A 45679-nucleotide genomic window follows, 5' to 3' on the forward strand; every position below is an offset into this window, starting at 1 on the left:
CGAATTGTCGCCGTGGTCGATGTTCTTGGCGGCCGACATCATCGTCAAGGCCGTGATGATCGGTCTGGCGTTCGCGTCGCTGGTCACCTGGACCGTCTTCATCGCGAAAATGATCGAGCTGTCGGTTGTTCAAACTAAATTGCGCGGGGCGCTGCGCAAGATCGCCAGCGCAAGATCGCTGGCGGAAGCGCAATTTGCGCTCGGCGCCAAGGACGGCGTGTTGTCGGCGTTGCTCGCCGCGGCGTTGAACGAAGCGCGGTTGTCGGCGGGAATTTCCAGCGACGACGGGATCAAGGAACGGGCCGCGTCAAGTTTTGCGGAAATCGTGCGCGCCGAAGGGCGGCGGATCCGGATCGGCATGGGGTTGCTGGCCTCGATCGGCGCGACGTCGCCGTTCGTCGGCCTGTTCGGCACCGTCTGGGGCATCATGAACAGCTTCATCGGCATCTCGAAATCGCAGACCACCAATCTAGCCGTCGTCGCCCCCGGCATCGCCGAAGCGCTGCTGGCCACCGCGTGCGGCCTGGTCGCGGCGATCCCGGCGGTCATCATCTACAATCACTTTGCGCGGGTGACGAAAGCCTATCTCGAACTGGTCAGCCGGTCCTCGGGCGCTTCGGCGCGGCTGTTGTCGCGCGATCTCGACCGTACCCATGGCGGCACGCATTCGCGCGCGGCGGAGTAGGCGATGGCCATTTCGCTCTCGGAAAATGACGACGACGACGATTTCGGGGAGACCCATGAAATCAACGTCACGCCGTTCATCGACGTCATCCTGGTTCTGCTGATTATCTTCATGGTGGCGGCGCCGCTGTCGACGGTCGACCTTCCGATTGATCTGCCGTCGTCGACCGCGACCCCGCAGAAGAAACCGGACAAGCCGACCTATGTCAGCATCAAGCCGGATCTCGCGGTGGCGGTCGGTGAGAATCCGGTCAAGCGGATCGATCTGGTTCGCACACTCGACGCGATGCCGGATTCGAGCAAGGATCGCGCGATCTTTCTCCGCTCGGACCGCGCGGTGCCTTACGGCGAATTGATGGATGTGCTGGAAATCCTGCGCGCCGGGGGCTATACCAAGATCAAGCTGGTGGCGCTGGAAGGCGTTCCGAACGCCGATGCACCGCCATCCGCGCCAGCCAACCCAAAACCCTGAGCGGCAGCCAGTTCGAGATGTCCGACCTCGCCACCGAGCAAAAGTCATCGCGGCGCCTCTGGATTCTTTCAGCGGTGGGCGCGGTCGTGCTGCATGTCGGCTGCGGCGCGCTGGCGCTGGCGCATCTGCGTGGCGATGACGAAGCCGAATATCTGGGCTCGCAGGGCGACATCGGCATCGAGCTCACTTCCGCCAGCCCCGAGGATACCGATCTTCCGGCCGGACCGGACGCCGACGCGTCGGTGGCCTCGCCCGCGCTCGCCGAGCAGAAGGCCGAGCCCAAGCAAACCGACCTGCCAAAGGATACCCCGACCGAAACCGAAGATCCCGACCGGGTGGTGACGACGACCGACAACAACAAGCCCAAGGAAGACGAGCCGAAGATTGCCACGGTACAGACCTCGGCATCGGACGAGTCGGTAGCCCAGGAAGCGACCGCGCGGCAGAAGATCGAAGGCGCGCAGCAATCCGACACCCCGACCGTCGTTCATCAGGGCATTGGCAAGGACGCGCAAAAGCTGCTGGCGAAATGGCGCGGCCAACTCAGCGCCTATCTCAATCTCCACAAGCGCTATCCCGAGGTGAAGACCACCAAAGAGACCAAGGTCAAGGTCGGCTTCGAGCTGGATCGTCTCGGCCACGTGCTCTCGATGCACGTCATCGAAGGCTCCGGCGATGCGGCCTATGATGAGGCCGCACTCGCGATGATCCGCAGGTCCGATCCCGTGCCGCAGCCGCCCGCCATGGAAGCCGATGAGGGATTGAATTTTACGCTGGATGTCATCTTCCCGAAGGGAAAGAGCTGATTTCTTCCCCGCCCGATTGGGAGCGTGGGAAGAAATCATGTCGCAGCGGTTGCCTTTATTAGCTCAGTTCTTCTTGACCAGCGGGCAAACGCTCTTCTCCAGCGGAAGCCAGGCTTCGTCGGCCGGAATGGTGGCGACCAGTTTGTAATAGTCCCATGGGTATTTCGACTCCGAGGGCTTCTTCACCTCGAACAGGTAGGCCGGGTGAATCTTGCGCCCGTCGGCGCGGATCGAGCCCTTGCCGAACAGCGGGTCATCGGTCGGCAGTTCCTTCATCTTGGCCACCACGGCGCGGCCGTCATGCGGATTGCCACCGAGCGCTTCGAGCGCCTTGAAGTAATGGATCAGCGACGAATAGACGCCGGCCTGCACCATGGTCGGCGGGTTCTTCTTGAACCTCTCCATGAAGCGCTTCGTGAAGGCGCGGGTCTGGTCGTTCATGTCCCAGTAGAAAGTCTCGGTGAAGTTGAGGCCTTGCGCGATATTGAGCCCGAGCGCATTGACGTCGGTGATGAACATCAGCATGCCCGCGAGCTTCTGCCCGCCGGCGACGATGCCGAACTCGGCGGCCTGCTTGATGGCGTTGGTGGTGTCGCCGCCGGCATTGGCAAGGCCGATGACCTTTGCTTTCGAACTCTGCGCCTGCAGCAGGAACGAGGAGAAGTCGGATGTGTTGAGCGGATGCTTGACGCCTCCGAGCACCTTGCCGCCGGCTGCGGTGACGGCCGCCGTGGTGTCGCGCTCCAGCGCCTGGCCGAATGCATAGTCCGCGGTGATCAGGAACCAGGTGTCGCCGCCGGATTTCACCAGTGCCTTGCCGGTACCGTTGGCGAGCATGTAGGTGTCGTAAGCCCAGTGCACGGTATTGGGCGTGCACTGCGCGCCGGTGAGGTCGGACGAGCCCGAGCCGGAGTTCAGGTTGACGACATTCTTCTCCCTGGCGAGATTGGCGATGGCGAGCCCGACGTTGGAAGCTGCGAGATCGACGAACACATCGACCTTTTCGACGTCGACCCATTGTTTGCCGATGTTGACGGCGACGTCGGGCTTGTTCTGGTGGTCGGCCGAGATCAGATCGATCTTCCAGCCCTTGGCCAACAGGCCGGAATCCTCGATCGCCATCTGGGCTGCGATGGCAGAGCCGGGGCCGCCGATATCCTGATACAGCCCCGATTGATCGCCGAGGGCCCCGACCTTGACGACCTTGTCGAGCTTCTCCTGCGCCAGCGCACTGCCGGCGAACACCAGACCCGTCGTCAGCAGCAACGCCGCAGCCAATTGTTTCATTTTTCCCCTCCCAAGGTCATTTCCGATTTACGCCGGAATATGACAGCGACTATGCCCTGCCTGAACAGCCTCGCATAGCCGCTGCGATGATGGGGTCTATTGGGGGTACTAAGAACCCGACGAAAAACATGTTCAGGTAGGGTTTGCAGGTAGAGGCTGCAGGTAGAGCCTGGTCCTAAAAGTGGAGGCTGGTTTGCCTGCCCGATAAACGCCAAGCGCTTGGGGAGGATGACGCCGCTGACGATCGCCTCAGCGCCAAAGATATCGGAACCCGACATAGACCACGACGAGGCAGGCGAAGATCAACGCCACCGGAAGGCGAGGCTTTGCGTCCGGGCCGCCCTTGGGTTTGGTCTTTTGCGGTACCGGGCGTTTGAAGGCCGTGACGTTGTCGACCACCGGTTCGCTCAAATGCGCCCGGACGTCGGGCGCGGTGCCCTTGCCGCCCATTTCGGTGTAGTAGGCCCGATACATCAGGTTGATGGTGGCGTCGGTGGCCTCCGGCTCCGTCATCTGCTTGAGAAGCTCCCTGTAGCTGACCAGGAAGGTCTGGGCTTCGTCGGGCAGAGCGGAGGCACCGTTCAGCTTCGCCATCATTTTCCAGGTCGCGAAGTCCGCGCGAGCCTTGGTGTCGGCACGGCGCGCAATCATCATGTCGGCAGCTTTAATCAAAATGGCCTCAGGTGCATCGGGCGGCGGATTCTCGAATAATCGCTCCAAAATAACAACTAAGCGTTGCCGGTGACCAGGAGAAGTAGCCAGATCACATAGCCGGTCACCGTCCGCAGTATCGTGGAAATAACATCAAGATTTAGACCGAGCTGCGTGCCGACCATCGGAAGCAGGATCAGAAAACCGATCAGAATCAGCATGCCGTAGGGTTCCAGCCGCGATAACGGGACCGCCAGCGCGTTCGGCAGCAACCCCACCGCGACCCGCCCGCCGTCCAGCGGGGGAATCGGCAGCATGTTGAAAACGGCAAGCACGACGTTGATAACAAGCGCATTTTTCAGATTGTCGGCAAACCATTGCGCGGTGTTTGCGGGGGCAAGGCCCAATAGATGAAACGCCGCCGCGGCGACCAAAGCCAGCGCGATGTTGGTGGCGGGGCCGGCCAGCGCCACCCAGACCATGTCGAGCCGGGGATGCCGCAAGGCGCGGAAATTCACCGGTACCGGCTTGGCGTAGCCGAACAAAAACGGCGAGTGCGACAACAGCAGGATCGCCGGCAGCAACAGGGTGCCGAACGGATCGATGTGCTTGAGCGGATTGAAACTGACGCGGCCGAGCTGCCAGGCCGTATTATCGCCGAGCCGGTGCGCGACAAAACCGTGGGCAGCCTCGTGAAAGGTGATGGCGATCACGAGCGGCAACACCCAGACCGACACCGCATAGATTGTGCTGTTCAGAGGCAATCGATGATTCCGTCCGGTTCGAGTGATGCGGCGTTGACGCTACCACGCGCCCGCTTCGATGGCGTGCCATTCCGGATCGTCATCCGCAGATGATCCGCCAGCAGCGCGCCGGCCTGTGACAGGTTGGCGGCGCGATGCAGGCAGATGTCCGCGGCCGGCAGGCTCGGCATTCCGTCGCGATCCGACAGCGCACGAAGTTTTGGCGGAAAGATCCCGGCCTTCACGACGGTCACGGCGAGACCTTGTGCCGCTATCGCCTCGACCGCCGCGAGGCTGTGACTGACGAACGCCAGCCGCCACGGACGCTTGGCCGCGTCGAGCGCCTCGATCGCCCATTTTCGGAACAGACAGCCCTGCGGGTAGAGCGCGACGGGCAGCGGTTCCTGCTCCTCCAAGACTTGCGAGTCGAAGGCTTGCGACTCGAAGGCCTGCGAACCGCCGGCCGCCCAGACTGCCTGTTCGCGCCGCAGGAATTCACCTTCGCCACGCCCTTCCGGATGCATGGCGATGACGAGGTCAAACGCTTCGCCGAGCCGGGCCGGCATCGAAGAGGTGAGCCCCGTCTCCATCTCGACATGGATCAATGGATAGCCAGCAAGGAAGCTTGCCAGCAGAGGCGGCACCACGAAGGTGCCGTAGTCGTCCATCACGCCAAGGCGGACCACGCAGCCGACCGACGGCCTCGTCGTTCAGCGTCAGGATACGTCGGGCGTATCCGAGCAGTCCTTCGCCCGCGGTACTCAATTCGACGCTTGCCGTGGTGCGGCGCAACAGCTCGACACCCAGGCGATCCTCCAGACGCTTGATCTGCATGCTCACGGCCGATTGGGTGCGGTTGAGCATCGCCGCAGCGCGCGTGAACGACCGGTGGTCGGCCACCGCGACGAACGCCTTCAGAAGATCCGGATCGAGGACAGGCAGGCTCATAACGAAACGTTATTTATCCTATCAGGTAAATTCCATTTCTTCATTAGTACCGCCTCCCTATCCTCGATCGCAAGTCGAAACGGGAGGGATAATGGATGGGAGAGGGCTGGGGCGTCCTGGCGGCGGTGTTATCGAGCGGCCTCGGCGGCACCTCGATCGGCGCCACGCGGTATCTGGTGAACGCGATCGATCCGCTCGCCATCGGCTCGTTCCGGTTCGGTATCGGGTTTCTGCTCTTGCTGCCGGTAGCATTGCTGAAAGGCGAGCGATGGCCGGCGCGTCAGGACTGGCTCGGCGTGGCCGGATTGGGCGTGCTGTACTTCGCCCTGTTCCCGGTGCTGTTCAATGCCTCCCTGATCTTCACGACGGCGGCGCGGGGGGCGCTGGCGTTGTCGACCCTTCCGCTGCTGACGATGGTCGTCGGTGCCGCGCTTGGCAGCGAGGCTTTGACGGCGCGCAAGTCGCTCGGGGTGGTGATCGCGACCATCGGCGTCGCGATCGCGCTGCTGTCGAGCCTGACCGCTGCGCCGCCGGGGGCGTGGCGCGGCGATCTTCTGATGGTTGGCGCCGCCCTGTGCATGGCGCTCTACAGCATCCGGTCAAAGCCGTTGATCGCGCGCTCCGGTACGATTGCTTTCACCACCATGTCGATGGGCATCGGCGCCGCCGTGCTGGTCCTGATATCGTGCTGGCGCGGCAGCTTCGCGCCGGTTGAGGCTTTCGGGATGCCGCAGTGGCTCGCGGCCACCTATCTTGGCGCCTTCGGCGCCGCGCTGACATTCTATCTCTGGGCATTCGCGCTGGTGCGCACGACGCCGACCCGCGTCGCGATCTCCGTTACCGTCAATCCGGTTACCGCGTCGCTGGTCGGCGCGGCGCTGCTTCACGAGCCGCTGCGCTGGAATCTCGCGGGCGGCATCGTGACGGTTTTCGTCGGCATCTGGATCGCGACAACGCAGGGTCGATGGCGCTGACCGGCGACGCGAGCGACCGCCGGCTAGAGCCTGGTTCTGATGGAATCAGAACCAGGCTCTAGACTTTTGTTTTGACGCGTTTTCTTGACGCGAACCGGTACCCACTTCGCTCGAAAACGCTCTAGTAGGTCGCGCGGCCGCCGGAGATGTCGAACACAGCACCCGTGGAGAACGCGCAATCTTCCGAGGCGAGCCACGCCACCATCGCCGCGAGTTCTTCCACGAGAACAAAACGTCCCTTCGGAATCTTCGACAGCATGAAGTCGATGTGCTGCTGCGTCAGCTGGTCGAAGATCGCGGTCTTGGCCGCGGCGGGGGTGACCGCGTTGACCGCGATTTCGTGGCCGGCAAGCTCCTTGCCCAACGATTTCGTCAGCGCGATCAGGCCGGCCTTCGAGGCCGAGTAGTGCGCGGCGTTGGGGTTACCTTCCTTGCCCGCGATGGAAGCGATGTTGACGATGCGGCCGTAATTTTGCTTCACCATCGAAGGCACGACCGCCTTGCAGCAAATGAACGGGCCGTCGAGATTGATGCGCAGCACCTTGCGCCATTCCTCGAGGTCGGTTTCCCAGACCGTCTTATTGATGCCGGCGATGCCGGCATTGTTGACCAGGATGTCGATCTTGCCGAACGCTTTCAGCGTGGCGTCCCGGGTGTTTTCGACCGCGGCGAGATCGGAAACGTCGACCTTGAACGCGGTCACATCGGGGCCGATTTCCTTGGCGGTTTTCTCGGCAAACGGCAAATCGTGATCCCAGATCGCAACCTTGGCGCCGGAGGCGACAAAACGCTCGGTGATGGCGCGCCCAAAACCCTGTGCACCGCCGGTAACGACGGCGCTGCGGCCGTTCAGGTCGATCTTGTTCATTCTGGAAACCTCTGGTCGGCTGGATGTCAGAGCATGTAGCCGCCATCGACAACAAGGTCGACGCCGGTGGTGAACGCGCTTTCGTCGCTGGCGAGATACACGGCCATAGCAGCGATTTCCTCCGCTGTGCCGAGCCGGCCCATCTTCTGGCGGGAGACGAACATTTCCTTGCCCTGCGGGCCAGCGGCGGCGGCTCGGTCGAGCATCGAGGGTGTTTCCACCGTGCCGGGGCAGATGCTGTTGCAGCGGATGCCCTGAGTGATGAAATCGAGCGCGATCGCGCGCGTGAGCAATGAGACGGCCGCCTTGGACGCGCTGTAGGCGTAGCGGTTGGCCGGCGGCCGCAGCGCCGCGCATGACGAGATATTGACGATGCTGCCGCCTCCGCCCGCCAGCATCGCGGGCAGGAACGCCTTGATGGTGCGGTGCATGGACTTGACGTTGAGGTCGAACGAGAAGTCCCAGTCTTCTTCCGAACAGTCCAGGATGGTTCCGTGGTGCACGAAGCCTGCCGCGTTGAGCAGGATGTCGATTTTGCCGACGCGTTTGGCAAAGGCGTTGACGTCGGCCGTGTTGCGAACGTCGAGCCGTGCCGTCTCCGCGATACCTTCCTGAGCCAGCGCAGCGATGCCCTTTTCATTGATGTCGGTGGCAATGACCGTGGCGCCCTCGCGCGCGAATGCGATGGCGCTTGCGCGTCCGATGCCCGCCGCCGCTGCGGTGATAACGGCGCGTTTGCCCTTGAGGCGGTCTGTCATGGGATTCTCCTTGGACGGTAGAAGATCATTTCTCTGCGTCATACGCGGGCTTGACCCGCGTATCCATCTTCTGAAGAAGGATGGGTCGCCGGGTCAAGGGTTGAAGACGGCGCTTCGCGCCCTTTGCCCGGCAACGACGGTTTCGTTATCTAATGATTATCCCGCGCGACGCCGACCTTGCCGGCGATGTCGTGGTAACGCGTTGCGAATTCCATGCAGGCGCCGGTGGCGTGTTGGCCGACGGTCGAGCGATACAGCTCCTGCCACGGCGTCTGGTTGGCCGGAACCGGGAAGCCGCCCTTGGCCTTGAGTTCGACGCGCCGCCGCTTCAACTCGTCATCCGAAATCAGGATGTTGGCGCTGCCTTTGTTGAGGTCGATGCGAACCATGTCGCCGTTCTTGAGGATCGCGAGACCGCCATCGGCGGCGGCTTCGGGCGTCGCGTTGAGGATCGAAGGCGAGCCCGACGTGCCCGACTGGCGGCCGTCGCCGATGCAGGGCAGGGCAAGGATGCCGCGTTTGATGAGAGCGGCGGGCGGCTGCATGTTGACGACCTCGGCGCCGCCGGGATAGCCGATCGGTCCGGTGCCGCGGACGAACAGGATGCAATGTTCGTCGATATTGAGCGACGGATCCTCGATCCGGTGGTGATAATCCTCCGGCCCCTCGAACACGATCGCACGGCCCTCGAACGCATTCAGATCCTTCGGATTGATCAGATAGCGGTCGCGGAATTCCTTTGAGATCACGCTGGTCTTCATGATTGCGGAATCAAACAGATTGCCGCGCAAGACGAGGAAGCCGGCGTCCTTGACCAGCGGCTTGTCGTAACCCCAGATCACGTCATTGTCGGGTTTCGGCGCCTCGCGGCAATTATCGCCCATATTGCGGCCGTTGACGGTCATGACGTCTTCATGGATGCGCTTGTGCGTCATCAATTCGCGCACCACCGACGGCACGCCGCCGGCGCGATGAAATTCCTCGCCGAGGTAGAAGCCGGCCGGCTGCATGTTCACCAGCAGCGGAATCTCGTGACCGTGCTTCTGCCAGTCGTCGATCGAAAGTTCGACGCCGATATGGCGGGCCAGCGCGTTGATGTGGATCGGCGCGTTGGTCGAGCCGCCGATCGCCGAATTGACCACGATGCAGTTCTCGAACGCCTTGCGAGTCAGGATATCGGAGGGCTTTAGATCCTCCCAGACCATGTCGACGATGCGCGTGCCGGTCTCATAGGCGATCTGGCCGCGCTCGCGGTAGGGGGCGGGGATCGCAGCACAGCCCGGCAGCGACATGCCGAGCGCCTCGGCCAGTGAATTCATCGTGGAGGCGGTGCCCATGGTGTTGCAGTGGCCGACCGACGGCGCGGAAGAGGCCACGATATTCATGAACTCCTCATAGTCGATCTCGCCCGCGGCGAGTTCTTCGCGCGCCTTCCAGACCACGGTGCCTGAACCCGTGCGCTTGCCCTGGTGCCAGCCGTTCAGCATCGGGCCGCCCGACAGCACGATGGCGGGCATATTGACGGTGGCGGCCGCCATCAGGCAGGCGGGCGTCGTCTTGTCGCAGCCGGTGGTCAGCACCACGCCATCCAGCGGATAGCCGAACAGGATCTCGACCAGTCCGAGATAAGCGAGGTTGCGATCCAGCGCCGCGGTCGGGCGCTTGCCGGTCTCCTGGATCGGATGCACCGGAAATTCCATGGCAAGACCGCCGGCGGCGCGGATGCCTTCGCGCACCCGGTGCGCCAATTCAAGGTGATGGCGATTGCACGGCGACAGATCGTTGCCGGTCTGCGCGATGCCGATGATCGGCTTGCCGGACTGCAATTCGTGCCGGGTCAGGCCGTAATTCAAGTAGCGCTCCAAATAGAGCGCGGTCATTCCGGGGTTATGCGGATTGTTGAACCATTCGCTGGAGCGGAGTTTGCGCCCTTTGCCCTTGTTGACCGTATCGTGCCCGTTGCTGAGGTTCTTGTTCATTCGTTTCTCCCACTGCAAATCCGCCCGTTTGGGCTTTGCCTTCTAGCATGCGCAAATCCGCGCGCATGACAAACGCGGCATCCGCCGAGCGCCATGCGCCATCGCATAGGACCTTAGTCCAACATCCTTGGTTGCGCTACCATTTTGTCCTGTTTGTGACATCGATCGATTGCAGCAGGAGCCTGCGCCGATCATGGCTCACGCACCGAGCTTTGGCGCTCGATGACGGTGAATCCGAGGTCGACGATCGGTTGCTCCGGGCGCCGGCCTTCGATCGTTTCGATCACCATCGTGGCAGCATTCCTGCCCATTTCGTAGCGATTGGTACGCACGCTGGTCAGCGTCGGGACGGCCGATGCCATGAATTCCAGATCGTTGAAACCGACGATCGCCATTTGCTTTGGAATTGCGATGTGCCGGCGCTGGCATTCGAACAGCACGCCCAAAGCAAGGTCGTCATTGGCGCAGAACACCGCGTCGGTATCCGGGGCCTTGGCGAGAAGATCGGCGAACAGCGTGCCGCCCAGCGTGACCGAAGTCGGTAGCGGTGTCGTCACCATGAGGCGGGAATCGAACAGCGAGGCGGCCTTCATGGCGGCCTGATAGCCGGCCAATCGCCGCTGCACGCGCGGATCCATGCGCGCGCCGAGAAAGCCTATTCTCCGGTAGCCCTGGGCGAGAAGATGAGTAATGGCCGCCTGAGCTGCGTCCGCGTGCGAAAAGCCGATGATCATGTCGACCGGGTCGGGGCCGATCTCCATGATCTGGACGATCGGGCAATCCACCGATTGCATGATGATGCGGCTTTCCGGCGTTTGATCGATGCCGGTCACGATCAAGCCGGCCGGCTTTTGCGCCAGGAACAGCCGCAGCAGTTTTTCTTCCTCCAGGATGCTGTAGCGCGTGTTGGCAAGCTGGATGCTGTAACGGCTGCTCTCGAAGGCATCGTAGATACCGCGCAGCAGGTCGGAAAAGACGTTGTTGGTAAACGACGGGATGAGGACGCCGATCACTTCGGTGCGTTGTGACGCCAGCGCTCGCGCGGCCAGGTTCGGCACGTAACCGAGTTCTTTCGCAGCACTCTCGACCCGCACCCGTTTGCCGATCGACAGGGCTTCGGGATTTCTGAAGAACCGCGATGCGGTGATCGGGCTCACGCCGGCGAGTTCGGCGACTTCCGTTAATCGGATGTTGTCGGGCCTGGTGCGCTTTCGTCCCATCAGGCGCTCATATCACAGGCAGTTACGCAGACAAGCGGTTATTGACAGCGCTACCAAAACGTTGCTAAGCGAGCGATTGCCAAAACCGTATAAACTGCGGACAATATCCGTCCGACCGGACGTCGCGTAAGCCGCGACGTCGACGAGAAAAAAGCAGGGCGGTAACGGCGCTCGTCATACGCCGTCGGGGAACTTGAGGGAGGGAAGTGGATGTCGTCTGTCCAAATTCGCGACGTGCGAAAATCGTTTGGTGGCTTTGAAGTCCTGCACGGCGTGTCGATCCCGATCGAGGACGGCGCCTTTGTGGTTCTGGTCGGACCCTCGGGCTGCGGCAAATCGACCTTGCTGCGGATGCTGGCGGGGCTCGAGAACATCACGTCGGGTACGATTTCGATCGGCGACCGCGTCGTCAACAACGTCCAGCCCAAAGAGCGCGACATCGCGATGGTATTCCAGAACTATGCGCTCTATCCGCATATGACGGTGGCCGACAATATGGGCTTTTCGCTGAAGCTGCGGGGTGCCAGCTCTGACGAGATCGGCAAGGGCGTGAAGCGCGCCGCCGAAATCCTCGATCTGATACCGCTGCTCGATCGTTATCCCCGGCAATTGTCCGGCGGCCAGCGCCAGCGCGTCGCCATGGGCCGCGCCATCGTGCGCGATCCCCAGGTGTTTTTGTTCGACGAACCCCTGTCCAACCTCGACGCCAAGCTGCGGGTGGCGATGCGGACCGAAATCAAGGAGCTGCATCAGCGGCTGAAGACCACCACGGTCTATGTCACCCACGACCAGATCGAAGCCATGACCATGGCCGACAAGATCGTGGTGATGCATGACGGCATCGTCGAGCAGATCGGTTCGCCGCTCGATTTGTACGATCGGCCGGACAACCAGTTTGTCGCCAGCTTCATCGGCTCTCCGGCCATGAACTTCCTCAAGGGTAAACTGAAGGCAAACGGCAGCGCCAGTTTCGAAGGTCCGAACGGACTGAAGCTGCCGTTAGCTTCGGCGCCGGCCAATTCCGACGGCCGGGCCGTGGTGTACGGCGTCAGGCCTGAGCATTTCACAATCGCGGATGATGGCGCCGAAGCCGAGATCGTGGTGGTCGAGCCGACCGGATCGGAAACCCAGGTATTTGCGAAACTCGGCGGCGAGCAGGTCGTCGCGGTGTTCCGCGAGCGTCATCAATTCGCCCCCGGCGACAAGGTTCGGCTCAAGCCCAACCCGTCGCTGGTGCATCTGTTCGATGAAGCCACCGGCAAGCGCCTGTAAAAAATTTTAAGAAGCAAATTGGTCGATAACAAAGCCAATAAAACAGGGGAGAATACGGAACATGACTATCATTACACCGGATCGGCGGTCTCTGCTGAAGGGCGGCGCCACCATGTTGGCCGCCGCGGCAACCATGTCGAGCGAGCAATTGCTGGGCTACGCCAAGGCATGGGCACAGGACGCGCAGTGGAAGCCGGAAGCGGGCGCCAAGATCAATCTGCTGCGCTGGAAGCGCTTCGTCGAGGCCGAAGATGTTGCCTTCATGAAGATCGTCGATGCCTTCCAGAAGGCGACCGGCGTCACCATCAACGTCTCCAACGAATCCTATGACGACATCCAGCCCAAGGCGTCGGTCGCGGCCAACACCGGGCAGGGCCTCGACATGGTCTGGGGTCTTTATACGCTGCCGTTCTTGTTCCCGAACAAATGCACCGACATGACCGACGTCGCCGACTATCTCGGCAAAAAGTGCGGTGGCTGGTCGGCCTCGGGTGAGGCGTACGGCAAGTTCCAGGGCAAGTGGATCGGCGTTCCCGTTGCCGCCACCGGCGGTCTGGTGAACTACCGCGTGGCCGCGGCTGAAAAGGCCGGCCACAAGGAATTCCCCAAGGACCTCGGCGGTTTTGCCGACCTGATCAAGGGCCTCAACAAGAACGGCACGCCGGCCGGGTTTGCGCTCGGCCACGCCTCGGGCGATGCCAATGGCTGGCTGCACTGGGCGCTGTGGGCCCATGGCGGCAACCTGATCGACAAGGACAACAAGGTCGTCATCAACTCGCCGGAAACCGCCAAGTCGCTGGAGTATGTGAAGGGGCTCTACGAGAACTTCGTCCCGGGCACCGCGTCCTGGAACGACAGCTCCAACAACAAGGCGTTTCTGGCAGGGCAGCTTTATTTGACCGCCAACGGGATCTCGATCTACGTCACGGCGAAAAAGGAAAATCCGCAAATCGCCGAAGACATGAACCATGCCCATCTTCCGGCAGGTGTCGACGGCAAGACGCGCGAGCTGCATCTCGGCTTCCCGATCCTGGTCTATAACTTCACCAAGTACCCGCAGGCCTGCAAGGCCTTCACGGCCTTCATGATGGAACCGGCGCAGTTCGATCCCTGGGTCGAATCGGCGTTGGGTTATCTGTCGCCGTTCCTGCTCGGCTTCGAGAAGAACCCGATCTGGACTGCGGACCCCAAGAACACGCCATACCGCAACGTGGCCGAGACCGCGCAGACCCCGGCCGGTATCGGCAAGATGGACGAAAACGTTGCGGCGGCGATTGCCGATTTCGTTGTGGTCGACATGTTCGCGAATTACTGCACCGGCCGCGAAGACGTGAAAACGGCGATGGCTTCGGCGGAACGTTCCGCCAAGCGCATCTTCCGGTAGATGTGATGGCCGGCGCGGTCTTCCGCGCCGGCTCGTTTTTATCCAGGTTTGGTTTGGAATTGGAGCGGCATGACCACCCTTCAAACATCGGCGCCGGCACAGGCTCCCACTGCGTACACGCCGTCGCTGTGGGCGCGGCTCAAGGTCAACCGCAACTGGATGGCGGTGTGGTTCATGCTGCCCGCGGCGGCGTTCCTGATCCTGTTCCTGGCCTATCCGCTCGGCCTTGGCGTTTGGATGAGCTTTACCGACGAACGGATCGGCCGTACCGGTGTCTTTGTCGGCCTCGAGAACTACCAGTGGCTGTGGGACGATTCGATCTTCTGGCTCTCGGTATTCAACACGCTGCTCTATACGATCGTTGCCAGCGCCATCAAATTCGTGATCGGGCTCTATCTCGCGCTGCTGTTGAACCGGCACATGCCGTTCAAGGCGATCATCCGCTCGATCGTGCTGATCCCGTTCATCGTGCCCACGGTGCTTTCGGCGATTGCGTTCTGGTGGATCTACGACTCGCAATTTTCGATCATCTCGTGGTCGCTGATCAAAATGGGTCTGATCGACCACAACATCAATTTCCTCGGCGACGCCAACATGGCCCGCGGCAGCGTGATCTTCGCCAATATCTGGCGCGGCGTACCTTTCGTGGCGATCACCCTGCTGGCCGGCCTGCAGACGGTGTCGCCTTCGTTGTATGAAGCGGCGACGCTCGATGGCGCCACCAACTGGCAACGCTTTCGCTTCATCACCTATCCGATCCTGACCCCGATCATCGCGGTCGTCATGACCTTCTCGGTGCTGTTCACGTTTACCGATTTCCAATTGGTCTGGGCGCTGACGCGGGGCGGTCCGGTCAATGCCACGCATCTGATGGCCACGTTGAGCTATCAGCGCGGCATCATCTCCGGCCGGCTCGGCGAGGGCGCCGCGATCGCGACCGCGATGATCCCGTTCCTGGCGGCGGCGATCGCGATTTCCTGGTTCGGCATGCAGCGCCGGAAGTGGCAGCAAGGATCGAACAATGACTGATCACGCCTTGCAGACCAAAGCACCCGCCGCGTCGCAAAACGACGACAGCGATGGCATGAGCTATCTGGAGTCGTTGCCGCGCCGGTTGGTGACGCTCTATCTGCCGCTGTTCATCATTCTGGTCGTGCTGCTGTTCCCGTTCTATTGGATGGGCCTGACGTCGATCAAGCCGGACGAACAGCTGATCGACATGGAGAAGTATAACCCGTTCTGGGTGGTGCATCCGACCTTCAAGCACATCAGCAAGCTGTTGTTCGAGACCCAGTATCCGCGCTGGCTCTGGAACACGATGTATGTCGCGGTCGGCGCCACCACCTTGTCGATCGCCGCCAGTGTGCTGGCGGCCTACGCGATCGTGCGCCTGAGGTTCAAGGGCGCCGAAGCGGTCGGCGTTCTCATCTTCTTTGCTTATCTGGTGCCGCCGTCGATCCTGTTCATTCCGCTGGCGTCGGTGATTCAGGCCTATGGCCTGTTCGATTCGCCGCTGTCGCTCATTCTGGTCTATCCAACCTTGCTGATTCCGTTCTCGACCTGGCTGTTGATGGGCTACTTCAAGACCATTCCCTATGAGCTCGAGGAATGCGCGCTGATCGACGGCGCGTCGCGCTGGCAGATCCTGACCAAGATCGTGGTGCCGCTGGCGGTTCCCGGCCTGATATCGGCCTTCATCTTCTCCTTCACGCTGTGCTGGAACGAGTTCATCTACGCGCTGACCTTCCTGCAATCGACCCCGAACAAGACGGTGCCGGTGGCGATCGTGAACGAGTTCGTTGACGGCGATATCTACAAATGGGGCTCGTTGATGGCGGGCGCGCTGGTCGGTTCGCTGCCGCTCGTCATCCTTTACGCCTTCTTTGTCGAGCATTATGTGTCGGCAATGACCGGCGCGGTGAAAGAGTAAGCGCGAGAGCCCGCGTATTCGCGCTCCCGGGCGTCATCCCCGGGATGAACGCAATTGCGTTCACCCGTGAGGAGCGCGCCTCTTGGCGCGCGTCTCGAAGGATGGCAACGTGCACGGTCTGTGGCCATCCTTCGAGACGCATCGCTTCGCGATGCTCCCCGAGATGACGTGAGAAAGAAGCAATAAAAAAGGAGTTCGGCTCTTGCATATTCTGGTTCTGGGCGCCGCCGGCATGGTCGGCCGCAAATTGGTCGAACGTCTGTTGCGCGACGGGCGTCTCGGCAAGACCGACATCACGCGCATGACGCTGCAGGACGTGGTGGCGCCGGCCACCCCCGCCAAGCCGGGTTTTCCGGTCAACATCGTCGCGGGCGATTTCGCGGTGGCGGGCTTTGCCGAAAAGCTGGTCGCCGATAAACCCGACGTGATCTTTCATCTGGCGGCGATCGTCTCCGGCGAGGCCGAGCTTGATTTCGACAAGGGCTACCGGATCAACCTCGACGGCACGCGCATGCTGCTCGATGCGGTGAGGCTGATCGGCGGCGGCTACAAGCCCCGCGTGGTCTTCACCTCCTCGATCGCGGTGTTCGGCGCGCCGTTCCCGGACGCCATCGGCGACGAGTTCTTCCATACCCCGCTGCTCAGCTACGGCACCCAGAAGGCGATCGGCGAACTGCTGCTGGCGGATTATTCCCGCCGCGGCTTCATGGATGGCATCGGCATCCGGCTGCCGACCGTCTGCATCCGTCCCGGCCTGCCCAACAAGGCGGCGTCCGGCTTCTTCTCCAATATCCTGCGCGAACCGCTCGCCGGCAAGGAAGCGATCCTGCCGGTCTCGGAGGACGTTCGCCATTGGCACGCCACACCGCGTTCGACGGTCGGATTCCTGCTGCATGCGGCGACGATGGACACCGCCATCGCGGGTGCCCGCCGCAACCTCACCATGCCTGGCCTTTCCGCGACCGTGGGCGAACAAATCGCCGCGCTGAAGCGGGTGGCGGGCGACAAGGTCGCAGCCCGGATCAAGCGCGAGCCTGACCCGTTCATTATGGGCATCGTCGCCGGCTGGCCACGGAATTTCGATGCCAAGCGGGCAGTCAAGCTCGGCTTCACCACAGAAGAAAAGACCTTCGACGACATCATCCGGATTCACATCGAGGACGAACTCGGCGGCAACTTCGCCGCCTAGAGCCTTTTGCGGATGCGGCAATGACCAAAGTGGCCTGCATCGGCGAGTGCATGATCGAGCTGCGGGAGGCTGATGGCGGCCTCTACGCGCGAGGCTATGGCGGCGATACGCTCAATACCGCCGTCTATCTCGCGCGTCTCGGCATCGGCGTCGATTATATCACCGCGCTCGGCGACGATCCCATCAGCGATCAAATGATCGCGGAGTGGGCCGCCGAGGCGGTCGGCACCGGCCGCGTGGTGCGGTTGCCCGGGAAGTTGCCGGGCCTCTACATGATCCAGACCGACGCGCGCGGGGAACGCCGCTTCTTTCACTGGCGCGAGCAATCGGCGGCGCGCAGCCTGATGGATCTGCCTGCGACCGCGGACATCCTGAAGTCGCTGGCTGATGATGAGATTATTTATTTCTCCGCGATCACGCTATCGATCTATCGCGAGGACGGACGAGCGCGATTGATCGCGGCGCTCGGGCAGGCTCGCCAACGAGGCGCACGCGTGGCCTTTGATACCAATTTCCGCCCAAGAGCCTGGCCCGATCTTGAGGTGGCGCGCGCGGCCTATCGCAGCGCGTTTGAGGTCGCCGACATGGCGCTGGCCTCGATCGAGGATCTGTTGCCGCTATATCCCGACCAAAGCCCGGAAAATCTGATGGCGCGGATCGCCACGCCCGAGGCGGTGCTGAAATTGAGCGACCCCACCAGCATCGTGCGGCTTGCGGGCAGGCTGCACGAAATCAAGGCCGAGCCCCTCGCGGCCCCGGTGGTCGATACCACCGCCGCCGGCGACAGTTTTGCCGCGGCCTATATCGCCGCGCGACTGGCGGGCTCGGATCCCATCGAGGCCTCGCGCGCCGGGCACCGTCTCGCGGGTATCGTGGTCGGTCATCCCGGCGCCATCATCCCGCGGTCGGCGATGCCGAAGCTTCATCCGTCAACGCCGTCGTCCTCGCGAAAGGATCATTCATGAACGCTGCATCAGCCCCATCACCGCGCGGCGGGCCATTCGCGACGCTGCTAAGCGCGGCTCGCGTGATTCCGGTGCTCACCATCGAACGCCGCGAGGATGCCGTGCCGCTGGCAAGAGCGCTGGTAGCCGGCGGCGTGCGCGTGCTGGAAGTAACGCTGCGCACGCCGGTGGCGATCGAGGCCGCCAAGGCCATCATCGCCGAGGTGCCTGACGCCATCGTCGGGATCGGCACCATTCTGAACCCGAATGATCTGGCACGCGCGCAAGCGCTCGGCGCCAAATTCGGCATCAGCCCCGGCGGCACGCCCGAGCTGCTGAAGGCCGCGGCCGCCAGTGGGTTACCGTTCGCGCCGGGCATCGCGACCTCGTCCGACCTGATGCAGGCGCTGGCGCACGGTTTTGATCTCGTCAAATTCTTCCCGGCCGAGCAGTCCGGCGGCATCAAGGCGCTGCGGGCGCTGGCGGGGCCGTTCCCGGATATGCGGTTTTGCCCGACCGGAGGGATCGGCGAGGCCAATGCGGCTTCCTGGCTCGCCGAGCCGAACGTGGTCGCGGTGGGCGGCTCCTGGCTGTGTCCGGCGTCAGACGTCCGCTCCGGCAATTGGAACAGCATCACCGCGATCTGCAACCGAGCCATGAAATTACTGAAACCGGCGTGAAGTATTGGCTGCGATAGGTTACATATCGTCCCAATCAGGCAATCGGTCTCAAACAGCATAGGGAGAACAACCATGACCGCCAGCATCGTTGGATGGGCGCACACGCCGTTCGGCAAGTTCGATACCGAGACCGTCGAAAGCCTCGTGGTACGCGTCGCCAATGAAGCGCTGGCCGATGCCGGCATTTCCGCCGGCGATGTCGACGAGATCGTGCTCGGGCATTTCAACGCCGGGTTCTCGCCGCAGGATTTTACCGCCTCGCTGGTGTTGCAGGCCGACCCCAAGTTCCGGTTCAAGCCCGCAACGCGCGTCGAAAACGCCTGCGCGACCGGGTCGGCGGCGGTGCATCAGGGCATCCGCGCCATCACCTCGGGCAATGCCAGGATCGTGCTGGTGGTCGGCGTCGAACAGATGACGCGCACGCCCGGCGCTGAAATCGGCAAGAACCTGTTGAAGGCATCGTATCTGCCGGAAGACGGCGATACGCCCGGTGGTTTTGCCGGCGTGTTCGGCAAGATCGCGCAGAGCTATTTCCAGAAATACGGCGACCAGTCCGATGCGCTGGCGATGATCGCCGCCAAGAACCACAAGAACGGCGTCGCTAATCCCTATGCGCAGATGCGCAAGGATTTCGGCTTTGAGTTCTGTCGCGCCGAGAGCGAGAAGAACCCGTTTGTCGCAGGACCGCTCAAGCGCACCGATTGTTCGCTGGTGTCGGATGGCGCGGCAGCTCTGGTGCTGACGGATGCTGAAACCGCCAAGACCATGGGCAAGGCCGTCAACATCCGCGCCACCGCGCATGCGCAGGATTTCCTGCCGATGTCGAAGCGCGACATCCTGGCGTTCGAGGGCTGCACCGTGGCGTGGCAGCAGGCGTTGCAGAAGGCCGGCGTCGAACTCGCCGATCTTTCCTTTGTCGAGACCCATGACTGCTTCACGGTGGCCGAGCTGATCGAATATGAAGCGATGGGCCTGACGCCGCGCGGGCAGGGCGCCCGCGCCATCAAGGAAGGCTGGACCCAGAAGGACGGCAAGCTGCCGATCAATCCCTCCGGCGGCCTCAAGGCCAAGGGCCATCCGATCGGCGCCACCGGTGTTTCCATGCATGTGCTGAGCGCCATGCAACTGCTCGGTCAGGCGCCCGAGGGCATGCAGATCAAGAACGCAAAACTCGCGGGCATCTTCAACATGGGTGGTGCGGCGGTCGCCAATTACGTCTCGGTGCTGGAGCCCGCGAAGTAGGGCAAGCAAAACAGGAACTCCCGTCGTCCCGGCGAACGCCGGGACCCATAACCCCGGGCGCTCATTGTTGCCAAGGACTTTAGCTCCATCTCTAAATTGCGATTCCTCGCCGTATGGATCCCGGCTTTCGCCGGGACGACAGATAGAGCTCGTAGGGTGGGTTGAGCCCTTCGCGAAGCCCACCGCTTTCAAAGACGAAATTGCCAATGTCCGTTCGCCGGGACGAAGCAGAAATTATTTTCTCTTGCTCAGTCTTTCGCGTTTGACCCATTTCGGTCATCACATGGTGACTATCACTGCACGGGCACCGACGGGGCTGTCCTTTGCTTTCCCAACCACCAATACAGCCCAGCCGTTGTCAGCCCAGCGAGCGGAAGCAGCGCCGTGACCGGATCGGCAGCCCAGAGGCGCAAGTACACAAAGTAATTCTTTATCGGGAGGTCGGGACTACGGCTGCCCCAAGCAATCAATGTCAGCGATACGAATTCCACTGCGCCTAGCGCCAATCCAAGCAGGCAGACCTTGAAGCCAGTCATTTGTTGCTCCAAAGAGAGCAAGAACAGGCAAGGCAGGAAGAGCAATATTGTGCTGCCATACGAAACGATGCAACCCACGACCAGCACTGCCAGGGATGCTGGCAAGACGTCTCCCTCCCCGAGGGTAAGCATCGTGGCGCCGAAAATCACCGGCACAAATAGCGGCGCCAGGATCAGGCCGATCCAACTGAATCGCATCGCCTTCATTCCGCAGAGTCTCGATAAAATCGCTGGAGTAGCCGGGCGACGCCCTAACGGAGGAAGCCGAGCAGGTAATCGAGGACGCCACTGGACTACTTGCCAAATCGCACGGAGCGCTTTTGCTTGCGCATGAGGCCATCTCAAAGGCTAGCGTGCCGATGGTGTGTCGAGCCGAGTGGCTTTATGGTTCAGTGTCAATTCCACAGGGATTAGCATTGGGAGCAGCTCTTCCGAGGTGTGCTCTTGAATTACGGATTGAACCAATCGTGCGTAATCGACGACGGAAGTGGAGTTTGCTGACGTGAGCTGAGCCGCGATAACTTGCGGCGATGGCGACGCGGCGTTTATATTCTGAGGAGACAGGATGCGGCGAGCTTTGCTACTTTTTTGCGGTTGCAGCATGTTTGCCTGTCTGATTGCGATGACGCCTGCCGGGGCAACGATCGAAAAAATCATGAACCAGTGCGACGGCAAGTTGTGCCCATTCTTCCGTGCCTCGATCGTGATTCCCGAAGGCTGGGTCGAAGATAGGGATTCGACCCGTTACTTTAATTCGCAGTTCCTGCTACCCAAGGGCACCGATTTTGAAAAGGCGGCTGCAAAGATCTACGTTGCTGTAAAATACAATCGCAAGAAGCAGCCGATTTCTGACTTCATGCCCGAAAACATCGCGGACTGGCGCAGTCGCGCCAAGGACGCCAAAATTACCGACCTTGACGACCTTCCCCGCGGCGATGGCAAGGTCGCATTCGTGCGTCACCAGTTCGAGGCCGGAAGTCTTCATGAACAGGGCTACGAATTACAGGCGGTAACCACAGACGGCGACAATGACGGGAATGAGTTTTTGGTAACCATTACCCTGTCCGCCAACTCGCGGAAGGCCATGAAAGCCGCCGAACCGGCCTACCTGGCGATGCTGGGTAAGTACTGAGCTAAGGCGCGATATTTCTGGAAGAGGTCTGTTTCGGGAGAGTTACGAGTTACGGTGACAGTGCATTTAACTCTCGCCCTAACGGGCTGCACGAGGCGTAAAACCCCAACGATCGATGCGCGCAAAATCAAATTCGCAGGCTCGATTCAATCTGATTTTTCTGTCCATCCCTTCACATCTCCATGATATTTCTGATTTTCAGAAATTGTCCTTGACTCCAGACCCAAATCAGTTGCGTATTCCTCCCCATCCCGTCCCGAGAGAGGGGGCGTTGGCCATCGTCACTGACGTTGGGGCGGGGAGCGGTGGACGCGAAGGCTGCGACTGACGAGCGTGGCCCAAGCGGACGGCAAAGTCGTGTGGTCCTGACGCCCCGATGGCAGGTGTCAAGTTCCTGGGAAGCTCACGCTTCTTGGGAATGACGGTGACAAGCAAGCTATGGTCTCACCGGGGAGAGCACGAAAATAAGCCGTAAAACCATTGCGCAGGGAAGGCCGGAGTGTCTCCGCTGAACCTGTATGCTCGTGTGCGTTTTTGTTTACTGCTTGTGCACACGGGACCGCGGGTGCAGCGCGCACCCGGTCTTCCCTGCGCCCTCTATCTTTTGGGGCGAAATGAATTTGCAAAACTCGGGCGGATGCTGTCGCGAGAATGCGGAGTCACATCCAGCGGTTGTCCCGGCCTCCGCGCCGGGACCCAAACGGCGAGGACGCGCGTTTTCGGCAGTGTGGCGGATGCCTTCTGCAATCACCAAGGCCCGGGGTTATGGGTCCCGGCCTTCGCCGGGACGACGCTGAATGTGGCGCGCACGCATACGCCCATACGCCGGGCGCGCTTGATCTTGCCGGCGCCCTGCCGTTACGTGGCCAGAGAGCGGCGGCGCCCAATGCGCCGCACGCGACATCCGGGAGCGAAGCGTAACATGGGACCACTCGAGGGCATCAAGGTCATCGACATGACGACCGTGCTGATGGGGCCCTATGCCACCCAGATGCTCGGGGACTACGGCGCCGACGTTATCAAGGTGGAATCGCCCGATGGCGATGTGACGCGGCAGATCGGTCCGACCCGCCATCCCGGCATGGGGCCGGTGTTCCTCAACACCAATCGCAGCAAGCGCTCGATCTGCCTCGACCTGAAAAATTCTGCCGGACGGGACGCCGTGCTGCGGCTGATCGAAACCGCCGACGTGCTGATGTACAATGTGCGCCCCCAGGCGATGGCGCGGCTGCAGCTCGGCTACGACGTGGTTTCGAAACTCAACCCGCGGCTGGTCTATGCCGGCGTGTTCGGTTTCGGCCAGGACGGTCCCTATGCGGCCAAGCCTGCCTATGACGATTTGATCCAGGGCGGTTCGGCACTGGCGCATTTGATGGCGATCGGCGGCGACGGCACGCCGCGTTATGTGCCCAACGCGCTGGTCGATCGCATTGTCGGCACCCATGCGGTCGGCGCGATCCTGGCGAGCGTTATTCATCGCGATCGCAGCGGACACGGCCAGCGCGTCGACATTCCGATGCTGGAGACGATGTCGAGTTTCGTGATGGGCGACCACATGGGCGGTCTCACCTACGAGCCGCCGCTCGACAAAGGCGGCTACGCGCGGCATCTGTCGCCGGATCGCCGGCCCTACAAGACGTCAGACGGCTATATCTGCGTCATCGTCTACAACGACAAGCAGTGGGACAATTTCATCAAGGCGACCGGACGCGACGATCTGCGCACCGATCCGAAATTTGCGACCTTTGCGGCTCGCGCGATCAATATCGACTTTGTTTACGCCGAACTCGCCCGCATGCTGCTGGAACGTACGACCGCCGAATGGAGCGAGCTGCTCAACAAGGCCGACATTCCGACATTGCCGATGCACAGTCTCGAAAGCATCCTGACCGACGAGCATCTGACGGCTGTGAACTTCTTCCCCGTTGTCGATCATCCGACCGAAGGTGCCATCCGCAGCATGCGCGTTCCCGCCACCTGGTCCGACACGCCGGCAAAGCCCGAGCGGCTGGCGCCGCGCCTGAGCGAACATAGCGAGGAAATCCTGTGCGAAGCCGGATTTTCCGCAAGTGAAATAGCAGCCTTGATACGCGACGGCGTCACCAAGCCGGCGCCCGGCCCACAGGACTAAGCTCAAGGACTTAAGATCAAGGACCAAGATTATGGATTTCGCACTCTCGGACAACCAGGAATCGATCAAGGACGCCGTCGCAAAGATCTGCGCGCGTTTCGATGACGCCTATTGGCTGAAGAAGGACAAGGAGGGCGGTTTTCCGTTCGACTTCCACAAGGCGCTGGCGGACGCCGGCTGGCTCGGCATCTGCATCCCCGAGGAATATGGCGGCTCCGGCCTCGGCATCACCGATGCCGCAATCATGATGCGGACGATTTCAGAATCCGGCGCCGGCATGTCCGGCGCGTCCGCCGTGCATATGAACGTGTTCGGCCTCAATCCCGTGGTGGTGTTCGGCAGCAAACAACAGTGCCAGCGCATGCTGCCGCCGATCATTTCCGGTGCGGACAAATCCTGCTTCGCGGTGACCGAGCCCAATACCGGCCTCAACACCACGCAGCTCAAGACCCGCGCGGTGCGCAGTGGCGACAAATACATCGTCAACGGCCAGAAGGTCTGGATCTCGACCGCGCAGGTCGCCAACAAGATCCTGCTGCTGGCGCGCACCACGCCGCTGGAAGAGGTGAGGACCCCGACACAGGGGTTGAGCCTGTTCTATACGGATTTCGACCGCCAGCGCGTCGCGGTGCATGAGATCGAGAAGATGGGCCGCAAGCCGGTCGACTCCAACGAATTGTTTTTCGAGAATTTTGAAATTCCGGTCGAAGACCGCCTCGGCGAGGAAGGCCGCGGTTTTGAATATATCCTGCACGGCATGAATCCGGAGCGCATCCTGATCGCGGCTGAAGCGGTAGGGCTAGGGCAGGTGGCGCTGAAGCGTGCCTCGGACTACGCCAAGAGCCGCATCGTGTTCAACCGTCCGATCGGTATGAATCAAGGCATCCAGCATCCGCTGGCCAAGAACTGGATGGAGCTCGAGGCGGCCTGGCTGATGGTGCTCTCCGCGGGCTGGCAATATGACCAGAACTTGCCATGCGGTCCGGCGGCCAATGCCGCGAAATACCTCGCGGCCGAAGCCGGCTTCCACGCCTGCGAGCAGGCGGTGATGACCCATGGCGGTTTTGGTTACGCCAAGGAATTCCACGTCGAGCGGTATTTGCGCGAGTCCCTGATCCCGCGCATCGCGCCGATCAGTCCGCAGCTCATTCTCAGTTTTATCGCCGAGAAAGTGCTCGGCATGCCGAAGTCGTATTGAGGATGGAGAGCATGACCATCAACAGAGCGCTGCGCTTCTTCTCCCTCCCCCCTTGCGGGGGAGGGTCGGGGAGGGGGGTGAGCAACAGGCGCTGTGCTTGCGGCTACCCCCACCCCCAACCCCTCCCCGCAAGGGGGAGGGGAGCAAAGCCGCGGCGATCGCCATGAGCTTCATCACCGGCGTCGGGCTGACGTCCTATGGCAAGCATGAAGGTTCATCCTCGCTCGACCTGATGAGCCGGGCCGCGGAGCTTGCGATATCGGATGCCGGGCTGAAGCGGTCGGAGATCGACGGCGTTCTCTGCGGCTACAGCACGGTCTCGCCGCATATCATGTTGGCAACCGTGTTCGCCGAGCATTTCGGCATTCGGCCGTCCTACGCGCACGCCGTGCAGGTCGGCGGCGCGACTGGGCTTGCGATGACCATGCTGGCGCATCATCTGGTCGATGCCAATGTCGCCAAGCATGTGCTGGTGGTCGGCGGCGAGAACCGGTTGACCGGACAAAGCCGCGACGCCTCGATCCTGGCGCTGGCGCAGGTGGGCCATCCCGCCTATGAGGTGCCGCTGGGGCCGACCATTCCGGCCTATTATGGCCTGGTGGCAACCCGCTACATGCACGAATACGGCGTGACCCAAGAAGATCTCGCCGAGTTCGCCGTGCTGATGCGCAAGCATGCGCTGACCCATCCCGGCGCGCAATTCCATGAGGCGATCACCGTCACCGACGTGATGAATTCAAAGCCGGTGGCGCTGCCGTTAAAACTGCTGGATTGTTGCCCGGTATCGGACGGCGGCGCGGCGTTCGTCGTCAGTCGCGAACGCATCAACGAGGCCGGCGTGCGCGTGCTCGGCTGCGCGCAGGCGCATACCCATCAGCACATCACGGCAGCGCCCGCTCTCAGCGAACTCGGCGCCGAAATCGCGGTCGCCAAGGCCAAGGCTGCCTCAGGCGTCGCGATCTCCGACGTTCGTTATGCCGCAGTCTATGACAGCTTCACCATTACGCTGGCGATGCTGCTGGAAGATCTCGGCTTGGCCGGGCGCGGCGAGGCGGCGGCCCGCGTTCGTTCTGGATATTTCAACGGCGATGGCGCGATGCCGCTCAACACCCATGGCGGTCTCTTGAGCTATGGCCATTGCGGCGTTGGCGGCGCGATGGCGCATCTGGTCGAAACCCATTTGCAAATGACCGGACGCGCCGGCGATCGCCAGGTACGCGACGCCTCGATTGCGCTGCTGCACGGCGATGGCGGTGTGCTGTCGTCGCACGTCAGCATGTTCCTGGAGCGGGTGCGATGAGCGGCGAACAGGCATTGCAAGACTGGACATTACCAGACTGGACGCGTGGTGAGGCCGCGATCGTCTATCAATGCTGCGCGGCCTGTGGGGGCGTGCAGTATTTCCGCCGCAGCTTCTGCGCGGCGTGCGGGGCGCCTGATCCAGCGGACCGGCGCGCCAGCGGCGAGGGAACGGTGTATGCGACGTCGCTGGTATGCCGGGCTGCTACGCCGGAGACGCGCGCGCACGTGCCTTACAACATCATTCTGGTCGATACCGCCGAGGGCTTTCGCATGATGGCCCATGGCGACAACGACCTTGCGATCGGCGACAAGGTCACCGCACGGTTCGAGCTGTTCACTGGGCGTCTGGTTCCTTATTTTGCCAAGGCAAAATAAGAACGAAGAGGATTGCGGCGCTTGCGCGAGTCGAACGAAGCGATCCAGTACGACAAACAGGAAGCTGGATCGCTCCGTCGCATTTACTTCTCGCAACGGCTGGCGTCACCGCCAGTAGAAAATAATGCCGGCGATGACCAGCATTGCCGTCACCGCCAGCATTTGCGCAAGCGCTTCCGAGGCCGCCCTTTTGGTGGCTTCCTTCACGTTTATCTCCCTAGACTCGGGCATGATTCAACGTTGCGCCAAAAGCGCGAACGACGATCAAGAGATTTACTCGGAACACCCCACGACGAGTATTCGCTTTAGACTGAGTCCCCACTCAGCGAATATCGACTGTGCCAAGGTCGAACAGCAATGCGGCGGCATTTTGACTCCGGCGTGTTGCTCTCGCGTCAGCTGCCGGATAGGGTTTGGCCGAACTAACGTCCGACAAAACCAATAACAAGTTCTGGAAAACCAAGGTGAATCATGGCCCGCATTGACTACAGCGATCCCGCCAAAGCCAACGACCGCACGCGCGAAATTCTCGGCAAGAACCGCAACGCCAACATCTTCCGCATGATGGCGCATTCGCCGAGTTATTTCGAACAATACTGCCGGCTCGGCGGCGCGATCCGCAACAAGGGCGAACTCGATCCGGTGATCCGTGAACTCGCGATCACGCGCACCGGCATCCTGTGCGAGGCGCCTTATGAGATCGTGGCCCACAAGCGCATCGGCAAGAATGTCGGCGTCACCGACGAACAGAACGCGGCGCTGGAAGACTGGCAGTCCGCCACCTGCTTCAACGAGGTGCAGCGCGCCGCGCTTGCCTTCACCGACGAGATCGTAAAACTGCGCCGTCCGACCGATGCGACCTTCAACGACATCGCGGCCAGACTGACGCCGGGGGCGCTGGTCGAATTGCAGCTCTCGGTCGGCTTCTACATCATGACGTCGAAGTTTCTGGAAACCTTCGCGATCGATCTGCAACCCGTGACGGAAGTGATTGCTTGAGCAACGCGGAACCTGAGGTTTCGGTAGCCGCGGCCATCGCTCGATTGCGCGCGGCGATGGCCACGGTCGCCAATGGCGATGTCTCGGCGATCAAGCAGCTTTATTCGCAGACCGCGGATGCGACCAGCTTCTACGGCTGGGGCGGTTATGAAAAGGGCGCAGCCGCGGTCGCAAAGCGCTGGGACTGGGCCGGCAGCCACTTCAAGGGCGGGACGGTCCGTTACGAAAACGTTTCGACGGTCGCAACGCCTGAAATGTTCTATGTGACCGATATCGAAACCTTCGAGAACCAGCGCGTGGCCGGCGTCGATGGCGTCACCGGATGGTCCAACCGGGTGACGCATATTTTCCGCCGCGAAGCAGGCGAATGGCGCTTGCTCCATCGCCACGGCAACCGGCTGGAAGCGCAACACGAGCCCGCCGCCAAACTGGCGAGATGACCCGTGTCGGCGGCGACGGACGTGTTTTGCGTAGAACCCTACAGGCTTCCGGCGAAAGCGCGGAAGGTCGGGTTGGCTCGCAGGGCGTCGCGGCCGGCGGATATCACGCTGTCGACCTGCTCGGGCGGTAACCGGAAGCGGGTCGGCACGGTCTCGAGTTCGGCCGCCCGCGCCGGATCGAGCTGATCGAAGCCGACACGTCCGATGAAGAATTTCAGGTCGTGACAGTTCCAGCCGGGACGTGCGCCGAACCTGGCGCGCTCCGCCGCGGACAGGCCACAGCGCCATTTGATCAGGGCGCTCTGCCAATCGCCCATGGTGCCATCGAAGGCGGTGAAGCTCGCACCGACGCTGGCATCGATCGCGGTGTCCGCCGCCGCCTTGACCAGGTCGACACCGCTCGGACCTTCCACGGAATTGATCCAGTTGCCGGAAACGCCGGTCTTGGCATCGACGACGAGAAACAAGGCACGGCGCAGCTTGACCGCCTGTTGCGGTGTCAGCGGGCCATAGGGCGTCTCGGCGGACAGCCGCGCGATGGTGAAACCGGACAGTCCGTAATTGTCGACCAGGCCGCCATCGAGCAGCTTGATGTAGGGCATGGTCCCGTCGTGATAGCGGTTGATCGCCTTGGCATAGGAGCTGAGGATCGGTTGCGCATGGCGGTCGTCGCGCGCCTTGACGATCCAGGCCGGTAAGGGATCGCTGCATTCCCGTGCGAACGTCTGAATGACGACCGGGGCGAAGGCGACCGGCACCGCGGCAGACGCCGCGACGGCATTCGCCAGCGGATATTTCGCAAGGTCGCTGCACATGGCGTTGAAGGTCGTCGCGCTGAATATGAATGGCGTGCGGTTATAGATATCGGAGGCGTTGATCCAGACCCGGGGGCGCTCGGTCTCATGAAGATCGGCAAAGGTCGCGCCATTGAACAGATTGGCATCGAGCCAGCGCGGAAAGCCCTGGGAGTCGTTGATGCCGCCGGCCAGCGCCCTTCCGATGGTTCCGAGCGTCAGGTCGGTCTGCAGCCCTTCCTCGGCGTTGCGCATCAGGAAGCGCTCGCGGAAATCGTCCAGCGCGGCGCGCTTTCGCAAGCCGTAATAGGCGGCGGTCACCGCGCCGCCGGATACGCCCGAAATGAAGTCCAAACGGTCGAGCATCGAGGCGCTCGCGCCCCGTACCGGCGTGTGCTGCATTTCCGTCAGCACGCCAAATGAAAACGCCGCGGCCCGGGTTCCACCGCCTGAAAACGACAGCCCGACGAGGTCGGCATCTTCCTCGGCGCCCACATCGTAATTGAGACGAACCTTGTCCGCGAGGCCAGCGCTGCTGCCGGGCTGGTTGACGGGCGCGTTCTGAATCGATGCGCAGCCGAGCAGTGCGAGGCAAAGCCCGGTGATAAAAACTGCAGAACGCATACGCCTAACGTCACCAATTGGGGATATCGGCCCTATAGCCCACGAGATTGCGTCCGGATGATGCCGAAAGCCAATTAAGTCGGATATCCCGGCGGCGTGGAAATATCGTTAACGGCGGTCTCACGGCCGGGCGCACCGGGCCGTAACCAAAGCCGGTCTGACCGGAATCCGCCCGCAAATGTCCGCTTCGGCGCTTGGCCGAGAGCGGGCACGCCCGCATGTCGTCAGGGCCTAAGACGCCTGCGACATGCGATGATCGACCCGATCTGGGGTTCGGCTCAATGCGCCAGCGCGGCTTGCCCCGCGCCCACGGCCTGCTCGCGCCTCTGGTCAATGCGCAAGGTCGCGGCGACGACGGCGCCAACGACCGCGCAGCCCGCCAGCAGCAGCAGCCCCACCGTGAAGTTTCCAGTCAGATCCTTCATGTAGCCCATCAAGAACGGGCCGGCGAAGCCGGACAGATTGCCCAGCGAGTTGATGGCCGCGATCCCGGCCGCGGCCGATGCGCCGGTCAGGAAACTCGCCGGCAACGGCCAGAACATCGGCGGCACCGCCGAGATGCCGATCTGCGCGAAGCAGAGCAATGCCATGATGAGGACGGGACTGGAGACAAGCCCTGATAGTCCGACCCCGATCGCGGCCATCAGCAATGCCACGGCGACATGGCGTTTCCGCTCCATCGTGCGATCCGAATGCCGGCCGAGCAGCACCATGCCGATGGCGCCGAATACGAACGGCAATGCCGCCAATAACCCGGTCTGGGTATCGGTGACCCCAAACCCCTTGATGATGGTCGGCAGAAAAAAGGCCACGCCGTAGCCCGCCGCATTCAGGCAGAAATAGACCAGCGCGCACGACAAAATGCGGATATCCGTCATGGCCTGAAACAGGGAAAGATGCTCGACCTGCTCCTTGTTCTTTTTCTCGGTGGCTTGCACGTTCTCCAGCCACGCGATCTCGTCCGGTTGCAGCCAACCGGCCTGGCGTGGAAAATCGGTCAAATAGAACAGCACGCCGAGGCCGACCAGAATGGACGGCAGCGCTTCAAAAATGAACAGCCACTGCCAGCCGACCAGTCCCCAGCCCGACACGTTCAGCAGCATTCCCGATATCGGCGACCCCACGATGGAGGAGATCGGAATGGCCAGCATGAAGAAACTGATGACCCGCGCCCGGTAGACCGCGGGAAACCACAGCGTGAGATAGAAGATGATCCCGGGAAAGAAGCCGGCCTCGCATCCGCCGAGCAGCAAACGCAGCGTATAGAACACCGTTTCATGCGACGCCCCGGTCGCTGTGCTGATCTGTGGGATGAAGGCGAACGCCGCGGAGACGATGCCCCAAGAGATCATGATGCGGGCGATCCAGACCCGCGCGCCGACCCGCTCCAGAAACAGGTTGGAAGGAACCTCAAACATGAAATAGGCGATGAAGAACAGGCCGGCCCCCAGTCCGAAGGCCGCCTCGCTGAAACCCAGCGCCTGGTTCATGTGCAGCTTGGCGAAGCCGACATTGACGCGATCGAGATAGGCAACGAAATAGCACAGGATCAGAAACGGGATCAGCCGCCGCATCACTTTGCCGATGACACGTTTTTCCACCTCGTCCATGGCGCTGTCTCCCGTTCCCTGAATTTGCCGCCCTTGAGCCGGGCTGGCTTGACCCGACTATGACGCGCTCGGGGTTGCCGCGCCAAGGCTTTTTTAACGATGCCATTTTTACGATGCCATGCCGCGATCGATTGATGCGCTGCGGCAATCCGAGAGAGGCGATCGCGACGCGCCTCAATTATCGGTAGACGAGCAGGGGCAAATTGCGATCAAACTTGGCTGGCTTCTCGTGGCAAGGGCGGCTGCGGGCAGACGAGATAAAATCAACAAATTGGGCAGGAGAACATCATGCGGGCTGACGGAAACACATCCCTTACGCGTCATGCCCTCGCTTTTGTGCTGGCCGGCGGGCGCGGTAGCCGGCTGATGGAACTGACCGATCGGCGCGCCAAACCCGCCGTCTATTTTGGCGGCAAGTCGCGCATCATCGATTTCGCGCTCTCCAATGCCATGAACTCCGGCATCCGCCGGATCGCGGTTGCCACCCAATACAAGGCCCACAGCCTTATCCGGCATCTGCAGATGGGTTGGAACTTCTTTCGGCCCGAGCGCAACGAGAGTTTTGACATTCTGCCCGCGAGCCAACGCGTTTCCGAAACCAACTGGTATCTCGGGACCGCGGATGCGATTTATCAGAACATCGATATCATCGATGGCTATGGCGCCCGGTACATCGTCGTTCTCGCCGGCGACCACGTCTACAAAATGGACTACGAGTTCATGCTGCAGCAGCATGTCCAGCAGCGAGCGGACGTCACCATCGGTTGCCTCGAAATGCCGCGAGAGGAATCCAGCGGCTTCGGTATCATGGATGTCGACGATCAGGACGTTATCCGGAGTTTCCTGGAGAAGCCGGCGGATCCGCCGGCGATGCCGGGCAAGCCCGACAAATCCCTGGCCAGTATGGGAATCTATGTCTTCGATACAAAGTTTCTGTTCGAGGAACTGCGGCGCGACGCCAATGATCCCAACTCAAGTCATGACTTCGGCAAGGATATCATCCCACATATCGTAAAACACGGCCGCGCGGTGGCGCATCAGTTCAGCCGTTCCTGCGTCCGTTCCGGCAACGATCCACGCAGCTATTGGCGGGATGTGGGGACCGTGGATGCGTATTGGGCTTCCAACATCGATCTGACGGATATTCTTCCCGAACTCGATCTTTACGACCGGTCATGGCCGATCTGGACCCACGCCGAAATCACGCCGCCGGCGAAATTCGTTCACGATGAGGAAGGCCGTCGCGGCGAGGCGGTCACCTCGCTCGTCTCAGGCGGGTGCATCGTATCCGGCGCATCGTTGCGTCGTTCCCTGCTCTTTACCGGAGTGCATCTGCATTCCTGGGCCAAGGTTGAAAACGCCGTGATCCTGCCCTATGTCGACGTCGGCGAGAGTGCACGACTGGCGAACGTGGTCATCGACCGCGGCGTGCAGATTCCAGACGGGCTGGTGGTCGGAGAAGATCCCGAACTTGATGCCAAGAGATTCCGCGTCACCGAACAAGGCATCTGCCTGATTACGCAGGCGATGATCGACGGACTGGCGAGATGAGCCCCATTCGGGTTCTTTCGGTCGCGTCGGAAATCTATCCGATCGTCAAGACGGGTGGTCTGGCCGACGTGGCCGGGGCGCTGCCGATGGCTTTGAAGGCCGAAGGCGTCGAGATGCGCACGCTGGTGCCCGGCTATCCCGGCGTCATGCAGGCGTTGCAAGCGGCGGACGAGGTTCTCACTCTGCCCCATTTGCACGGGGGGCCGGCGCGCGTCCTGAGTGGCTCGAGCGCGGGGCTTGATCTCCTGGTGCTCGATGCCGCGCATCTTTTTGCCCGCCCGGGAAACCCTTATTCGTCACCGGATGGTGCCGACTGGCCCGACAACGGCATCCGTTTCTCGGCACTCGGAAGAATAGCCGCTGACATCGGCCAGGGATCGATCCCGGCATTCGCCCCTGACATCGTGCACGCGCACGACTGGCAGGCCGGGCTGACCCATGCCTATTTGCAGTATAGCGGCCGGCCGCGGCCCGGCACGGTGATGACCGTCCACAATTTGGCCTTCCAGGGACAGTTTCCGCGCGCGCTTCTCGAACAGATCGGATTGCCGTCCCACTCGTTCGATATCGACGGGGTCGAATATTACGGCGCCATCGGATTTCTAAAGGCCGGGCTTCGGTTCGCGGATCGCATCACGACGGTGTCGCCGACCTACGCGGCCGAAATCCAGCGTCCCGATGAAGGCATGGGGCTCGACGGTCTGCTGCGCGGGCGGTCGGACGTATTGAGCGGAATTCTCAACGGGATCGATATTTCGGTCTGGAATCCGGCGACCGATCCCCAGATTGCGTCCCCTTTCAACGCCGATCATCTGGGGAATAGAGCAGCCAACAAGGTCGCGCTGCAACGGCGATTTGGCCTTCGGGACGCACCGGAAGCATTGTTGCTCGGCGTGATCAGCCGGCTGTCCTGGCAAAAGGGGCTTGATCTCCTGTTGGAGGCGCTTCCGGCCGCCCTCGGCGAGGATATCCAAATCGCGGTGCTGGGAAGTGGCGATCAGGATCTTCAGGGGCGTTACATGGCTGCCGCTGAAGCCAAGCCCGACCAGATCGGCGTGTCGATCGCCTATGACGAAAGCCTCGCGCATCTGATCCAGGCCGGCGCCGATGCGCTGGTGGTGCCGTCGCGGTTTGAGCCATGCGGGCTTACCCAGCTATGTGCGCTGAGGTACGGCGCGGTTCCTGTGGTGTCTCGCGTCGGTGGGTTGGTTGATACCGTGGTTGACGCGGATGAGCCGGGTGGCGCCAGCGAGCCCGCGACCGGAGTAAAATTCGGTCCCGTGACGGCCGAACAGCTTACCGGCGCGCTGCGCCGGGCAAATGTCCTGTTTCGCAACAAACCCGTTTGGCGACAGCTTCAGCACAATGGCATGGCCGTCGATGTCTCCTGGCGTCATCGAGCAAGCCAATATGCCGAATTGTATCGTCAGATCGTCAAGGCGCGTCAGGTTGGCTAATTTAGCTCGCCGTCAGGACGCTCACCTTGGTGTTGGCCACGATCAGGCGATCGGCGAGCAATTGCGCTAGATTGTGCATGATGCGTTCGCCGACCCGCGGCCGTTGTTCGCGAAAGCGCTGGAAATCGGCCAGCGGCACTTCAAGGGCGGTGACGGATTTATCGGCCAGCACATCGGCGGAGCGATGCGCCTCCAATAGCGCCATTTCGCCAAACGCCATGCCTGCGGTGAGCGTGGCGATCCGGACGCCGTTCGGCAGCCGGACATGGACGATGCCGCTTTTGAGGAAGAACAGCGACAGCGGCGGCTCGCTGGCGGCGATGATGGTAGTACCCGCTTCGTAGTTTCGGATCGTACCTAGCGACGCGAGATCGGTGAGTTCCTGCGCGCTCAATCCCGCGAGCAATGGTTGTTCGGACAGTTCGGTCATTGCATGGGAGTCGATCGCGCCGCTGTAGCGGTAGACGATCTGGTCCTCGGCCCATTCGATGCAATCGTCGAGCAGCCGGAAGTTACGTAGGTTCGAAATCCCCTCGGTCCATTCAGCGATCGCCTGCCATGTCGGTGACGATCGTTCGATGCCGGACAGGATCGCGGTGACATTGAAAGCCGCGAGTTCGCGAAAGCCTTCGGCGAGCAGACGACCGGCCGGCCGCGTGATCACGGCAACGCGTCGCAGGTCGAAAATAATGAAGGACGGCCGTGGCTTGGCCGCGATCTGCCGCGACACATAGTCGATGTTGGCGAATGTCAGCGTGCCCATCAATTCGATGATGCGGACGTCATGATGATGGGCGGCGAGCAGCCGCTGCTCATGCGGGCGACGGCTGCGGCGCGACGGGCTTTGCCCGAGGTCGTAATCAGCGATGATGCTGTTGCGGGCGTTGTCGTTGCGATTCATCATGTGCAGGTCGTAATGCGACGAAAGCGCTTCGCAGACCTTGATGCCGCGCACGCTGTTGCCGTGCTTGTCGAGTTTCGGCGAATAGCTGCCGAGCCCGAGCCGCGCCGGCAGCGACGCCAGGATGCCGCCGCCAACGCCGCTCTTGGCGGGAATGCCGACGCGATAGATCCATTCGCCGGCGTAGTCGTACATGCCGGAACTGGTCATCACCGAAAGCGTTCGCGAGATCGCGTAGGGGGTCATGACCTGCTCGCCGGTCACGGGATTGATGCCGCGATTGGCCAATGTAGCCGCCATCACCGCAATATCTCGCGCCGTCACCAGTACCGAGCATTGCCGAAAATAGACATCCAGCACCGCGTTGACGTCGTCGGTCACGACGCCCGAATTGCGCAAGAGATAACCGATCGCGCGATTGCGGTCGCCTGTCGCGCTTTCCGACGCATAGACCGCTTCGTCCATCGAAAGTTCGCGCCCGGCGAACCGTCCCAGCGCCTGGCGGATATAGTCGAAGGCGCCGGCGCCCTTGGATTCATGGATCAGGCCGGAGCATGCGATCGCGCCGGCGTTGACCATCGGGTTGAAGGGATGGTTCTCGGCGTTGAGGCGGATCGAGTTGAAGGGGTCGCCGGAAGGCTCGACGCCGATCGCACGTTCCACGCGTTCGGCGCCGAGCGTATCCAGCGCTAGCGCGAACACGAATGGTTTCGACATCGACTGGATCGTGAAGGGGATACGGCTATCGCCGACCTCATAGACATGGCCGTCGATGGTGGCGAGGCTGATGCCGAAACGAGCCGGATCGGCCTTGCCCAGTTCCGGAATATAGTCGGCGACGTTGCCGGCGTTCTCGGTGACAAAGTCCTGATAGCAACGCTCGAGGAACCGCAGCAGAGGCGTTTTGGAGCCGGTCCAGTGATTGGCGTGATGGACCGTGGCCGAAGGCAGGATATTCATGGTTGTCCAGTCCGCGCGAGGTTTGGCGCGGGCTGATTTTACGCCGCATCGGCGCGTGCTGAAACCGGCGCGACCGCCTTTATTCGCGGCAACAAAAACGCCGCGTTATCGTTTTGCCCAGAAACGAGGCTTTCAGGTCTCCAGAATGGCGAGAACCTGTCCCTCCGCGACGACATCGTCCAGTTTGACCAGGATGGATTTGAGTTTTCCCGAAGCCGGCGATGACACCGGAAGCTCCATTTTCATGGCTTCGACAAATACAACGTCGTCGCCATCGCCGACGCTCGCGCCAACCTCAATGGGTAGCGCGCAAACGCGTCCCGCTACTTCGGTGACAATCTTGATTTCTGGCATTTCGCTCCCCGGTGAAGCCGCCGCGCGTTGGCATACAGGATACATGCGTCGGGAAGGGCGGGCGCCCTCGGCTTACTGTTGTAGCTGCAGATTGCCTGAGGTAGCTTGATCCGCAAGTGGAATTTTATTCCGCACAACGAAATTGGATAGGGCATGGGACGACGTTCGGAGCGGCTCAGCAAACAGGGAATGCTCGCCAGCGATCTCGCGGGCGAGGGTGATGTCATCCAGGTGGTGTCGCGCGCCTTCGACGTGCTGCGCTGCTTCGAGGGCCATGAAGCGCGGCTTGGCAATCTCGAGATTTCCAACCGCTGCGGGCTGCCGCGATCGACGGTATCGCGCCTCACGCACACGCTGACCCGGATGGGTCAGTTGGTCTATCTGCCGCACGACCAGAAATACCGCATCGGCCCGAGCGCGGTCGCCATGAGCGCCTCGATGATGCGCGGCTTGCAGTTGCGCAATCTGATCCGCCAGCGATTGCAGGATGTGGCCGAGCAATTGCCGGGAACCGTCGGGTTTCTGATCCCGGATCGGTCTCATATGGTTTATCTCGAACATGCCCGCGCGGACAATGCGCTCGGCCTGCACGAAGGCACCGGCACCCGCATCGCGATCGCCTCCACCGCCGCGGGCCACGCCTACGCCGCAGCGCTGGATGCCGATGTCGGCGATGCGTTGCTGATGGAAATGGAACGTGAAAGTCCTGAAAGCGCCAAGCTGCTGCGGCCGCGGATTGAGGACAACCGCCGCTTTCTGCGCGAACATGGCTATGTCGTGGTCTGCGGATTGTGGAGCCCGCATATCAATGGTCTCGCGGTGCCGGTGTGGTCGCCGCAATATCAAACCTTCGCCGTCGTCACGATCGGCCTGTTGTCGGCGATGTATGACGAGAAGCGGCTGCACCAGGAGGTCGCGCCGCGGCTTCTGCAATTGGGCGCCGCGGTCCATGGCCTGCTCGACGGCACCGACACCGATATTTTCAGCAATCGGATCGAGAACAAGCCGCTTCCGGTAACCGCCCAAAAAAATAAAATCATCAAGACGGAGGATACCAATGAACTGGAAGCCGGAGCTCGACGATCTCGCGCGGCGCCAAGCCTTCGCGCGCGAGATGGGCGGCGCTGACAAGGTCAAGCGTCAGCACGACCAGGGCCGGCTTACCGTTCGCGAGCGTATCGACAGGCTGATCGATACAAACAGCTTTCACGAGGTCGGCGCCATTTCCGGCGTCGCCGAATATGACGAAAGCGGTGAGCTCACACAATTGACGCCGGCCAATTGCGTGTTCGGCCGCGGCAAGGTCGACGGCCGGACCGTGGTCGTGGTCGGCGATGACTTCACGGTGCGCGGCGGCTCGGCCGATGCCTCGATCTCGGCAAAACCGTTGATGGCCGAAGAGATGGCGCATGATTTCCGGCTGCCGATCATCCGGGTGATCGAAGGCTCGGGCGGTGGCGGCTCGGTGAAGACCATCGAAACCAAGGGCGCGGCCAATCTGCCCGGCGGCATCGGCGGCACGCGCTGGTATTCGTACACGACCGCCAACATGGCCCGCGTGCCGGTGGTGGGCCTCGGATTGGGTTCGGTGGCGGGGCTTGGTGCGGCGCGGCTCGCGGCGACGCATTATTCGGTTATGACCAAGAGCTCGGCAATGTTCGTCGCGGGTCCGCCGGTCGTGAAACGTCTGGGCCAGGATCTGACCAAGCAGGAGCTTGGCGGCGCCGACATCCAGACCCGTGCCGGTGGCGTCGATCATGCCGCCGACACCGAGGAGGAGGCCTTTGCCTGCGCGCGGCGTTTCCTGTCGTATCTGCCGTCCTCCGTGTACGAGTTGCCGCCGACGCTGGCCTGCGACGATGATCCGGAGCGCGCGGAAGACAGCCTGATGAAGGCGGTGCCGCGCAATCGCCGTCAGGTCTACAAGATGCGCCCGATCATCGACGCCGTCGTCGACAAGGGATCGTTCTTCGAGGTGAACACCCATTTCGGCCGCTCGATGATCGTGGGTCTGGCGCGGCTCGAAGGCCGTGCAGTGCTGCTGCTCGCGAGCGATCCCTTTCACTATGGCGGGTCGTGGACCGCCGACGCCTGCCAGAAGGTGGTGCGCTGGGTCGACTTCGCCGAGACCTTCCATCTGCCGGTGGTCTATCTGATGGATTGCCCGGGCTTCATGATCGGGCTCGAGGCCGAGAAGGCGGCGACCATCCGTCACGGCGTGCGCGCGATGGCCGCGGTCAATCAAAGCACCGTTCCCTGGTGCACCATCATCGTGCGCAATTCCTTTGGCGTCGCCGGCGTGGTGCATCAACCCGCCGATCGCTTCTCGATGCGCTATGCGTGGCCGTCGGCCTATTGGGGTTCGCTGCCGCTGGAAGGCGGCATCGAGGCCGCCTATCGCGCCGACATCGACGCCGCCGAGGATCCGAAAGCCAAGCTGAAGGAAATCGAGGACCGGCTCAACAAGCTGCGCTCGCCGTTTCGTTCGGCCGAAAAATTCTGGGTCGAGGAGATCATCGATCCCCGCAAGACCCGCTCGCTGTTGTGCGAATTCGCGCGTCTCGCGGAGCCGATCCGCAGCGTAGGCCCGGCGGCCAATATGAGGATCAGGCCGTAGCCTCAGTCCGTCGTGATACAAAGCCGTCATTGCGAGGAGCGCAGCGACGAAGCAATCCAGCTTGCTTTGTGGTTCTGGATTGCTTCGCTCCGCTCGCAATGACGTACCCCTACGCCACCACCGGCTTCGGCTGCCGCGAGATCGCCAGCGTCATGAGAGACGCGACAATGCACAAGGCGCCGGCGACGAAGAACGCCGGCAGGTAGCTCGCGAGCAGGGTACGCGACAGGCCGGCGCCGAAGGCTGCGGTGGCGGCGCCCAGTTGATGGCCGGCAAAAATCCAGCCGAACACCAGATTGGCGCGCTCGGGCCCGAAGCGTTGCGTGGTCAGCCGCACCGTCGGCGGCACCGTGGCGATCCAGTCGAGGCCGTAGAACATCGCAAACAGCGACAGGCCGTAGAACGAAAAATTGGTGAACGGCAGGAACACCAGCGACAGGCCGCGCAGGCCGTAATACCAGAACAGCAGATAGCGGTTGTCATAGCGATCCGACAGCCAGCCCGAGGCGATGGTGCCGACGAAATCGAAGATCCCCATCGCCGCCAGCAGGCTCGCGGCCTGCACCTGTGGAATGCCGAAATCGAGGCACATCGGAATCAGATGCACCTGGATCAGGCCGTTGGTGCTGGCGCCGCAGATGAAGAACGTCGCGAACAGAATCCAGAACACCCGCGTCTTTGAAGCGTCGCGCAGCGTGCCGAGCGCCGCCGCCATGATCGGCGCATTGTTCGGCGCAGGCTGCGGCAGCGGCCCTTTGCCGTCATCGCCGAACGGTCGCAAACCGAGATCGCCGGGGCGATCGCGCATCACCAGCAATACCGCGAACGCCGCGACGCCGAGCATGCCGCACATCAGCCCGAGCGCGGTCCGCCAGCCCATGACTTCGGTGAGGTGGGCCAGCAGCGGCAGGAACACCAATTGTCCGGTCGCAGCACTGGCGGTGAGGATTCCGACCACCAGGCCGCGCCGGGCGTTGAACCAGCGCGCGGCAATGGTGGCGCCGAGCACCAGCGCCGTCATACCGGTGCCGATGCCGACCACGACGCCCCACAGCAGGATCAGTTGCCAGACCTGCGTCATCGCCAGCGAAATCAGCAGCGCCGAGACCACCGTCAGCAATGCTGCGAGCGTGACGTTGCGCAAGCCATAGCGGTTCATCAAGGCGGCCGCGAACGGCGCCATCAGCCCGAACAGGACGAAGCGGATCGACAGCGCCGAGGAAATCTCCGCGGTGCTCCAGCCGAACTCTTTTTGCAGCGGTACGATGAACACGCCGGGCGCGCCCACCGCGCCGGCGCTGACCAGCGCGGTCAGGAAGGTCACGCCGACCATCACCCAGCCGTAATGAATATTGCGGCGGGCGAGCGCAGCCGACAGCCAATTCGAGATCATTGAGCCTCAGAAGCCTTCCCTGGTTTTATTTTCACCGGTGCATCCTGGCACAGTGGCCGCTAGACCAAAATGCCTAAGTTCCCTCATTTTCAGACGCATGCCGGAATGCTAGTCTTACTGCGTCACAACGGGCCTATCCCGTCATCCCCGGGACGAACGCGGAGCGTTCGCCCGTTGGTGCGCGCTCTTTCTTGCGCGCCTCGAAGGATGGCCGCAAGCACGACGCTGAACACCATCCTTCGAGGCGCGCCGAAGATGGCGCGCACCTCAGGATGACGGTGGAGTTGTTGCGCGGAGGACGATGACCGCGAGTCTGTGTGTCGCTTCCTCAGTGTCAATTTTCTGTGCCGCATGCTTCGAGACGCCGCTTCGCGGCTCCTCAGGATGAGAGGATAAGCCCGTTGTGACGCAGTAAGACTAGTGCACGATACGCTCGATCGCGATGGCGGTGGCTTCACCGCCGCCGATGCAGAGCGAGGCGACACCGCGCTTCAGACCGTGCGCTTCGAGGGCGTGCAGCAAGGTCACGATCAGGCGTGCGCCGGTCGCGCCAATGGGGTGGCCGAGCGCACAGGCGCCGCCATTGATGTTGAGTTTTTCGCGCGGGATGCCGAGATCGCGGGCTGCTGCCATCGGGACCACCGCGAAGGCCTCGTTGATCTCGAACAGATCGACGTCACTGATGCTCCAGCCGACCTTGTCGAGCAGCTTGCGGATCGCGGGGATCGGCGCGGTGGTGAACCATTGCGGTTCCTGGCTGTGGGTGGCGTGACCCTTGATCTCGGCCAGCGCCGGCAGGCCGTCGCGATCGGTGAGCGAGCGGCGCGCCAGGATCAGCGCTGCGGCACCGTCGGCATTGGCCGAGGACGCCGCCGGCGTGATGGTGCCGTTGGGGCGGAATGCCGGCTTCAATCCGGGAATTTTGGCGGGGTCGACCTTGAGCGGAATTTCGTCATGGCCGATGGTGCGTGGGCCGGCCTTTTCGGTGACCGTCAGCGGCACGATCTCGGCCTTGAACGCGCCGCCTTCGACCGCCTTGCGGGCCCGGGTCAGCGTCTCCATCGCGTAGGTGTCCTGGTCCTTGCGGCTGAATTGATAGGCCTCCGCGGTCTGTTCGCCGAAATCGCCCATCGAGCGGCCGACCTCATAGGCGTCCTCGAGGCCGTCCATCATCATGTGGTCGATGATGCGGTCGTGGCCGGCGCGGTAGCCGCCGCGGGCCTTCGCCAGCAAATAGGGCGCGTTGCTCATGCTCTCCATGCCGCCGGACACCACGATCTCGGCCGAGCCGGCGTTGATGATGTCATGCGCCAGCATGGTGGCCTTCATGCCGGAGCCGCAGACCTTGTTGATGGTGGTGGCACCCACAGCATCCGGCAGCTTGGCGCCGCGCGCGGCCTGGCGCGCCGGTGCCTGGCCCTGTCCGGCCGGCAGCACGCACCCCATGAACACTTCGTCGATCCGTTCCGGCGACAATTTGGCCCGTTCGACCGCAGCACCAATCACATGGGAACCGAGTCTGTGGGCGCTGAAAGGCACGAGATCGCCGAGGAATTTGCCGAGCGGGGTGCGGGCGGCGGAAACGATGACGACCGGATCGGAAGCTGTGGCCATGGCGGCTCCTTGGATGTCGAATTGGATTATGTGCATCATATGATGCGGCGCAAAAATTGCAACGGGAGTCGGGGGCTAAATTTGTCGTGAGGGGTGCCAAAGCCGTCATGCCCGCGCAGGCGGGCATCCAGTACGCCGCGAGTTCTCGATTCCATCGTTGGCGCCTCGGAATACTGGATCGTCCGCCGAAGCCTGTGAAGCTATCTCGACGTCATCCTGAGGTGCGAGCTCTTGCGAGCCTCGAAGGATGGCCGCGAGCACCGAGCTGAACACCATCCTTCGAGACGCGGCCAAGTGGCCGCTCCTCTGGATGAGGTTCCGGTGTATCCCGAGCCTGGCGCGGACGACGTTTGAATATAACTCCGCGTTCTCGCGACACCATGCGCCCGAGTTTTGCAAATTCGTTCGCCCCAAAAAGAAGAGGGCGCAGGGAAGACCGGGTGCGCGCTGCACCCGCGGTCTCGCGTGCAAATAGTCACAAAGCAAAGCGCACACGAGCATACAGGTTCAGCGGAAAACACTCCGGCCTTCCCCGCGCAATGGTTTTACGACTTATCTTCGTGCTCTCCCCGGTGAGACCAAAGCTTGTTTGTCACCGTCGCCCCCGAGAAGCGTGAGCTTCCCAGGAACTTGACACCAGCCATCGGGGCGTCAGGACCACACGACTTTGCCGTCCGCATCAGCCGCGCTCGTCAGTCGCAGCCTTCGCGTCCACCGCTCCCCGCCCCAACGTCAGTGACGATGGCCAACGCCCCCTCTCTCGGGACGGGATGGCGAGGAATACGCAACTGATTTGGGTCAAGAGTCAAGGATAATTTCTGAAAATCCGAAATGCCATGGAGGCGAGAAGGGATAGACACCGTAACTCCACCTTGGCACCACCGGCACCGCGCCAGCTCATGGGCGGCGTCACCTCGCCCTTGACGGCTGGCCCACATCAGCCCAACCCGGCGCCCATGACAATCATCGAAACCATCACTGAGCACCGTTGCGAAGCACTGACGATCAGCGACATCCCGCCCTATCGCTGCACCACCAGCGCCACCGCGGACCGGCGTGGCCGGGCAGTCTGTGCCAACCATGCCCTTGCCCTGCGCATTCGCTGGTTTGACGATGCCGCCGCACTCCATGGCGATCACCCGGCGCCCCCGGCGTAAGGCCCGGAGCAAGTCCCCCAGCCGTGACCCGCGATCGTAAAACGGCCGCGCCGGAACAAAATTGCCCGGTTTCCCTTGATTGAGAGATCAGAGGACTGTCGATGCCGAGTAGCCAGCTAAAGCGAGCCGAACGAGCGATACAGACGATTCGGGATCAGAGCGAGCTTCCGCCAGAAACGGCAGACGCACTGCAAGAGCTGGTCGACGTCATCCGGGCAATCGAAGGGCGTTTGTCGGCGCTCGAAGGCAAGGAGAATGCGAGCCCCACGGATGCGATGAACCTGCCAAACCAGAAATGAACGGCCGCCCGACACGTGGTTGTGGCCGCACGGCAACGAAACTTTTGTTCCTGTAGCGGAACCGCTCATTTCCATTTACGTCACGCCCGGCATGTCCTTAGCTTTGCGCACCGGGGCTGGGGCGCGTTCATAAACAATCAATTTTCGAACCCGGAAGCCGCAGTGCGTAAATGCCTGCGGCTTTTCATTTCAGAACTGGATGAAGCGGCTGTGCTCGATGAACCGCCAGCGCCAAAAGAAACGACCCCAGCGCGGGGGGCAACTGAGGCCGTCCTTGGGGTGTGCCGAGGGCGGAAGCGGCACGATTCATTAAATCTCAAATCCGGGGATTGTTCCCTGCGTCATGCGGGGTTCGTTGGGGAAGCGACAACCTGCCGTTTCTGACTTCGCCAAAAGCTCTTTCAGGCACACTGGAGCGCGCCCGCGTGACGCCTGAGAAAGTCCCCGCAGCTACAGCTAATAGGGATGGGCTGCCCGAATGAGGATCATGGTCCTGCTATTTTGTTTCATATTGGCCGGATGCGCTGGCGATCGGCTGAAACCGCCAACAAAATGTGACGCGGTCTCGGCGGTTTTATCAAATCCGTCCACTACGCCTCATCAGGAGGCGGCAGCGATGGAAATGGGCCGGAACAACCATTGTTTCGGAAATTGACCGCAAAGACATCCTTGGACGATAAGTAAAAATTAAGAGATCGAAACCTATTGCTTTTCGATTCGCCGTAGACTCACGAAACCTTTTTGAAACACAACCGAAGCCGTTTTTCGGTGGACGCGAAGTCATCTAGAGATCGAGCTTCCATATTGTGGGGGCGGTCGATCACCCAGGAGATTGCCATGACTGCAATTGCAAAAGCGTTCTCGAATGTCATTCCTGCGATCTCGCCCGATTTCGACATTATCAAAACAGTCGCCGTCTTCTGCGGGGTTGGTCTGTGTGTTTCTCTCATCCTCGCTTCCTACGGCTTGGACCTCAGCGCCGGCTTTTTTTAGCTTTCCTTTACCGCCGTTCATCATCGTCGGCATCGGCATGCCCCCACTTGTGAGGCGCGGCTCACGCGCTGGTCATGTTGCTTTGCACAGTCCTCTTTAGCACCTCGACAAATTCAGTGGCGCTGGCCGGCGAAAATCCATAGCCGACTGATCACAGACCGCGCGACAAGCTAACTTCATTGGCAATATATTCCTACTGGGAATTGGGGGCGCTGTCCGTGTTCAAACCCCTGTGTCCTAACTTCAATCCGGCGGTGTCCTAATTCGCAAATGATTCGCCGTGCGGAACACGAATTAATTCGACTTTCGGATGTGAGAGGATTTTTAGTTCCATCCGGTCATAGGCCGGCGCTTCCGGGCGTGAACCAAAATTAAACATGGTCTTTCGACGGGACAATCTCAGCCCTTTCCCGAATTGTCATCACCCGATGCAACCCAAGAACGCCCGCACTGCCCGAAGTGTCGGATGCGGATGATAACGGTTTCGAATCCGGAACCAGCTCGCTTCGAATGCCTGCGGTGTTCCCTATTCGGAACCAATGCGGTCAACTAATTAGTCAGTATACTGTCATAATTCAGCATGGCTGATAGGCGACCGTATGACTACGGGTATCGCCTCTAACGCGCGCCCCGTACTGAGCGGCATGCCTAAATTCCCTTGCCGACCCAATTGCCCGAAGTGCGGGATGAACATGTTCGGGACTTCGTCCGGGAACAAAAAGACCTATGAGTGCATGCGATGCGGCCATGTCGAGGCGCGCGGCGAAAAGAAGTAAGGCCGCCTCAGTTGGCGGCCTCTTTCATTCAATCATCTGTCATGATCCGGATGCACCCACTTGTAAGGCGCAATCGCGCGCTGTTCAGTGAGCTTGATCATATGCACGCGCGGCGAATAACGCGGCGTCCGGCACGATCTGCATTTCAACGCCGCCTCCAATTTCCAGATCGGCGTGTCGCGCGGCCTGCGGACATGTTCAAGCGGGATGCTGGCTTCGGTTTCACAACGATGGCATTTGACCTGTAGCCAGCCATAGCCGCCGTTGAGGCATTGCGCGATCGTTGGCGAAGGCTGGCCGAGAAGCTGTTAGCGCTTCGATTTCTTCTTTGCCTTCTTTGCTTTTTTCGCCTTCTTCGGCATCATTTTCTTGACGGCCTTCTTCGCTTTTTTAGCCAGAGATTTTGCGGCCTTAACGACGCGTTTCTTAACTGAC

Annotated in this window: 41 protein-coding genes and 2 pseudogenes; 26 read left to right on the top strand and 17 right to left on the bottom strand. The window is 61.7% G+C overall.

What is annotated here, in order from left to right; all coding sequences use genetic code 11:
* The 3 genes from exbB to GSQ88_RS00720 form a co-directional block, all read left to right on the top strand.
* Nucleotides 1-685: tonB-system energizer ExbB (gene exbB, locus GSQ88_RS00710; RefSeq protein WP_159005308.1), on the top strand; the 685-nt coding region annotated here is incomplete at its 5' end.
* Between the two features lie 3 nt (nucleotides 686-688).
* Nucleotides 689-1156 (top strand): TonB system transport protein ExbD, encoded by a 468-nt coding sequence (gene exbD, locus GSQ88_RS00715; RefSeq protein WP_159005309.1) that lies wholly within the window; start codon nucleotides 689-691, stop codon nucleotides 1154-1156.
* Nucleotides 1157-1173: 17 nt separating this feature from the next.
* A complete protein-coding gene (locus tag GSQ88_RS00720) occupies nucleotides 1174-1962 on the top strand; it encodes an energy transducer TonB family protein (RefSeq protein WP_159005310.1) in 789 nt (262 codons plus the stop codon).
* 63 nt (nucleotides 1963-2025) lie between these two features.
* Here GSQ88_RS00720 and GSQ88_RS00725 read toward each other — a convergent pair whose 3' ends face one another.
* The 5 genes and pseudogenes from GSQ88_RS00725 to GSQ88_RS36055 form a co-directional block, all read right to left on the bottom strand.
* A complete protein-coding gene (locus tag GSQ88_RS00725) occupies nucleotides 2026-3249 on the bottom strand; it encodes an ABC transporter substrate-binding protein (RefSeq protein ID WP_159005311.1) in 1224 nt (407 codons plus the stop codon).
* 249 nt (nucleotides 3250-3498) lie between these two features.
* The gene (locus GSQ88_RS00730; protein WP_159005312.1) at nucleotides 3499-3903 is read right to left on the bottom strand and encodes a hypothetical protein; all 405 of its coding nucleotides are present in this window, start codon (nucleotides 3901-3903) and stop codon (nucleotides 3499-3501) included.
* A gap of 74 nt (nucleotides 3904-3977) precedes the next feature.
* Entirely contained in the window at nucleotides 3978-4658 is a 681-nt protein-coding gene (locus tag GSQ88_RS00735; RefSeq protein WP_159005351.1) for a site-2 protease family protein, read from the bottom strand.
* Nucleotides 4655-5329 (bottom strand): LysR substrate-binding domain-containing protein, encoded by a 675-nt coding sequence (locus tag GSQ88_RS35465; RefSeq protein ID WP_349628195.1) that lies wholly within the window; start codon nucleotides 5327-5329, stop codon nucleotides 4655-4657. Before GSQ88_RS35465 ends, GSQ88_RS00735 begins: the two co-directional genes overlap by 4 nt.
* 121 nt (nucleotides 5330-5450) lie before the next feature.
* Nucleotides 5451-5591, bottom strand: a pseudogene (locus tag GSQ88_RS36055) (helix-turn-helix domain-containing protein); the annotation flags it as partial.
* 95 nt (nucleotides 5592-5686) lie between these two features.
* On the opposite strand from GSQ88_RS36055, the gene GSQ88_RS00745 reads away from it, so the two are divergent.
* A complete protein-coding gene (locus GSQ88_RS00745) occupies nucleotides 5687-6565 on the top strand; it encodes a DMT family transporter (RefSeq protein WP_159005313.1) in 879 nt (292 codons plus the stop codon).
* A gap of 121 nt (nucleotides 6566-6686) precedes the next feature.
* Here GSQ88_RS00745 and GSQ88_RS00750 read toward each other — a convergent pair whose 3' ends face one another.
* From GSQ88_RS00750 to gntR, 4 genes are all read right to left on the bottom strand, one after another.
* Nucleotides 6687-7433, bottom strand: a complete 747-nt coding sequence (locus GSQ88_RS00750; RefSeq protein WP_159005314.1) for an SDR family NAD(P)-dependent oxidoreductase — start codon at nucleotides 7431-7433, stop codon at nucleotides 6687-6689.
* 26 nt (nucleotides 7434-7459) lie between these two features.
* On the bottom strand, nucleotides 7460-8191 hold the full coding sequence (locus tag GSQ88_RS00755; protein ID WP_174247880.1) for an SDR family oxidoreductase: 732 nt from the start codon (nucleotides 8189-8191) through the stop codon (nucleotides 7460-7462).
* 149 nt (nucleotides 8192-8340) lie between these two features.
* Nucleotides 8341-10170 carry an IlvD/Edd family dehydratase gene (locus GSQ88_RS00760; RefSeq protein WP_159005316.1) on the bottom strand — a complete coding sequence of 610 codons (1830 nt, stop codon included), beginning with the start codon at nucleotides 10168-10170 and terminating at the stop codon, nucleotides 8341-8343.
* A 191-nt stretch (nucleotides 10171-10361) separates the two neighbouring features.
* Nucleotides 10362-11390, bottom strand: a complete 1029-nt coding sequence (gene gntR / locus GSQ88_RS00765; RefSeq protein WP_159005317.1) for an HTH-type transcriptional regulator GntR — start codon at nucleotides 11388-11390, stop codon at nucleotides 10362-10364.
* Between the two features lie 210 nt (nucleotides 11391-11600).
* On the opposite strand from gntR, the gene GSQ88_RS00770 reads away from it, so the two are divergent.
* The 8 genes from GSQ88_RS00770 (at nucleotide 11601) to GSQ88_RS00805 (ending at nucleotide 20031) form a co-directional block, all read left to right on the top strand.
* The gene (locus GSQ88_RS00770) at nucleotides 11601-12662 is read left to right on the top strand and encodes an ABC transporter ATP-binding protein (protein ID WP_159005318.1); all 1062 of its coding nucleotides are present in this window, start codon (nucleotides 11601-11603) and stop codon (nucleotides 12660-12662) included.
* 61 nt (nucleotides 12663-12723) lie between these two features.
* Entirely contained in the window at nucleotides 12724-14046 is a 1323-nt protein-coding gene (locus tag GSQ88_RS00775; RefSeq protein WP_159005319.1) for an ABC transporter substrate-binding protein, read from the top strand.
* A 69-nt stretch (nucleotides 14047-14115) separates the two neighbouring features.
* Nucleotides 14116-15075 (top strand): carbohydrate ABC transporter permease, encoded by a 960-nt coding sequence (locus tag GSQ88_RS00780; protein ID WP_159005320.1) that lies wholly within the window; start codon nucleotides 14116-14118, stop codon nucleotides 15073-15075.
* The gene (locus GSQ88_RS00785) at nucleotides 15068-15976 is read left to right on the top strand and encodes a carbohydrate ABC transporter permease (protein ID WP_159005321.1); all 909 of its coding nucleotides are present in this window, start codon (nucleotides 15068-15070) and stop codon (nucleotides 15974-15976) included. The genes GSQ88_RS00780 and GSQ88_RS00785 overlap by 8 nt, the downstream gene beginning before the upstream one ends.
* Before the next feature lie 202 nt (nucleotides 15977-16178).
* Nucleotides 16179-17165 carry a D-erythronate dehydrogenase gene (gene denD / locus GSQ88_RS00790; RefSeq protein WP_159005322.1) on the top strand — a complete coding sequence of 329 codons (987 nt, stop codon included), beginning with the start codon at nucleotides 16179-16181 and terminating at the stop codon, nucleotides 17163-17165.
* Nucleotides 17166-17185: 20 nt separating this feature from the next.
* Nucleotides 17186-18130 (top strand): sugar kinase, encoded by a 945-nt coding sequence (locus tag GSQ88_RS00795; RefSeq protein WP_159005323.1) that lies wholly within the window; start codon nucleotides 17186-17188, stop codon nucleotides 18128-18130.
* Entirely contained in the window at nucleotides 18127-18789 is a 663-nt protein-coding gene (eda, locus tag GSQ88_RS00800; RefSeq protein WP_159005324.1) for a bifunctional 4-hydroxy-2-oxoglutarate aldolase/2-dehydro-3-deoxy-phosphogluconate aldolase, read from the top strand. Before GSQ88_RS00795 ends, eda begins: the two co-directional genes overlap by 4 nt.
* A 72-nt stretch (nucleotides 18790-18861) precedes the next feature.
* Complete coding sequence (locus GSQ88_RS00805; RefSeq protein WP_159005325.1) at nucleotides 18862-20031, top strand: acetyl-CoA acetyltransferase; 1170 nt, start codon at nucleotides 18862-18864, stop codon at nucleotides 20029-20031.
* 293 nt (nucleotides 20032-20324) lie between these two features.
* Here GSQ88_RS00805 and GSQ88_RS00810 read toward each other — a convergent pair whose 3' ends face one another.
* Entirely contained in the window at nucleotides 20325-20774 is a 450-nt protein-coding gene (locus GSQ88_RS00810; RefSeq protein ID WP_159005326.1) for a hypothetical protein, read from the bottom strand.
* A 394-nt stretch (nucleotides 20775-21168) separates the two neighbouring features.
* Between GSQ88_RS00810 and GSQ88_RS00815 the strand changes: the two genes are divergently transcribed.
* The 7 genes from GSQ88_RS00815 (at nucleotide 21169) to GSQ88_RS00845 (ending at nucleotide 28144) form a co-directional block, all read left to right on the top strand.
* Complete coding sequence (locus GSQ88_RS00815) at nucleotides 21169-21699, top strand: hypothetical protein (RefSeq protein WP_159005327.1); 531 nt, start codon at nucleotides 21169-21171, stop codon at nucleotides 21697-21699.
* 922 nt (nucleotides 21700-22621) lie between these two features.
* On the top strand, nucleotides 22622-23830 hold the full coding sequence (locus GSQ88_RS00820) for a CaiB/BaiF CoA transferase family protein (protein WP_159005328.1): 1209 nt from the start codon (nucleotides 22622-22624) through the stop codon (nucleotides 23828-23830).
* Between the two features lie 31 nt (nucleotides 23831-23861).
* Nucleotides 23862-25028: an acyl-CoA dehydrogenase family protein gene (locus GSQ88_RS00825; RefSeq protein ID WP_159005329.1), complete on the top strand. Its 1167-nt coding sequence runs from the start codon at nucleotides 23862-23864 to the stop codon at nucleotides 25026-25028.
* A 163-nt stretch (nucleotides 25029-25191) separates the two neighbouring features.
* Nucleotides 25192-26328, top strand: a complete 1137-nt coding sequence (locus GSQ88_RS00830; RefSeq protein WP_159005330.1) for a thiolase family protein — start codon at nucleotides 25192-25194, stop codon at nucleotides 26326-26328.
* Entirely contained in the window at nucleotides 26325-26705 is a 381-nt protein-coding gene (locus GSQ88_RS00835; protein WP_159005331.1) for a Zn-ribbon domain-containing OB-fold protein, read from the top strand. Before GSQ88_RS00830 ends, GSQ88_RS00835 begins: the two co-directional genes overlap by 4 nt.
* A gap of 471 nt (nucleotides 26706-27176) precedes the next feature.
* Nucleotides 27177-27704: a carboxymuconolactone decarboxylase family protein gene (locus tag GSQ88_RS00840; RefSeq protein WP_159005332.1), complete on the top strand. Its 528-nt coding sequence runs from the start codon at nucleotides 27177-27179 to the stop codon at nucleotides 27702-27704.
* Complete coding sequence (locus GSQ88_RS00845) at nucleotides 27701-28144, top strand: YybH family protein (RefSeq protein WP_159005333.1); 444 nt, start codon at nucleotides 27701-27703, stop codon at nucleotides 28142-28144. Before GSQ88_RS00840 ends, GSQ88_RS00845 begins: the two co-directional genes overlap by 4 nt.
* A 38-nt stretch (nucleotides 28145-28182) precedes the next feature.
* On the opposite strand, the gene GSQ88_RS00850 is transcribed toward GSQ88_RS00845, so the two are convergent.
* Nucleotides 28183-29562: a patatin-like phospholipase family protein gene (locus GSQ88_RS00850; protein WP_159005334.1), complete on the bottom strand. Its 1380-nt coding sequence runs from the start codon at nucleotides 29560-29562 to the stop codon at nucleotides 28183-28185.
* Between the two features lie 278 nt (nucleotides 29563-29840).
* Complete coding sequence (locus tag GSQ88_RS00855; RefSeq protein ID WP_159005335.1) at nucleotides 29841-31172, bottom strand: MFS transporter; 1332 nt, start codon at nucleotides 31170-31172, stop codon at nucleotides 29841-29843.
* 288 nt (nucleotides 31173-31460) lie between these two features.
* Here GSQ88_RS00855 and glgC point away from each other — a divergent pair, with 288 nt between their 5' ends.
* Entirely contained in the window at nucleotides 31461-32723 is a 1263-nt protein-coding gene (glgC, locus tag GSQ88_RS00860; protein ID WP_159005336.1) for a glucose-1-phosphate adenylyltransferase, read from the top strand.
* Entirely contained in the window at nucleotides 32720-34180 is a 1461-nt protein-coding gene (gene glgA / locus GSQ88_RS00865) for a glycogen synthase GlgA (RefSeq protein WP_159005337.1), read from the top strand. The genes glgC and glgA overlap by 4 nt, the downstream gene beginning before the upstream one ends.
* Nucleotide 34181: 1 nt before the next feature.
* Here glgA and glsA read toward each other — a convergent pair whose 3' ends face one another.
* Together glsA and GSQ88_RS00875 are read right to left on the bottom strand one after the other, a co-directional pair.
* Complete coding sequence (gene glsA / locus GSQ88_RS00870; RefSeq protein ID WP_159005338.1) at nucleotides 34182-36041, bottom strand: glutaminase A; 1860 nt, start codon at nucleotides 36039-36041, stop codon at nucleotides 34182-34184.
* A 132-nt stretch (nucleotides 36042-36173) separates the two neighbouring features.
* On the bottom strand, nucleotides 36174-36395 hold the full coding sequence (locus GSQ88_RS00875; protein WP_159005339.1) for an acyl-CoA carboxylase biotin carboxyl carrier protein subunit: 222 nt from the start codon (nucleotides 36393-36395) through the stop codon (nucleotides 36174-36176).
* Between the two features lie 153 nt (nucleotides 36396-36548).
* Here GSQ88_RS00875 and GSQ88_RS00880 point away from each other — a divergent pair, with 153 nt between their 5' ends.
* Nucleotides 36549-37523 (top strand): IclR family transcriptional regulator, encoded by a 975-nt coding sequence (locus GSQ88_RS00880; protein ID WP_159005340.1) that lies wholly within the window; start codon nucleotides 36549-36551, stop codon nucleotides 37521-37523.
* A complete protein-coding gene (locus GSQ88_RS00885) occupies nucleotides 37453-39012 on the top strand; it encodes an acyl-CoA carboxylase subunit beta (RefSeq protein WP_159005341.1) in 1560 nt (519 codons plus the stop codon). Before GSQ88_RS00880 ends, GSQ88_RS00885 begins: the two co-directional genes overlap by 71 nt.
* Nucleotides 39013-39121: 109 nt before the next feature.
* Here GSQ88_RS00885 and GSQ88_RS00890 read toward each other — a convergent pair whose 3' ends face one another.
* Together GSQ88_RS00890 and GSQ88_RS00895 are read right to left on the bottom strand one after the other, a co-directional pair.
* Nucleotides 39122-40405, bottom strand: a complete 1284-nt coding sequence (locus GSQ88_RS00890) for an MFS transporter (protein ID WP_159005342.1) — start codon at nucleotides 40403-40405, stop codon at nucleotides 39122-39124.
* A gap of 417 nt (nucleotides 40406-40822) precedes the next feature.
* On the bottom strand, nucleotides 40823-42019 hold the full coding sequence (locus tag GSQ88_RS00895) for an acetyl-CoA C-acyltransferase (RefSeq protein WP_159005343.1): 1197 nt from the start codon (nucleotides 42017-42019) through the stop codon (nucleotides 40823-40825).
* 956 nt (nucleotides 42020-42975) lie between these two features.
* On the opposite strand from GSQ88_RS00895, the gene GSQ88_RS00900 reads away from it, so the two are divergent.
* The 3 genes from GSQ88_RS00900 to GSQ88_RS00910 all read left to right on the top strand — a co-directional run bounded on the left by GSQ88_RS00900 (nucleotide 42976) and on the right by GSQ88_RS00910 (nucleotide 44468).
* Entirely contained in the window at nucleotides 42976-43176 is a 201-nt protein-coding gene (locus tag GSQ88_RS00900; RefSeq protein ID WP_159005344.1) for a hypothetical protein, read from the top strand.
* Nucleotides 43177-43277: 101 nt separating this feature from the next.
* The gene (locus GSQ88_RS00905; RefSeq protein WP_159005345.1) at nucleotides 43278-43475 is read left to right on the top strand and encodes a hypothetical protein; all 198 of its coding nucleotides are present in this window, start codon (nucleotides 43278-43280) and stop codon (nucleotides 43473-43475) included.
* Between the two features lie 837 nt (nucleotides 43476-44312).
* Nucleotides 44313-44468 carry a response regulator gene (locus tag GSQ88_RS00910; RefSeq protein ID WP_159005346.1) on the top strand — a complete coding sequence of 52 codons (156 nt, stop codon included), beginning with the start codon at nucleotides 44313-44315 and terminating at the stop codon, nucleotides 44466-44468.
* An 808-nt stretch (nucleotides 44469-45276) separates the two neighbouring features.
* On the opposite strand, the pseudogene GSQ88_RS36110 reads toward GSQ88_RS00910, so the two are convergent.
* Nucleotides 45277-45540, bottom strand: a pseudogene (locus GSQ88_RS36110) (hypothetical protein); the annotation flags it as partial.
* Nucleotides 45541-45679 lie beyond the last annotated feature (139 nt).

The sequence above is a fragment of the Bradyrhizobium sp. S69 genome (assembly GCF_009766005.1).
Taxonomy (GTDB): domain Bacteria; phylum Pseudomonadota; class Alphaproteobacteria; order Rhizobiales; family Xanthobacteraceae; genus Bradyrhizobium.

Bases quoted from the DNA above. Each gene is read 5' to 3' on its own strand.
- GSQ88_RS00885 (WP_159005341.1), top strand. From the start codon at position 37,453: ATGAACTGGAAGCCGGAGCTCGACGATCTCGCGCGGCGCCAAGCCTTC.
- GSQ88_RS00750 (WP_159005314.1), bottom strand. From the start codon at position 7,433: ATGAACAAGATCGACCTGAACGGCCGCAGCGCCGTCGTTACCGGCGGT.
- GSQ88_RS00825 (WP_159005329.1), top strand. From the start codon at position 23,862: ATGGATTTCGCACTCTCGGACAACCAGGAATCGATCAAGGACGCCGTC.
- eda (WP_159005324.1), top strand. From the start codon at position 18,127: ATGAACGCTGCATCAGCCCCATCACCGCGCGGCGGGCCATTCGCGACG.
- GSQ88_RS00890 (WP_159005342.1), bottom strand. From the start codon at position 40,405: ATGATCTCGAATTGGCTGTCGGCTGCGCTCGCCCGCCGCAATATTCAT.
- glgA (WP_159005337.1), top strand. From the start codon at position 32,720: ATGAGCCCCATTCGGGTTCTTTCGGTCGCGTCGGAAATCTATCCGATC.
- GSQ88_RS00900 (WP_159005344.1), top strand. From the start codon at position 42,976: ATGACAATCATCGAAACCATCACTGAGCACCGTTGCGAAGCACTGACG.
- GSQ88_RS00725 (WP_159005311.1), bottom strand. From the start codon at position 3,249: ATGAAACAATTGGCTGCGGCGTTGCTGCTGACGACGGGTCTGGTGTTC.
- exbD (WP_159005309.1), top strand. From the start codon at position 689: ATGGCCATTTCGCTCTCGGAAAATGACGACGACGACGATTTCGGGGAG.
- GSQ88_RS00905 (WP_159005345.1), top strand. From the start codon at position 43,278: ATGCCGAGTAGCCAGCTAAAGCGAGCCGAACGAGCGATACAGACGATT.
- GSQ88_RS00820 (WP_159005328.1), top strand. From the start codon at position 22,622: ATGGGACCACTCGAGGGCATCAAGGTCATCGACATGACGACCGTGCTG.
- GSQ88_RS00770 (WP_159005318.1), top strand. From the start codon at position 11,601: ATGTCGTCTGTCCAAATTCGCGACGTGCGAAAATCGTTTGGTGGCTTT.
- gntR (WP_159005317.1), bottom strand. From the start codon at position 11,390: ATGGGACGAAAGCGCACCAGGCCCGACAACATCCGATTAACGGAAGTC.
- GSQ88_RS00780 (WP_159005320.1), top strand. From the start codon at position 14,116: ATGACCACCCTTCAAACATCGGCGCCGGCACAGGCTCCCACTGCGTAC.
- GSQ88_RS00755 (WP_174247880.1), bottom strand. From the start codon at position 8,191: ATGACAGACCGCCTCAAGGGCAAACGCGCCGTTATCACCGCAGCGGCG.
- GSQ88_RS00730 (WP_159005312.1), bottom strand. From the start codon at position 3,903: ATGATGATTGCGCGCCGTGCCGACACCAAGGCTCGCGCGGACTTCGCG.
- GSQ88_RS00805 (WP_159005325.1), top strand. From the start codon at position 18,862: ATGACCGCCAGCATCGTTGGATGGGCGCACACGCCGTTCGGCAAGTTC.
- GSQ88_RS00815 (WP_159005327.1), top strand. From the start codon at position 21,169: ATGTTTGCCTGTCTGATTGCGATGACGCCTGCCGGGGCAACGATCGAA.
- GSQ88_RS00720 (WP_159005310.1), top strand. From the start codon at position 1,174: ATGTCCGACCTCGCCACCGAGCAAAAGTCATCGCGGCGCCTCTGGATT.
- GSQ88_RS00880 (WP_159005340.1), top strand. From the start codon at position 36,549: ATGGGACGACGTTCGGAGCGGCTCAGCAAACAGGGAATGCTCGCCAGC.
- glgC (WP_159005336.1), top strand. From the start codon at position 31,461: ATGCGGGCTGACGGAAACACATCCCTTACGCGTCATGCCCTCGCTTTT.
- GSQ88_RS00760 (WP_159005316.1), bottom strand. From the start codon at position 10,170: ATGAACAAGAACCTCAGCAACGGGCACGATACGGTCAACAAGGGCAAA.
- GSQ88_RS00785 (WP_159005321.1), top strand. From the start codon at position 15,068: ATGACTGATCACGCCTTGCAGACCAAAGCACCCGCCGCGTCGCAAAAC.
- GSQ88_RS00875 (WP_159005339.1), bottom strand. From the start codon at position 36,395: ATGCCAGAAATCAAGATTGTCACCGAAGTAGCGGGACGCGTTTGCGCG.
- glsA (WP_159005338.1), bottom strand. From the start codon at position 36,041: ATGAATATCCTGCCTTCGGCCACGGTCCATCACGCCAATCACTGGACC.
- GSQ88_RS00795 (WP_159005323.1), top strand. From the start codon at position 17,186: ATGACCAAAGTGGCCTGCATCGGCGAGTGCATGATCGAGCTGCGGGAG.
- GSQ88_RS00840 (WP_159005332.1), top strand. From the start codon at position 27,177: ATGGCCCGCATTGACTACAGCGATCCCGCCAAAGCCAACGACCGCACG.
- GSQ88_RS00830 (WP_159005330.1), top strand. From the start codon at position 25,192: ATGAGCTTCATCACCGGCGTCGGGCTGACGTCCTATGGCAAGCATGAA.
- GSQ88_RS00775 (WP_159005319.1), top strand. From the start codon at position 12,724: ATGACTATCATTACACCGGATCGGCGGTCTCTGCTGAAGGGCGGCGCC.
- GSQ88_RS00850 (WP_159005334.1), bottom strand. From the start codon at position 29,562: ATGCGTTCTGCAGTTTTTATCACCGGGCTTTGCCTCGCACTGCTCGGC.
- GSQ88_RS00910 (WP_159005346.1), top strand. From the start codon at position 44,313: ATGACTGCAATTGCAAAAGCGTTCTCGAATGTCATTCCTGCGATCTCG.
- GSQ88_RS00810 (WP_159005326.1), bottom strand. From the start codon at position 20,774: ATGAAGGCGATGCGATTCAGTTGGATCGGCCTGATCCTGGCGCCGCTA.
- GSQ88_RS00855 (WP_159005335.1), bottom strand. From the start codon at position 31,172: ATGGACGAGGTGGAAAAACGTGTCATCGGCAAAGTGATGCGGCGGCTG.
- GSQ88_RS00895 (WP_159005343.1), bottom strand. From the start codon at position 42,019: ATGGCCACAGCTTCCGATCCGGTCGTCATCGTTTCCGCCGCCCGCACC.
- GSQ88_RS00745 (WP_159005313.1), top strand. From the start codon at position 5,687: ATGGGAGAGGGCTGGGGCGTCCTGGCGGCGGTGTTATCGAGCGGCCTC.
- GSQ88_RS00835 (WP_159005331.1), top strand. From the start codon at position 26,325: ATGAGCGGCGAACAGGCATTGCAAGACTGGACATTACCAGACTGGACG.